Annotated in this window: 55 protein-coding genes (1 of these 55 running past the window's edge); 20 read left to right on the forward strand and 35 right to left on the reverse strand. The window is 37.5% G+C overall.

Annotated elements, in window-relative coordinates; genetic code table 11:
• Nucleotides 1–485: 485 nt before the first annotated feature.
• Together trxB and holA are read right to left on the reverse strand one after the other, a co-directional pair.
• A complete protein-coding gene (gene trxB / locus DEU40_RS17775; RefSeq protein WP_110011081.1) occupies nt 486–1,430 on the reverse strand; it encodes a thioredoxin-disulfide reductase in 945 nt (314 codons plus the stop codon).
• Nucleotides 1,431–1,763: 333 nt separating this feature from the next.
• Nucleotides 1,764–2,801: a DNA polymerase III subunit delta gene (holA, locus tag DEU40_RS17780; protein ID WP_110011082.1), complete on the reverse strand. Its 1,038-nt coding sequence runs from the start codon at nt 2,799–2,801 to the stop codon at nt 1,764–1,766.
• A gap of 7 nt (nt 2,802–2,808) precedes the next feature.
• Between holA and DEU40_RS17785 the strand changes: the two genes are divergently transcribed.
• Both DEU40_RS17785 and DEU40_RS17790 read left to right on the forward strand, forming a co-directional pair.
• Nucleotides 2,809–3,240, forward strand: coding sequence for a type I restriction enzyme HsdR N-terminal domain-containing protein (locus DEU40_RS17785; RefSeq protein WP_110011083.1), 432 nt, complete (start codon nt 2,809–2,811; stop codon nt 3,238–3,240).
• Between the two features lie 197 nt (nt 3,241–3,437).
• Nucleotides 3,438–4,181, forward strand: a complete 744-nt coding sequence (locus DEU40_RS17790) for a dienelactone hydrolase family protein (RefSeq protein ID WP_110011084.1) — start codon at nt 3,438–3,440, stop codon at nt 4,179–4,181.
• Nucleotides 4,182–4,245: 64 nt separating this feature from the next.
• On the opposite strand, the gene DEU40_RS17795 is transcribed toward DEU40_RS17790, so the two are convergent.
• The 9 genes from DEU40_RS17795 to DEU40_RS17835 all read right to left on the reverse strand — a co-directional run bounded on the left by DEU40_RS17795 (nt 4,246) and on the right by DEU40_RS17835 (nt 10,153).
• Nucleotides 4,246–4,626 carry a PEGA domain-containing protein gene (locus tag DEU40_RS17795; protein WP_110011085.1) on the reverse strand — a complete coding sequence of 127 codons (381 nt, stop codon included), beginning with the start codon at nt 4,624–4,626 and terminating at the stop codon, nt 4,246–4,248.
• 243 nt (nt 4,627–4,869) lie between these two features.
• On the reverse strand, nt 4,870–5,241 hold the full coding sequence (locus DEU40_RS17800; protein WP_110011086.1) for a cupin domain-containing protein: 372 nt from the start codon (nt 5,239–5,241) through the stop codon (nt 4,870–4,872).
• A complete protein-coding gene (locus DEU40_RS17805; protein WP_110011087.1) occupies nt 5,238–5,765 on the reverse strand; it encodes a GNAT family N-acetyltransferase in 528 nt (175 codons plus the stop codon). The genes DEU40_RS17800 and DEU40_RS17805 overlap by 4 nt, the downstream gene beginning before the upstream one ends.
• Before the next feature lie 3 nt (nt 5,766–5,768).
• Nucleotides 5,769–6,371, reverse strand: coding sequence for a DUF2911 domain-containing protein (locus DEU40_RS17810; RefSeq protein WP_062670647.1), 603 nt, complete (start codon nt 6,369–6,371; stop codon nt 5,769–5,771).
• Between the two features lie 210 nt (nt 6,372–6,581).
• Nucleotides 6,582–7,628: a bifunctional transcriptional activator/DNA repair enzyme AdaA gene (locus tag DEU40_RS22815; protein WP_110011088.1), complete on the reverse strand. Its 1,047-nt coding sequence runs from the start codon at nt 7,626–7,628 to the stop codon at nt 6,582–6,584.
• Nucleotides 7,628–8,392: an isocitrate lyase/phosphoenolpyruvate mutase family protein gene (locus DEU40_RS17820; RefSeq protein WP_110011089.1), complete on the reverse strand. Its 765-nt coding sequence runs from the start codon at nt 8,390–8,392 to the stop codon at nt 7,628–7,630. The genes DEU40_RS22815 and DEU40_RS17820 overlap by 1 nt, the downstream gene beginning before the upstream one ends.
• A gap of 93 nt (nt 8,393–8,485) precedes the next feature.
• Nucleotides 8,486–8,998: a methylated-DNA--[protein]-cysteine S-methyltransferase gene (locus DEU40_RS17825; protein WP_110011090.1), complete on the reverse strand. Its 513-nt coding sequence runs from the start codon at nt 8,996–8,998 to the stop codon at nt 8,486–8,488.
• A 28-nt stretch (nt 8,999–9,026) separates the two neighbouring features.
• Entirely contained in the window at nt 9,027–9,581 is a 555-nt protein-coding gene (locus DEU40_RS17830; RefSeq protein ID WP_110011091.1) for a DinB family protein, read from the reverse strand.
• A 53-nt stretch (nt 9,582–9,634) separates the two neighbouring features.
• Nucleotides 9,635–10,153: a Crp/Fnr family transcriptional regulator gene (locus tag DEU40_RS17835; protein ID WP_110011092.1), complete on the reverse strand. Its 519-nt coding sequence runs from the start codon at nt 10,151–10,153 to the stop codon at nt 9,635–9,637.
• Nucleotides 10,154–10,222: 69 nt separating this feature from the next.
• On the opposite strand from DEU40_RS17835, the gene DEU40_RS17840 reads away from it, so the two are divergent.
• Both DEU40_RS17840 and DEU40_RS17845 read left to right on the forward strand, forming a co-directional pair.
• Nucleotides 10,223–11,077, forward strand: coding sequence for a hypothetical protein (locus tag DEU40_RS17840; RefSeq protein WP_110011093.1), 855 nt, complete (start codon nt 10,223–10,225; stop codon nt 11,075–11,077).
• A gap of 18 nt (nt 11,078–11,095) precedes the next feature.
• A complete protein-coding gene (locus tag DEU40_RS17845; protein ID WP_181397998.1) occupies nt 11,096–12,124 on the forward strand; it encodes a hypothetical protein in 1,029 nt (342 codons plus the stop codon).
• Nucleotides 12,125–12,402: 278 nt separating this feature from the next.
• Here the strand turns inward: DEU40_RS17845 and DEU40_RS17850 are convergent, their stop codons facing one another.
• From DEU40_RS17850 to DEU40_RS17900, 11 genes are all read right to left on the reverse strand, one after another.
• The gene (locus DEU40_RS17850) at nt 12,403–13,455 is read right to left on the reverse strand and encodes an alpha/beta hydrolase (protein WP_110011095.1); all 1,053 of its coding nucleotides are present in this window, start codon (nt 13,453–13,455) and stop codon (nt 12,403–12,405) included.
• Nucleotides 13,439–14,725 carry a PepSY-associated TM helix domain-containing protein gene (locus DEU40_RS17855; RefSeq protein WP_110011096.1) on the reverse strand — a complete coding sequence of 429 codons (1,287 nt, stop codon included), beginning with the start codon at nt 14,723–14,725 and terminating at the stop codon, nt 13,439–13,441. The genes DEU40_RS17850 and DEU40_RS17855 overlap by 17 nt, the downstream gene beginning before the upstream one ends.
• Nucleotides 14,726–14,929: 204 nt before the next feature.
• The gene (locus DEU40_RS17860; RefSeq protein WP_110011097.1) at nt 14,930–17,080 is read right to left on the reverse strand and encodes a TonB-dependent siderophore receptor; all 2,151 of its coding nucleotides are present in this window, start codon (nt 17,078–17,080) and stop codon (nt 14,930–14,932) included.
• A 157-nt stretch (nt 17,081–17,237) separates the two neighbouring features.
• The gene (locus DEU40_RS17865; RefSeq protein WP_110011098.1) at nt 17,238–17,699 is read right to left on the reverse strand and encodes a hypothetical protein; all 462 of its coding nucleotides are present in this window, start codon (nt 17,697–17,699) and stop codon (nt 17,238–17,240) included.
• Nucleotides 17,700–17,751: 52 nt separating this feature from the next.
• Nucleotides 17,752–18,252, reverse strand: coding sequence for a hypothetical protein (locus DEU40_RS17870; RefSeq protein WP_110011099.1), 501 nt, complete (start codon nt 18,250–18,252; stop codon nt 17,752–17,754).
• A 203-nt stretch (nt 18,253–18,455) separates the two neighbouring features.
• Nucleotides 18,456–19,292: a hypothetical protein gene (locus DEU40_RS17875; RefSeq protein ID WP_110011100.1), complete on the reverse strand. Its 837-nt coding sequence runs from the start codon at nt 19,290–19,292 to the stop codon at nt 18,456–18,458.
• 14 nt (nt 19,293–19,306) lie between these two features.
• The gene (locus DEU40_RS17880) at nt 19,307–19,750 is read right to left on the reverse strand and encodes a hypothetical protein (protein ID WP_110011101.1); all 444 of its coding nucleotides are present in this window, start codon (nt 19,748–19,750) and stop codon (nt 19,307–19,309) included.
• A 120-nt stretch (nt 19,751–19,870) separates the two neighbouring features.
• Nucleotides 19,871–23,050 carry a carbamoyl-phosphate synthase large subunit gene (gene carB / locus DEU40_RS17885; RefSeq protein WP_110011102.1) on the reverse strand — a complete coding sequence of 1,060 codons (3,180 nt, stop codon included), beginning with the start codon at nt 23,048–23,050 and terminating at the stop codon, nt 19,871–19,873.
• A 108-nt stretch (nt 23,051–23,158) separates the two neighbouring features.
• Nucleotides 23,159–23,458, reverse strand: coding sequence for a four helix bundle protein (locus DEU40_RS17890; protein ID WP_317047536.1), 300 nt, complete (start codon nt 23,456–23,458; stop codon nt 23,159–23,161).
• Between the two features lie 11 nt (nt 23,459–23,469).
• Nucleotides 23,470–24,552: a carbamoyl phosphate synthase small subunit gene (locus tag DEU40_RS17895; RefSeq protein WP_110011103.1), complete on the reverse strand. Its 1,083-nt coding sequence runs from the start codon at nt 24,550–24,552 to the stop codon at nt 23,470–23,472.
• 110 nt (nt 24,553–24,662) lie between these two features.
• Entirely contained in the window at nt 24,663–25,553 is an 891-nt protein-coding gene (locus tag DEU40_RS17900) for an aspartate carbamoyltransferase catalytic subunit (RefSeq protein ID WP_110011104.1), read from the reverse strand.
• A gap of 240 nt (nt 25,554–25,793) precedes the next feature.
• Here DEU40_RS17900 and DEU40_RS17905 point away from each other — a divergent pair, with 240 nt between their 5' ends.
• Entirely contained in the window at nt 25,794–26,255 is a 462-nt protein-coding gene (locus tag DEU40_RS17905) for an Lrp/AsnC family transcriptional regulator (RefSeq protein WP_002980286.1), read from the forward strand.
• 450 nt (nt 26,256–26,705) lie between these two features.
• Here the strand turns inward: DEU40_RS17905 and argH are convergent, their stop codons facing one another.
• The 8 genes from argH to DEU40_RS17945 all read right to left on the reverse strand — a co-directional run bounded on the left by argH (nt 26,706) and on the right by DEU40_RS17945 (nt 35,631).
• Nucleotides 26,706–28,010: an argininosuccinate lyase gene (gene argH, locus DEU40_RS17910; RefSeq protein ID WP_110011105.1), complete on the reverse strand. Its 1,305-nt coding sequence runs from the start codon at nt 28,008–28,010 to the stop codon at nt 26,706–26,708.
• 253 nt (nt 28,011–28,263) lie between these two features.
• Entirely contained in the window at nt 28,264–29,346 is a 1,083-nt protein-coding gene (locus DEU40_RS17915; protein WP_110011106.1) for a M20 family metallo-hydrolase, read from the reverse strand.
• Nucleotides 29,321–30,115, reverse strand: a complete 795-nt coding sequence (gene argB, locus DEU40_RS17920; protein ID WP_110011107.1) for an acetylglutamate kinase — start codon at nt 30,113–30,115, stop codon at nt 29,321–29,323. The genes DEU40_RS17915 and argB overlap by 26 nt, the downstream gene beginning before the upstream one ends.
• 68 nt (nt 30,116–30,183) lie before the next feature.
• Nucleotides 30,184–31,140: an N-acetylornithine carbamoyltransferase gene (locus tag DEU40_RS17925; protein WP_110011108.1), complete on the reverse strand. Its 957-nt coding sequence runs from the start codon at nt 31,138–31,140 to the stop codon at nt 30,184–30,186.
• 240 nt (nt 31,141–31,380) lie between these two features.
• Entirely contained in the window at nt 31,381–32,520 is a 1,140-nt protein-coding gene (locus DEU40_RS17930; RefSeq protein WP_110011109.1) for an aspartate aminotransferase family protein, read from the reverse strand.
• Nucleotides 32,521–32,780: 260 nt separating this feature from the next.
• Entirely contained in the window at nt 32,781–33,746 is a 966-nt protein-coding gene (gene argC / locus DEU40_RS17935) for an N-acetyl-gamma-glutamyl-phosphate reductase (RefSeq protein WP_110011142.1), read from the reverse strand.
• 51 nt (nt 33,747–33,797) lie between these two features.
• The gene (gene argG / locus DEU40_RS17940) at nt 33,798–34,994 is read right to left on the reverse strand and encodes an argininosuccinate synthase (RefSeq protein ID WP_110011110.1); all 1,197 of its coding nucleotides are present in this window, start codon (nt 34,992–34,994) and stop codon (nt 33,798–33,800) included.
• The gene (locus DEU40_RS17945) at nt 34,966–35,631 is read right to left on the reverse strand and encodes a GNAT family N-acetyltransferase (RefSeq protein WP_110011111.1); all 666 of its coding nucleotides are present in this window, start codon (nt 35,629–35,631) and stop codon (nt 34,966–34,968) included. The genes argG and DEU40_RS17945 overlap by 29 nt, the downstream gene beginning before the upstream one ends.
• A gap of 160 nt (nt 35,632–35,791) precedes the next feature.
• On the opposite strand from DEU40_RS17945, the gene DEU40_RS17950 reads away from it, so the two are divergent.
• From DEU40_RS17950 to nhaA, 13 genes are all read left to right on the forward strand, one after another.
• Nucleotides 35,792–36,208 carry a helix-turn-helix domain-containing protein gene (locus DEU40_RS17950; RefSeq protein ID WP_110011112.1) on the forward strand — a complete coding sequence of 139 codons (417 nt, stop codon included), beginning with the start codon at nt 35,792–35,794 and terminating at the stop codon, nt 36,206–36,208.
• Between the two features lie 333 nt (nt 36,209–36,541).
• Nucleotides 36,542–37,921 carry a porin gene (locus DEU40_RS17955; RefSeq protein ID WP_110011113.1) on the forward strand — a complete coding sequence of 460 codons (1,380 nt, stop codon included), beginning with the start codon at nt 36,542–36,544 and terminating at the stop codon, nt 37,919–37,921.
• Nucleotides 37,922–38,105: 184 nt separating this feature from the next.
• The gene (locus DEU40_RS17960; protein ID WP_110011114.1) at nt 38,106–39,686 is read left to right on the forward strand and encodes an MFS transporter; all 1,581 of its coding nucleotides are present in this window, start codon (nt 38,106–38,108) and stop codon (nt 39,684–39,686) included.
• Between the two features lie 43 nt (nt 39,687–39,729).
• Nucleotides 39,730–39,957, forward strand: a complete 228-nt coding sequence (locus DEU40_RS17965; RefSeq protein ID WP_062670707.1) for a DUF6814 family protein — start codon at nt 39,730–39,732, stop codon at nt 39,955–39,957.
• A gap of 62 nt (nt 39,958–40,019) precedes the next feature.
• Nucleotides 40,020–40,214, forward strand: coding sequence for a hypothetical protein (locus DEU40_RS17970; RefSeq protein WP_110011115.1), 195 nt, complete (start codon nt 40,020–40,022; stop codon nt 40,212–40,214).
• On the forward strand, nt 40,207–42,909 hold the full coding sequence (locus tag DEU40_RS17975; protein ID WP_410493757.1) for an ATP-binding protein: 2,703 nt from the start codon (nt 40,207–40,209) through the stop codon (nt 42,907–42,909). Before DEU40_RS17970 ends, DEU40_RS17975 begins: the two co-directional genes overlap by 8 nt.
• A 9-nt stretch (nt 42,910–42,918) precedes the next feature.
• A complete protein-coding gene (locus DEU40_RS17980; protein WP_110011117.1) occupies nt 42,919–43,278 on the forward strand; it encodes a response regulator transcription factor in 360 nt (119 codons plus the stop codon).
• A 68-nt stretch (nt 43,279–43,346) separates the two neighbouring features.
• On the forward strand, nt 43,347–45,233 hold the full coding sequence (locus DEU40_RS17985; RefSeq protein ID WP_110011143.1) for an AMP-binding protein: 1,887 nt from the start codon (nt 43,347–43,349) through the stop codon (nt 45,231–45,233).
• Nucleotides 45,234–45,295: 62 nt separating this feature from the next.
• Nucleotides 45,296–47,203, forward strand: a complete 1,908-nt coding sequence (gene acs / locus DEU40_RS17990; protein WP_110011118.1) for an acetate--CoA ligase — start codon at nt 45,296–45,298, stop codon at nt 47,201–47,203.
• Nucleotides 47,204–47,399: 196 nt separating this feature from the next.
• Nucleotides 47,400–47,678 (forward strand): hypothetical protein, encoded by a 279-nt coding sequence (locus DEU40_RS17995; RefSeq protein ID WP_110011119.1) that lies wholly within the window; start codon nt 47,400–47,402, stop codon nt 47,676–47,678.
• A 568-nt stretch (nt 47,679–48,246) separates the two neighbouring features.
• Nucleotides 48,247–48,612: a hypothetical protein gene (locus DEU40_RS18000; RefSeq protein ID WP_110011120.1), complete on the forward strand. Its 366-nt coding sequence runs from the start codon at nt 48,247–48,249 to the stop codon at nt 48,610–48,612.
• Between the two features lie 110 nt (nt 48,613–48,722).
• Nucleotides 48,723–50,933 (forward strand): RelA/SpoT family protein, encoded by a 2,211-nt coding sequence (locus DEU40_RS18005; RefSeq protein WP_110011121.1) that lies wholly within the window; start codon nt 48,723–48,725, stop codon nt 50,931–50,933.
• A gap of 2 nt (nt 50,934–50,935) precedes the next feature.
• Nucleotides 50,936–52,114, forward strand: coding sequence for a Na+/H+ antiporter NhaA (gene nhaA / locus DEU40_RS18010; protein WP_110011122.1), 1,179 nt, complete (start codon nt 50,936–50,938; stop codon nt 52,112–52,114).
• Here the strand turns inward: nhaA and DEU40_RS18015 are convergent.
• A complete protein-coding gene (locus DEU40_RS18015) occupies nt 52,111–53,124 on the reverse strand; it encodes a YihY/virulence factor BrkB family protein (RefSeq protein ID WP_110011123.1) in 1,014 nt (337 codons plus the stop codon). The two genes, nhaA and DEU40_RS18015, sit on opposite strands and share 4 nt — an antisense overlap.
• A 303-nt stretch (nt 53,125–53,427) precedes the next feature.
• Here DEU40_RS18015 and DEU40_RS18020 point away from each other — a divergent pair, with 303 nt between their 5' ends.
• A complete protein-coding gene (locus tag DEU40_RS18020) occupies nt 53,428–53,901 on the forward strand; it encodes a 23S rRNA (pseudouridine(1915)-N(3))-methyltransferase RlmH (RefSeq protein WP_110011124.1) in 474 nt (157 codons plus the stop codon).
• 188 nt (nt 53,902–54,089) lie between these two features.
• On the opposite strand, the gene DEU40_RS18025 is transcribed toward DEU40_RS18020, so the two are convergent.
• From DEU40_RS18025 to DEU40_RS18040, 4 genes are all read right to left on the reverse strand, one after another.
• Nucleotides 54,090–54,542: a tRNA (cytidine(34)-2'-O)-methyltransferase gene (locus DEU40_RS18025; RefSeq protein WP_110011125.1), complete on the reverse strand. Its 453-nt coding sequence runs from the start codon at nt 54,540–54,542 to the stop codon at nt 54,090–54,092.
• A 69-nt stretch (nt 54,543–54,611) separates the two neighbouring features.
• Nucleotides 54,612–55,424, reverse strand: a complete 813-nt coding sequence (locus tag DEU40_RS18030) for a tetratricopeptide repeat protein (RefSeq protein WP_110011126.1) — start codon at nt 55,422–55,424, stop codon at nt 54,612–54,614.
• Entirely contained in the window at nt 55,421–55,987 is a 567-nt protein-coding gene (locus tag DEU40_RS18035) for a phosphatase PAP2 family protein (RefSeq protein ID WP_110011127.1), read from the reverse strand. The genes DEU40_RS18030 and DEU40_RS18035 overlap by 4 nt, the downstream gene beginning before the upstream one ends.
• Before the next feature lie 2 nt (nt 55,988–55,989).
• Nucleotides 55,990–56,334, reverse strand: coding sequence for a twin-arginine translocase TatA/TatE family subunit (locus tag DEU40_RS18040; protein ID WP_110011128.1), 345 nt, complete (start codon nt 56,332–56,334; stop codon nt 55,990–55,992).
• A gap of 401 nt (nt 56,335–56,735) precedes the next feature.
• Here DEU40_RS18040 and DEU40_RS18045 point away from each other — a divergent pair, with 401 nt between their 5' ends.
• Nucleotides 56,736–57,671: the 5' portion of a hypothetical protein gene (locus DEU40_RS18045; RefSeq protein ID WP_110011129.1), read on the forward strand. Its footprint extends 12 nt past the window's final position; the window shows 936 of its 948 coding nt (coding positions 1–936); the start codon lies at nt 56,736–56,738; its stop codon lies off the right edge, out of view.

Genomic DNA, 57,671 nt, shown 5'->3' on the forward strand with positions numbered 1-57,671 from the left:
ATCCGGGTATTACAACCCTGTGGATTGGACTCAAATGTTTTAAAGATATAGCCAAAGCTTACAAAATCTTTAAAGATCTGTCCACACGATAGTCCAAAGGAGGGGAATGTGTACGTCTTCAGTTGTTATATAGATGGTCATGAGGATTTTGGAAATATTTCTGGAAAATAAAGCTATTTACCTAATTTCTTATCGAATATTGGGTATGGAGAAATGTTGAATGTTTTTAGCGTAAAGGCGAGAACATTCGCTGAAAATCTTCTGAAACATTTTTTAATATTAAACCATTAAGATGAATTAAATAATTAAGAATATTAAGTTGAAGCGCAACACTTTCTAAAACATCCAGGATGTTTCCTTAACTTTCCTTCATAGCTCCAAGTTCCTTAATGGTTAAAAATAATTTGACGATCTCCTTCTCCTTTGTGTTTTCCAATAAAAAAAGCGCACCCACCGGGTACGCTTTGTATTGTATATGCTGAATATTATCCGTGTAATTCAGCTAAATATTTCTCTGCATCCATTGCCGCCATACATCCGCTTCCCGCAGCTGTAATAGCCTGTCTGTAGATATGATCCTGAACGTCTCCGGCCGCAAATACCCCCGGAAGATTGGTTCTTGAAGACCCTTTTTCAGTCACAATATATCCGTTTTCATCAAGATCTACCTGACCCACAAAGATATCTGTATTGGGTTTGTGACCGATGGCAATAAAGATTCCTTCAACATCTACTGTAGATTTCTCCTGAGTCTGATTGTTGATGATTACCGCTCTTTCTACAAGGCTGTTTTCTCCTTCAATTCCAATTAATTCATGGTGGAATTTCACTTCGATATTCGGCGTATTTTCCACTCTGTGAACCATTGCCTTTGACGCTCTGAAAACATCTTTTCTCACCAACAATGTTACTTTTTTACAAAGTTTGGCAAGGTAAGTAGCCTCTTCAGCAGCTGTATCTCCTGCGCCTACTACCACCACGTCTTTTCCTCTGTAGAAGAAGCCATCACACGTAGCACAAGCTGATACACCGCCTCCTGCATATTTTTTCTCATCTTCAAGACCTAAATACTTTGCAGTAGCTCCTGTAGAGATAATAACTGTTCTGGCAAGGATCTCTTTGTTTCCTGCATATAATTTGTGAACACCGCCTGCTTCTTTGGAGAATTCAGCTTTAGTGATCATTTCGTAATGAACTTTGGTATCAAATCTTTCTGCCTGTTTTTGCAGATCCATCATCATTTCAGGACCTGTAATCCCGGCTGGATACCCTGGGAAGTTATCCACTTCAGTAGTGGTTGTTAATTGTCCGCCCGGCTCCAAACCTGTATACAATTCAGGTTTTAAGTCTGCTCTTGCTGCGTAGATAGCAGCTGTGAAACCAGAAGGCCCAGATCCAACGATCACACAATCTAAAATGTTTTGCTCCATAATTTGCTTTGTTCGAAAAGATTTAATTTGAATTAGACCGCTAATTTCGGAATTTTTAATTTCTTTTTAAAGTTATTTTAATGATACTTGTCAATATCTGATATGTTGTATTTCGATGGTAACTGTTGTGGGGTGAATTCCGGGGTTCGGGATTCGGGATTTGTGGTGCGGGTTTTGGGATTTCGGGGTGCGGATTATTGTGTTACGGAATTTAGATTGGCAGAAAATTTAAAACTTTTTTAATGTCCTTTACCCATCATATCCCGAATCTCACTATCCCGCAACACGCATCACGCAACTCGCTACCTCGCATCTCGCAACTCGAAACTCGCCTCACACCTTCATCTTAATCTTATCTACATTGATGATCTTATACACAAGTTCCCGAATCAGCTCAGCTTCTCCCATATTCACCGCTCCTAGTCCTTTACCTTTCATATCGAATTCACGAAGAATAGAAATCACTCTTGTGGCATGTTTCAGAGGGTAAAGTCTGGCACTTTCCGCATAGTCTTTGATAAAATAAGGGTTCACTCCCATCTGTGAAGCAATCGTCTGTGGAGACTGCCCCGCCATCGTCTGATAAATAATAACATTTGAAAAATAATTGTAAAGGCTTGCCAGCATCATGACAAAAGGATTATTCTTCGGGTTTTTACCCATAAAATGAGCAATCTTAAAGGCAGCATTGGCATTTTTAGTTCCCAAAGCCTTCTGAAGCTCAAAAATATTATATTCTTTGCTGATCCCGATATGATTTTCAACGATGGTTCCGTCAAGGATTTCTCCTTCTTTAAGGATCATCTTCAGCTTGTTCAGCTCGTTGGCAATTCTGGACAGGTCATTTCCCAGATATTCTGCCAGCAGATGGGAAATATTGGGAGCTGTATTGATTTTAAGCTTTGCGCATTCATCCGAAATCCATTTCGGCAGATTGCTTTCCTTTACAGATTCGCTAAGGAAAAGAACTTTGGCTTTATCTAAAGCTTTGGCAGCCTTTTTTCTGCTATCCAGTTTCTTGTGTTTATGAGCAAAAACCAATACCGTTGAAGGAACGGGATTTTCTACATAGGCTTCCAGAATTCTGTTTTCCTCTTCATTGAATCGTAAATCCTGAGCTTCTTTCACAATAATCACCTGTTTGTCTCCCATCATCGGAAACTGTCTTGCCAGGGAAAGAACTTCCTGATAAGAAGTATCTTTTCCATAAGTAACTGTCTGGTTGAAAGCTTTTTCATCTTCTTCCAAAAAGTTATGTTCAAGAGCCTTTACAGCGACATCAATAAAGTAAGCTTCTTCTCCGTGGAAAAAATAAATAGGTAAAACTTCTTTATTTTTAATATTTTTGAGGATTAAATCTAATTCTTTCATCTTATTAATGGAACTTCCAAAACTGAATTTTCAGGAAACTTTTGATTTTAAATTCAAGAAAGACAAAGATAAGTTTTTTATTTATGATTTGGTCCGCAAAACTTATCTTCTGCTCACTCCTGAGGAATGGGTCAGACAACATTGGGTACATTATTATCTTACTGTAAAATCCTACTCAACATCGGCTCTGATTACCGAAAAAAAGATTATCCTGAATGGTCTTACCAAAAGAATTGACCTTCTGGTTACTGAAAAAACCGAACCTATAATTCTGATTGAATGTAAAGCTCCGCAGATCAAATTAACGGAAAAAACTTTTGAACAGACTGCCCGATACAATTCTATTATCGGTGCCAGGGAAATTATTTTAACAAACGGTTTGCAGCATATCAATGCTTATTATGAAGACGGACAGTATCAGTTTTACAGACCTGAGTAAGGTTTAAAATACCAAATGATTCCTGAAAAAGATTAAATAATATTCTATTAATATTCTTTCTGAGTTATTTTTATTAATTTCGATAAGATTTCTTTTCAACACTACTATCACAAATTTTTACACGAATTGCACAATTGTTATTGGTTGTATTTGTGAAAAGGATTAGTGTAATCTGTATTAAAATTAAATTACAAAATATGATACGTTCCATCTTATTAACTGCAATGATTATGGCTTCAGGAAATCTTTTCAGTCAGAAACTTAACCCTGTTTCCTACCAGGACGGTTCCCAGAAACTTAATGGTCTCATCACTTCCAATGCAGGAAAAAAACTTCCCGGAGTACTGATTCTCCCAGCCTGGAAAGGTATAGACGAAGAAGCTAAAACAGCGGCTGTTGAGCTTGAAAAGCAAGGCTACATCGCTTTTATTGCTGATATTTATGGTGAAGGAAAAATTCCTACGGATAACGAATCTGCTGCAAAAAGCTCAGGGTATTACAAACAGAATTATCAGGAGTACCAGAAAAGAATTTCGCTGGCATTGGAGCAGTTGAAGAAAAACGGAGCCATTTCTGATAAGGTAGCGGTAATCGGCTACTGCTTCGGAGGTATGGGAGCATTGGAATCCGCAAGAGGACATCTGCCTGTAGCGGGTGTTGTTTCCATCCACGGAAGCCTGGGCAGAGATCAGAGCAGAAAGAATGAAGCTTTGACGGCTAAAATTCTTGTTGAAAATCCGGCAGATGATAAAAGCGTGACCCCTGAAGATTACAATAACCTCATCAAAGAAATGAACGATGGAAATGCCGACTGGCAGATTATCACGTATGCCCATTCCAAACATACTTTCACAGATCCGAAATCACCGGATTATAATCCGGCAATGGCCAAAAGAGCATGGAACCACACATTGCTGTTCCTGAAAGAAATTTTGAAATAAACATAAAAAAGGCAAATTCGTGAATCAATGAATTTGCCTTTTTTCTTTTATAGTGTTAGCTTAATTACGGTTTAGCCTGAAGCTCCACGTCATATTTTTTGGGAGAATATTTGGTAAGAGAACCTGTTGCAGCATCAATTCCCACTCCTATTGCTCCTCCAAGAATAATATTCAGTAAAGTCACGGCATTAAAAGTTTTTGTCAGCTTCACTTCTTTCTTCTCGAATCCTTCTTTTTCAAATGTAACCATCTGCTTACCCAAACCTCTTGGAATTTTGGTTGTACAAGGTGTTGTACATTTTTCAATTCCCTTGTGAAATACTTTTGCCCCTTCAGGGTTTGAAGTAAAAGCTATTGGATCCTGAGTTCCTGTAAAAATGGTTGCACATGAAGTGGTAGAAAGCGTAATACTCAGGGACAGCACAATTGATAATTTGTTTTTCATAGATCTTAGTTGTTCATTTTTTTAAGTCCGCGAACTTACAAAATAATTCAAAAATCAGTACTATCAATCAGAACAAATATTTCAAAAAATATAGTATTAACCTATGTTCTCATTACCTGCTTCCTGAAATCTGATCTCAAAAGACTCAATACCATACAATTGCATCGTCTTTTGAAAATTGGGAATAAAAAAAACAAACCCACTGATATGCAGATTTGCTTTTATATTTTTTTAACAGCTTTTTTAGTCTACGCCTTCCTCTTCCCTATGCACCAATTCCATAGAAAATGCAGGAAGGCAGATCGCAAGATATTCACATGGTTCTGAAAACGGATTACTATAACGGATTCTTGCTCCTTTTTCAATAAGGATGCTCTGTCCTTTTTCAAGAACAACAATTTCTCCGTCTATTTCAAATTGCTTTTTTCCTGAAATAATGTAGGTAAATTCATCAAACTCAGGAGTCTGGTGAGGCTCACTCCAATCCGGAGGGGCTACCATATGAGCAATGGAAACATTGGAATTCCCTGTAGAGTTTCCCCAATGTTCTTCAATCAGTTTTCCGTCTGTAGTAGGCACTACAAATGGGGACTGCTGTATTTTATATTTTTTCATACCCAATCTTCTTTTTTAATTTCATACACGAAATTGGTTCTTGTAGGTTCTGCAAAATAAGCCACTTCTTCTTCAGCAATCTTTTGACCTCCCAGTCTTTCCAAAGCTGTCTGCGAACGGAAATTCTCTTTTCCAATGTGAAAATGAACTTTGTCTACAAACTGGAAGATATAATCCAGCATCAGCTTTTTAACCTGAGGATTAATTCCTTTTCCCCATGATTTTGTTCCGTAGAAAGTGTAGCCGATGAAAATATGATTCTCCTTTTCATTAAAATCATAATAACGGCTGCTTCCCAGTACATCTCCGGTTGCTTTCTCCATAATTTTGAAAGCACCCTTACTCTCCATAGCTCCTCTGAAAAAGTTCTCGAAAACGTCTCTCTTGTAACGATCCTTGTTAGGATGCTGTTCCCAGACTTTAGGATCGGAAGCCACTTCATATAAAGATTCAAAATCCCCTTGCTGTAAGGGGATTAATTGAAATTCTTCATTCTCTAAAACAGGCTGAACAGAAAAATTCATTGCTTAGCCTTTTTTAGTAGAATCTGATTCTATTTTCTTGATTTCTTTCAACTTGTCGGAAATCTTGATAACAGTGTCTAATTTGGACGGTTTCAAAGGAACTTCTGCCTGAGCCATATCCCATTTGATCACCAGGTTTCCTGAGTTTTCATCTGTAGGATTTAAAGTGATTTCAAACCATTCCTGTTTGTCTGTCAATTTATTCACCGGTACCGTAACGTCTACCACATCCTGTTTTGGATCGTACGTATACGCTCCCCATTGCTGGAAATCTTTATTAAGGATAACTTTCCATTCTTTTTCTGTAGGAACAATGAACAATCCGTATGTTCCTGCAGGCACTGTTTTCCCACCGAAGTTAACGGCCTGTCCGAAAGTAATTTTTGTAGAAGAGTTCGCTCCCGCTCTCCAAACCTGGCCATAAGGAACCAGTTCTCCGAAAATTTTACGTCCCTTCACTCCCGGTCTCCCATAATCAATGGTAATTTTAGACATTGAAAACTGCTGCTCAACCTTCTGGCGCGGACTTGCTGCCGGCACAGAATAATCCTGAGCAAAACTGAATGCTGAAACTGAAATGCAAACTGCTGCTAGTAACTTTTTCACGTGTAAATTTTTGTTTAAAATTACAAAATTCAGAGCGAATTAGCTTTCATAAACTTCGTTAAAATTTGTTTTACCGATATTTTTCTATACGGGTATTCTTTACCCCAATCCTTTTTAAAATTAAATAATCAACTGTTAAAAATCTTACTTTTCTTAATCGTTTTCCTTTTCTAAGTTGAATTGAAAAACAGGATAAGAATAAATTATTTTCTAAAATAATATAGCCTTTTCCAATTCCAGCAGCTTTTGTTTTCTCCAGATTCCACCTCCATAGCCTGTTAATTGTCCATTGCTGCCAATTACGCGATGACAAGGGATGATAATAGATATCTTATTCAGACCATTCGCATTGGCTACAGCTCTTATGGATTTAGGATTTCCCAAAATATCTGCCTGTTCCTGATAGCTTCTTGTTGCACCATAAGGAATTTCCTGAAGAATAGCCCAGACTTCTTTCTGAAAAGTTGTTCCTACAGGGGAAATAGGAACTGTAAATGCGGTTCTTTTTCCTTCAAAGTACTCTTTTAATTCTTCTTCCAGAGTAATAAAATGAGGATTTTCTCCTTGTATAATATTTGCTTTAAAATATTCCGCAACACTTTTTAATTCTGTTGGAAGCGCTTTTCTGTCGGAAAATTCTAAAAGACAGATTCCATGTTCATCGGCACAGGCTATCATTGTTCCCAGCATGGTTTCTATTCTCTTCAGATCAATGATCTTTTCCATGGAATTATTCTTAGGTGATACTCCAAAAATATTTTTAAAACTCTCATTAAAACCACTCAGACTTTCATATCCTGTGTCAAATGCTACTTCTGTAACCGATTCTCCCTGTTGAAGTTTTTTAAATGCTGTATTGAGTTTTGACATTCTCTGGAAAGCATGAAACGTAATCCCATGGTGTTTCAGAAACCATCTGCGGACTGTTGCGGGTTCCAATCCTCTTTTTACAAGATCATAATCTTTAAGCTTTAATGTGGGGTCGTCGGCAATTTCTTTCAATAAATCTTTAATATACGGAGGTGTGGCGTTGAGATTTTCCAAAGGTCTGCACACTTTACACGGGCGATATCCTTTGAGCATTGCATCTTTGGTATTGGAAAAAAACTCTACATTTTCAAATTTCGGTTTCCGTGCGGTGCAGGTCGGTCTGCAGAATATTCCTGTGGTTTTTACACCCATCCAGAATATCCCTTCAAATGAAACATCTTTGATATAAGATGCCTCGTACATTATTTTTTCTGTAAGTTCCATCATTAGATAAAAAGAGGTGAAAAACTTCTTACGTTTGTAATTTCCTGACTTGCTTTTTCAAGCTCCCTGTAAATATGTCTGTACATAAAAGCACCTGAAGTAACTCTTTTTACACCTAATGCTTTAAGCGTATCAAAGTCGGGTAAATCAGCAAGAGCCATAACATTCACGGGAAGAAAAGTAGCTTCTGTAATGGTTCTGATATCGTTTTCAGCTGTTATGCCCGGAATGAAGACGCCATCGGCTTTAAGTTCTTCACACAGTTTAATTCTCTCTAAAGTTTCCTCCAGCGCATTTTCAATATTCAGTAAAAAAGGATCTGTGCGTACATTGATAAATACCTTACCTCTGTTTTCTCCTAATTTGATAAAAATATCTTTTAATTTTTCATAGAAAACATCTCTGTTTACCAGTTCTCGTATTCCATTAATAACATTGGTATCTTCAATATTAATCCCCGATATTCCAATTTCTATAAGTTTCAGCATATTCGAAACTACCGTATCATTTTCAAGACCATATCCGGATTCCAGATCTACCGACAGAGGAATTGAAACGGAAGCTCTGATTCTCTTGATGATATAAAAATATTCTTCAAAGGTCATCTGCTCTCCATCTTCATATCCTAAACTCAGCGCGACTGCCGAACTTGAGGTTGCCAATGCTTTATACCCCAGCTTTTCATATGCCTTTGCGCTTTCTACATTCCATACATTACCCAAAAGTAACGGTTCTTCACCATGATGTAACTGTTTAAAACTGATCATAATTTTTTATTCAAAAGTAGAAAGATTACCGGATGCTCTACAACCGAAAAATGAACACCTATTTTTTATAATTCTCCGAATGTGAATTTTGGTTTAAAATAAGATGGCCTTTTCAAGCTCCAGCAGTTTTTGTTTTCTCCAGATTCCTCCGGCATATCCGACCAATTCACCGTTTGAGCCTATCACACGATGACAGGGAATTAAAATCGCAATTTTATTGATTCCATTGGCTGTTCCTACGGCACGTATCGCCTTGGGGTTTCCCAGTATTTCTGACTGCTGTTTATACGTTCTGATTTCTCCCATCGGAATTTCACGCAGCAGCTGCCAGACCTTCTCCTGAAACTCTGTTCCAGTAGTAAACAACGGAACTTCAAAACGGTTTCTTTTTCCCTCAAAATATTCTTTCAGTTCTTCTTCCAGCTGTTTGAAATGAGGATGTTCTTTTTCTACAATTTCTGCATTCAGTACCTTTGATAAAGCCTTCAGCTGCTTTTCAATGTTTTTCCGGTCTGTAAATTCCAGCAGACAGATTCCCTGATCTACGGAGCAGGCAATCATTTCTCCCAACGGGGTTGATATGTTTTTTTGGTGTATCATTTCCATTAGCTTAAAATTAAGCTTTTTGGAAATCTTAATTTGTTTTTAATCCGTTAAAATTCTTTATCTGTTCAACATGCCTTTGATTGTGGTAAATAACAAACCGGAAAGTGTCTCCCAGCTTCAGCCTGATCAGCTTTGAGATACTGATATTTGTTTTTGTCTTTTCCAAATCAACCTTTTGTGCTTTTTCCAGTAACTCAAGCATTTTCCGCTGCTGTTTTATGAATGTTTCCACTACCGTTTTATCCAGATTGCTGTGGATAGGATTCATGGCTTTAAGCGTTTTCATCTTATTCAGATTCTCTTTGGGAAGCATGCTTTTAGCAAAATAATTTCCAAGAATTCCGGGCTTAAAATAGAGTTGAGAAGGCTTGCCGGCAGAAGAAATAGTGCGGTTGATTTCAGGAATATAAAAGTTTCCATAGCGGTTGAGATGTTCCAGACATTCCAATATACTCCAGCTTTCTGCTGAAATCCTGAAATTCAGATCATGTTCCGTCTTTAAAGACAACATTTCAGCAAACTGTAAATGCTGCTTTGTCCTGTTTTTTAACTCATCCAGTAATTCTGAGGTTGAAATTTTCATTACATTTTTTATGCAAATATGCTGATCTGGTTATTCTTAAATCTTGACTGAACTCAAGATTTTTTCATTCTGGACAAGGTTTCCGGTGACATTCTCAGATAATTGGCGATATATTTATTGGGAACTTCCTGAAATAGCTTTGGACTTCGTTTTAAAACCCTCTCAAAACGTTCTCCGGGAGCATTGATCAGCAGATCTTTTTCTCTTTCAAGCTGTTGTAGTACGAGATCTTCCAGAACACTCATCCAGAATTTCATGTGTTCTTCATTTGATTGTATAAATGCATAGAAATCCTTTTTTGAAGCTACTTTCACCGTTGTTTTCTTAATCGCCTGAATGTAAAGTTCCGAAGGCTTTCCCGACAAAAAGGAATCCAGGCTGACAATAATATTTCCTGTGTATCCGAAACGAATGATCCTTTCTTCATCTTCATCCATCATAAATATCCGGACACTTCCCTTTTCTATAAAATAAATAGAGGTATCTGTACTGCCTGAAATCTTCAGAAACTCATTCCGTCTGAATGCTTTCTTTTCCCAATGGATTCCGCTCTGAAGCAATTTTTCAACCATTTCATTTTATTATTTGCTTTTCCAAAGATAATAGGTAATTTTAAAGTTTTAAAACACTAATCACTGATAATGCTCAAAAGAACAGTACTTTTCATACTGCTTTCTGCCGGATTGTATGGTATGAAAGCACAGCAGACCATCCCCTTCCGGATCACAAAACACAATAATATCATTGTAAAGACCCTTGTTAACAAAAAGGATTCTCTGGATCTGATGTTTCAGATCGCGATGAAGGATTATGCTATTTCTCCTGATGGCAAACAGAAAGCAGCACATATTATTTTCAATAAAGAAGAACTCAGCGATAATAATACTGTTGAGATCGGAAAGATCATCCAGGAAAATGTGCGTTTTTTTGACAATCAGCTGACAGGTCATGAAGCAGACGGAAAAATCGGAACCGGAATTTTTGAAGGGAAAGCCTTTAAAATTGATTATGACAACAACCAGTTTGTGATCTACGACAAAATGCCGGATCTGAAAGACTACCAACCCATCAATATCATTCTGGATCATGAAGGATTTTACCTAGCCGCAGATAATATCCTTGAAGGTAATCAGCAGCAGGAAGCCTATTTTGTTTTGCAATCCGGGTTTTCGGGAGCTATACTCTACAGCAACGAATTCGCTGAAGAACAACATCTTGAAAAAAAACTGAAGATAACAGGAGAGAAAACCCTCAGGAACTCTGAAGGTAAAACTTTAACTACCAAACAAGCGGTTTTGCCGTATTTCAAGTTGGGAAACAGTGTATTTAAAGATGTTTCCGTAGGATTTTTCTCCGGGGAACTGAAAACACAAAATGTAAGTTATCTGGGCGCCGATATGCTCCGCAGGTTTATCTGGATCTTTGATGCAGAAAGGAAAATGGCTTATATCAAACCCAGCAAATACTTTTCGGAACCTTATTACAAAATGAATTAGACTATGATAAACACTTTAATGCTAAAAAAAATCATTAAACCCAAAGCTGCCGCTGCTCTTTTACTTTTGCCATTGGCTATTATAAGCTGTAAGAAAGAAGAGAAAAAAACAGTGGTTACAGAAATAAAAACAACAAATGATTCTGTAAAAACGGTAAAAACTGAGGAGAAAATAGATTATACGGATTTTAATATTTTCAGTCTGTCTGTCATTTCATCCGCAGAAAAAGATTCTGATATTGATATTTTCATTTCTGTTTCGGATATCTATAAGGGAGTACAGCCTGTACCTGAAGCTATTATGAAAAACCAGAAACAGATGACTTATGAGGAACGCCAGCATTTTGAACTGGATGCTCCCAGCAGAAAAAAACTGCTTGAAGGAATTCATCTCACAGAAAATGATTCTCTGTACATTTATGAGTATGGTTCTAATCAACTTCAAAAAATGCCAGTCAGCCAATTAAAAGCCGTGGCTTATTTAAGTCCTTATTCCGATGATCAGGATTTAGACCCGGATTCTTATATGATGGGATTCCAGGTAGCCACTCATCAAAAAACAACAGAATACGACCGTTATACTAATGCTATCGCTTATTTTGGGAATAAAAATCCTTTCGTAAACCATAAAATGAAAGCTGTGAAATGGCAAAAAGCTGATGCGGTCAGTTCAGGAAAATATTTTAGTCAGTCCAAACTTACCAAGGGAAAAACCTACCAGGCACAATATGAAAATCTGACCTATTATCTTCAGGATTATCTTGAAGAAGGAAATATCACAGAACGTAAGCTTGCGGTCATCAATGATCGTAAGGAAAAAATTGCGGAAAAGACCTTCAGCCTTGCAGGAAGTGATGGTGGAGAGTTTCTTCCTCTGTATGGAATAGATGGTGATGAAGCCAATGTTTTCCAATATACAGGCCACCTTTTCAAAGGAAAACCTCCGGTTATTTTTGGATTCATGGCACAGTCTTTTGGCTGTCCTTCCATTAGCTTTTTAGATCAAAAGGAGAAAGATTTTCCAATCAATTGTGATAACAGGCATTAATAGGGCGAAAATGCGAAATGGTTAAAAAGCTTCTAAAAGAATCGGTTTAGACTTCTATCGGAATGTCGAATTCTTTGGATAAATAAAACGTGTAGTTTGTCCATTCCGTAGGAATCTATACTCTTACCATCTAAATACTAGATCTAGATTCCTACGGAATGACAAACCGTGCGGATAGTTTTTTAGAATAAATCTGCTTTAGCCAAAGCTTACTTTAGAATTAAGATATATAAAAAACCAAATCTGTTTATCAACAGATTTGGTTTTTTATCAGTTCATTATTTCTCAGGATAATAGTTGTCTTTCAGATTCATAAAATAAGTTTCGGGCTCTTTAAAACCATTACTTTTCATAAATTTGATCACTACATTCAGATAGGCCTCTGAAGGAATAAAATCTGTTCCCATCTTTTCGGAAAACTTTTTATAGTCTTCTTCAAGCAGTTTGGGATTTTTGGCAAGTTGTTTTATATCGGTTCTGAAACCTTTGAATATAAACTTTAATGCTTCATAATTTCCGGGATAGGAAACAGTTCCGTGGGTTTCTCCTTCGAAAAAGCTATGTTTATAGTTTAATGATCCGTTTTTTTCTATCATTCCTTTAAATTCTTCAATAGCCTGGGTCATATCGGAGTTCCAGTTTTTCTGCTGTTCTTCATTGTCTGCCTGAGAAACATACAAAGATTTTTTTGCAGGAAAGTTCTTATTCTTTTCCAGATACTCTTTCGTTCTTTTGAGGGTCACTTTATTGTCCCACCATAAACTGGGATCATTCGCAACATAAGCATTGAAATAATCCGGATGTAAAAGGAAGGTATTGATCGCAAACAGACCTCCGAAAGAATGGCCTACCAACACTGAATAATCCTGTGTTCTATAGTGTTTATTAACAAATGGTTTCAATTCTTCCTGTATAAATTTTACAAAATTTTCACTTCCGCCACTGTCTGCAAAAAGAGTGATACTAGGGTTTACTGGACTTTTCTTTTCAGACTTTGTCGGAGTAAGATCCCTTGTTCTTTCTGTGTTTTTAATCCCGACAACAATACATTCCGGAATATCTGCATAGGGTGTTCTGGCAATGAAATCCGTTAATCCTGCGTAATATTCAAAATTGATTTCTCCATCCAGAAGATAGATCACCGGATATTTTGCCGGATTAATGGTATTGTCGCTATAGGTTTTAGGCAGATGAATCCAGATTTCCCTGTTTTCTTTTAAAACTTTTGAAAATAGGTTTTGTTTCTCTCCTATCATCAGTTTGTCCTGAGCTTTTCCGGAGGTAAATACTAAAAGTAATGAGAGGGCAATAATTTTAAACCAATTGTTCATGGTGTGAATCTTTTCTGTGTTGATGAATATTCTTAATTTCTTTATTTTTTTTTGGCGATTTGTTTCTTCTGCCCCACCAGATCAGGAATCCGGTAACCGGCAGACTTGTACAGATGGCTCCGATAATGAAGGTGAATATTTTACCAAACATTCCGCCCCAATACCCTACATGAAGGTCAAAATTCATATGCTCAATCGCTTCATGCCTCTGTACTTCTTCGGGATAATCAATTTCTTTTCCGGTGTATTTGTTGGTTTCCATTCTTTTTCCGTTGACAAGGCTTTTCAGACCAATAAACTGAGCTGCCACCACATGATAGACCGTTGCGGAATCATTTCTCGGAATACTCATTCTGAACTGTTTTGCATCAGGAAATTCCTTGAATTTTCTATCAACAAAATCAGCATAAGTCAGAGCTTTTTTCTCCGGATCAAACTTAGGTTCATATTTTTCTGCAATGGTATGGGCATCCACGGCTCCTCCGAAAGCCTGCTGGGTAAGATCGGTTAAGACCTTGTATGCCATAATCAGTCCGGTAATGGTAATAAACACTGCGGGAAGCAATGAATAAAATCCAAAAACATTATGAAAATCGTAGTTTTTCCTGCGCCATTTTGTTCCGGATTTAATTTTAAAAGCTGTTGTTCTTGTGGTTTTGTTCCATTTTTTAGGCCACCAGAGAATCAGTCCGCCGATAAGCTGGATAAAAAATATGATGGAAGCAATTCCAACCACCGTTTTCCCGAACTTTCCTGCCAGCAACTGCGCATGAATATGGGCCACAATATAGAAAAACTCATAGCTTTTTGTAGAACCGATTACTTTTCCGGTGTAAGGGTCAAGATAATGATAGGCAAATACACCTCGTGGACCACGACCTTTTTTCTTTGGTTTGTCTGCCTTGTCCGCACTTTTATCTTTAGGAGGCTTCGTTGCTGAAGCTACTCTGAAACTTCTGTCAGCATCTTTGTAGGTATCAAAATAGAACGCTTTTCTGTCCGGAACCTGCTGGTGAAAGCGGGCAAGCAACTCTTCGGGGGTCATTTTTTCTGCATTAGCCGGAGCCTGGACATATTTTGCGCTTCCGCCGCACAGATCAATGATTTCGTCACAGAAGACAAATACCGTCCCTGAAAGAGTAACAGTAAGCACAATGATTCCGGAAACCAGCCCAAGCCACAGATGCAGCCAGCCGGTGATCTTTTTGGTAATGGATTTTCCCTGCTTTTTCTTAGGATTAGTTTTTTTATTCTCCATATCTGTTTTCATCTAATCAACATGTTACAGCAGAAAATGCAAAGGCACAAAAGGATTATAATAACGGCGCATTTGTAAAGTGAAAGAGTTATTCCTGATGCCATTTACTTTAGCATATTTGAGGCATCAGAAACATTGTTTATTATTAATCAAAGCATTGTGCCTTTGCGGTTTTCATCCTTATATTTTCGTTGAGATTATTTTTTGTTTTGGTTATTAAAATTTGAATGCAAAATTGGCCAGGATTTCTCTAGGCTTCTGTGGCTGCCCATAGAAGTTCCAGTAGTTTTCATTCAGCGCATTATTCATTTTCAGACCGATTCTGTATTTTTTCTTGTCATAGAAAATGGTTGCACCTACAGTAGTGTAAGAAGGAGCTAGAAAATGGTTAACAATATTGATATAGGTCTGGTCTACAAAATTAAATCCGGCCCCGAAACCAAGTCCTTCATAAGCTCCGTCCATGATTTTATAGCTTGTCCATAGATTGGCTACATGTTTTGGAGTCCAGGCGATTCTTTTTCCGCTGTCTTTGCTCCGGTCATCATATTTGTTATCGTTATATCCGTAACCGGCAACGATATTCCATCCTTTGAAAGGGTTGGCAATGATCCCTATTTCCAGTCCCTGACTTTTGATATTCCCATCCTGAATACTTCCTATTCCGCCCGGATCTGCAACCAGTCTGTTTTTAACATTGATATTATAATAGCTTACGGTTGTCAGTAATTTTTTATGGAAAAGATCTACTTTGAAACCAGTTTCAATCTGATTTCCCTGCTCAGGATCCCATTTTGTCAGAACACCAGCTTCATTCAGTGATGGTGCATAGTTTTTAAATCCGTTCACATAATTGGCAAAGAATGAGATCTGATCTTTTACAATTTCATACACCAATCCGAATTTTGGTGAAAACTGGGTCTGGCTGTAACCGGAAACTTTATTTTCAGGATATCCGTTTTTGGTAGAGATCTCTACACCGTTTACCACTGTATCATCATTTTTATAGCTGTCTATCCGCAAACTGGCCATTACCAATAAGTTATCCGTGATATTCAAAACATTGGAGATGTATCCGCTGATCGTTCTGAATCTTGTAATATCCGATTCTGTGGATTTTCTTTCCTTATTCATGAATTTGTTTCTTGAAATAGGATCCCACGCGGAAGAGCTGTCGAGATTCACTTTATCATAAGGCATGAAAACATTACTGTATCCGTTGGCCTCATAGTAAGGGAACTGATATTTTGTTGTTTGCTGGAAATAATCTATTCCTACTACCAGACGGTTTCTTAAGCCTGCTATTTTAAAATCTCCTGTAAAATTCTGCTGGATATTGTCTGTGGTCACTTTAAAGCTGTCAAAAGGACGGATCATTCTTTCTACCTGATTATTATTCAGATATCTGAGTACTAAAAAGATAGATTCGCTTTCATTGGCTTCTCCTCTTTGGTAAGATGTCCTTGACGTCCACTGGTCATTGAATTTATGGGTAACCTCAGCCATCGTTACAAAGTTGGTTCTTTTGGAGCCGATATCATTACTAGTAAACGCTCTTTTGTAGGCTACTTCCAGGTCTTTCATGGAGTGTAAGGTCAGCTTTTCTGAGTTTCTTACATAAGCATTCAATGTTTTATCCGGAGCATGGAACTCGGTATCAAGTGTCACTGTGGTTTTGTCGCTTACTTTATACAGAACGCTTCCGGAGAAGAATAATCCTTTGTTATACCCTGCATCCTGAAAAGAATCCTGGGAATAGGCTGCCACATTGAATCTTGCCAAAGCTGTTTTTTCTTTGTTCAAAGGGGTGTTTACATCGGCTGTGATTCTGTTCATTCCCCAGCTTCCGGTGGTATAATTGATAATTCCTCCGAAATTTTCCTGTGGTTTTTTCGTAACGATATTCACCACACCGCCATAATTGGCTAATGTTCCTCCGAATAAAGTTCCGGATGGACCTTTTATTACTTCTACTCTCTCGATATTAGCGATCTCAGACTGCACTCTTGGGTTTTGAGTCAGTCCGTTTCTGAAACTGGCATTGGAACTGAAACCTCTCATAAAAATATCATTTCCACTGTCGTTTACACTATTGCTTACGACCACTCCTGGAGCAGAAGCCATCGCTGTGTTGAAATCCATGGCTCCCATTTCACTGATGATTTCTTTGGGAACAAGATTATAAACAGTAGGGTTTTCAAGATTTTCCAGAGGAAGCCTTGCGATAGATTCAGATTTTTTTGTTCTGTAATTGTGAGTTCCCTGGAGCGATACGGATTGAATTTCAGCCACTTTAATGGTATCTGTTTGCTGGGCACTCAGCATCGTTACGGCTAATAGAGCTGCAGAAATAATAGTTTTTTTCATGTTTATAATTAAGTTAGTTCTACAAAATTATTTTATTTTTATTAATTCTAAATAAAAACATGACACAAATCATAAAACTTCTACCATAGAATAGCCTATAAATAAAGGGTTTTCGAAAATTCCGAAAACCCTTTATTCAATCAATATATAAGTTTTTTTATTTATTTTTCCAATTTTTAATCATTTTCATATAGTGATCAATATTAATTTTTTCCTCCCGCAAAACATTACCTTCTATTTCTTTTACGTTTGTATTATCCGCATACATAATTGTTTTGCCCAATACGGGATATATAATGAATAATGAGTCAAAAGTTTTGCCACAGCTTTCATTATAATAATTTTTCTCAATAACAATCTTCTTTATTTTTTCATTTTCAGAAAAAAAATATCTTTTGGTATTTTCTCCACATTCTGGATGATTATTAAACTCAAGACCTTTTAATTTTCCATCTTTAAGATAGGCATAAGCAGGATGTAAAATATCACCATTGGATAAAACCTGATCAGAATCAAAAACAAATTTTTCAAATTCTTTTTTGTAATTTTTGCTAACAGGATTACATTGAAATAGTAATAGCAGTCCAAAAACACTCAGGACACAATTCTTTTTTACCATAAGGCTAATAAAAATAAAGGTAATATATTGCTAAAGTTTTAATTTAACTGTCTTATATAACAGCAGCGGCCATCATCGACATATAATAATTGGCGCAATGCAGTGCAGTAATTAAAACGATTTCTTTTTCCGGAAGGGTTTCATAGGCATCAGAGGTGGTGATCTGGTATTCGTAATTCATAGAAGTCCATTTCAGATGGGGTTTTATGATCATCAGCTCGATGCCGTCCTGAGCTGTAAGGACAAATGATTCTTTAAAAATGCCTCTGTGTTTAAAAAGATAGCCATTCTTCACGCCGTCAAAATAAGTCTGCACTACAATTTCCCCGTTCCAGTTCATTCTGAATTTCAGAAGGACTCTTTCCTGATCTTTCAGCTCAATGGTAGTTCCCCAAAAACCTTTCGGCTCTACCTGATAGATCTTACCATTTGCAATTTCAATGACAGCATTAAATTTAAACCAACTTGTGTAGGCAAGTTTCCCAATTAATTTTTCCTCTTTTGTGATTTCAAAAGTTAAAGAATTGCTTGATTTTGCGTAATATTCTGCCATGGTTATATTTTGATTTGGTGGAATTGTATTAGTTTTTAAATAATATTAACAGCTTGAATTTTAACGCTCTAATTTATAAATAATTCGGTAAACATAATCTATTTTAAAGCTAAACCGATAAAAACACTTCCGAAATCATTTTAACCCTGTTTTTTGTATTGAAAATTTGCTTTTAAATGTATGATAGCATGATAAAAAATCACTTAATTGCTTTCAAACCAGTACTTCCATTTTTCATCATCAATTCCAAATTTCCCCTGCCACCATCTTGCGGGATAACCAACATCATCATTCCTAATGGGTCTGTGTTCTCTTTCCGGATAGGTAACATATTGATCTGCATACCCAAAATGAGCATCATCATGTAAAATTCCAATAACTCCTAAAATTTCCAACAATCCTAATCTTTCTTCATCATTTGATTTTACTATTTTGGCGATTCTCTTTTTAAGTTGAGAAATTCTGTCGCCGGGTTCTGATGTTTCAATAATTTCTTTCACTTCATTGAGGATCCTGTAGTCATTTTCGATGGGTTTAACGACCGGAAGTTTTGGAAACTGTTCTACATCAAATAAAACCTGGATTAAACTATCAAAACAACATCCATCCTTGTATTTGAAATAATTGATGGTATTGAATTCGATAGGATCTTCAAACTCAAAGGTATGAAGCCCGCATATGGCACAGATGCCTTCATTAGGTTCCGGGCTTGGCGTAAAGCTATGCTCTTCCAGACTTTCTGCAATACAATAGCTGGATAAAAATGAACGATATTCTAATTGCCTGGTACTTAAACTATAAAGAAAAGCATCTACCACCTGCTGTTTTTCAATACCAGTCACAGCACTTTTAATTCTTCTGCAAATTTCATCATGACTTATTTCTTCCTGATCATACATTACAGATTGCTTTTTTGCATACTCAAAATCATCTTCGGAGATATACTGCATATAGGTTTCCCAATAAAACCAATCACTTACACTTTCGTTCTGGGAAGTTTTTATGGTGTTGAGTAAAATTTGTATTGCTTTTTTATCCATTACAGCTTTTTCCTTTATTCAATTTTATAAACATAATCCTTACTGATATATCTGCTTTTATTTATTAATTCTGAAGGATAAAAAATGGTTCCATTAATCTCAACACTTTTAATCCTATATCTCCAGCTTCCATTATGGCTTTTGTAAATTTTTGTTGTTGAATTTGGATAAAGCTCAAGAACAATGGAAGAGTCTTTGACTTCTATTTTTTCAAGAGACTTTGGATTTTTGATTTTATAGAAAGACCGAGGTGACAATATTCCATTTTCATAATTAAATGCAAAGTTGCCGCCTTTATTATCAATTGCTTTTGAGATGGGATAACTGTAATTGATCTTAATTATTTTTTTGGAGCCAGTCAGGTTTTGAATATAGAAATCAGTTATCCAGGAACATCCTGAAAGTACTGTTACGAAAATACAACATAGAAATCCTATCGTAATTGATTTTATACTCATTATATTGAAGTTTAAATGGCTTTTGCAAAAGTAAACAGAATCCTTTATTTTTCTGGATTAATCGATAAAAAAATTCCGCAAGTTTTCTTGCGGAATTTAAGTATTTATTCTGGCTCGAAATTACATTGTCTCCATTTTGAAGCTCATGCTTTCGATTACTTTTAGAATTGCTTCTACCGTATCCATTGAAGTTAAACAAGGAACACCGTTTTCCACACTCATTCTTCTGATCTGGAATCCGTCTCTTTCTGCCTGCTTACCTTTTGTAGTGGTATTTACAACATACTGAACTTTTCCTTTCTGGATCAGGTCGATAAGGTTTACATCTTCCTCTCCTATTTTGTATCCGATCTTGCAAGGGATTCCTTTTTCTTCAAAGAACTTCGCAGTACCTTCCGTAGCCCAGATTCTGAATCCTACTTCATGGAATCGTGCGGCAAGAGCTGCTGCTTCATCTTTATGCTTATCAGCTACTGTGAACAGGATAGATCCGTGCATAGGAACTTTTCTTCCCGCAGCAACCAATCCTTTGTAAAGTGCTTTTTCAAGGGTTGTATCTTTCCCCATAACTTCTCCTGTAGACTTCATTTCCGGGCCTAAAGAGATATCAACTTTCGTTAGCTTAGAGAAAGAGAATACCGGTACTTTTACAAATACGCCTTCTTTATTTGGAACCAATCCGTTTTCGTAACCTAAATCTTTCAGTTTTTGTCCCAGGATTGCCTTTGTTGCAAGGTTTGCCATCGGAACTTCTGTGATTTTAGATAAGAAAGGAACTGTTCTTGAAGAACGTGGATTTACTTCAATTACATAGACATTTCCTTCGAAAAGAACGTACTGGATATTCATTAATCCGATAACATTCAGTCCTTTTGCCAGTCTCTGCGTGTAATCTACCAAAGTATCGATTTCACTCTGAGAGATATTCTGTGGAGGATATACCGCGATTGAGTCTCCGGAGTGAACCCCTGCTCTTTCGATGTGCTCCATAATTCCCGGGATCACTACCGTTTCACCGTCGCAGATGGCATCTACTTCGATTTCTTTTCCTACCATGTACTTGTCGACCAAAACAGGGTGTTCAGGACTCGCATCTACTGCGTGCTCCATGTAGTGAGCCAATTCTGTTTCAGCATATACGATTTCCATTGCTCTACCTCCAAGAACGTAGCTTGGACGTACCAATACCGGATATCCGATTTCGTTGGCAATTTTTATCGCTTCTTCTTTGGAAGTTGAAGTTCTTCCTTTTGGCTGAGGAATTCCAAGCTCCTGAAGTGCTTTTTCGAATTTATCTCTGTTTTCAGCTCTGTCAAGATCTTCAAGTGAAGTTCCCAAAATCTGTACTCCGTGAGAGGCTAATTTATCTGCAAGGTTGATGGCAGTCTGTCCACCGAACTGTACCACTACTCCTTTAGGCTTTTCAAGCTCGATGATGTTCATTACATCTTCTTCAGTAAGCGGCTCGAAATATAATTTATCAGAGATGGAGAAGTCTGTAGAAACTGTCTCCGGGTTGTTGTTGATGATGATCGCTTCGTAACCCATTTCTTTGATTGCCCATACGGAGTGAACCGTTGCATAGTCAAATTCTACACCTTGTCCGATTCTGATTGGTCCTGAACCCAGTACGATGATTTTTTCTTTGTCTGAAACAACACTTTCGTTTTCTTCTTCGTAGGTTCCATAGAAGTAAGGTGTTTCACTTTCAAACTCAGCGGCACAAGTGTCTACCATTTTGTAAACCGGCATGATTCCGTTTTCTTTTCTGAAGTTGAAAACCTCACGCTCTTTTACATCCCAAAGAACTGCGATATTGATGTCTGCGAAACCTAATCTCTTCGCTTCAATCAGGGTTTCTTTATCAAATTTGTTGTCAGCGATTACTTTTTCGAAGTCAACCAGTTTTTTCAGTTTCCAGATAAAGAACTTGTCGATTTTACTCCATTCTACGATCTGCTCCCAGTCGTAACCTCTTCTTAAAGCATCCCCGATGATGAATAATCTCTCGTCATCACATACTCTGATTCTTCTTTCGATTTCTTCAGCAGTAAGTGCCTGAGCCTGCTTTGTTTTTAATCCTAAATGTTTGATTCCTGTTTCTAATGAACGGATCGCTTTTTGTAAAGATTCTTCAAGATTTCTTCCGATTGCCATTACTTCTCCGGTAGCTTTCATCTGAGTAGAAAGTCTTCTGTCTGCCGTTTCGAATTTATCGAATGGGAATCTTGGGAATTTCGTTACCACATAGTCAAGAGCCGGCTCAAAACATGCGTATGTTTTTCCTGTTACCGGGTTCATGATTTCATCCAGAGTTAATCCAACTGCGATCTTCGCAGCAATCTTTGCAATCGGGTAACCTGTTGCTTTACTTGCCAATGCTGATGAACGGGAAACTCTCGGGTTTACTTCGATGATATAGTAATCGAATGAATGCGGATCTAAAGCTAACTGTACGTTACATCCACCTTCAATTCCTAACGCTCTGATGATTTTCAGGGAAGCATTTCTCAGTAACTGATATTCTCTGTCTGAAAGCGTCTGAGAAGGAGCTACTACGATTGAATCTCCTGTGTGAACTCCTACCGGGTCAATATTTTCCATGTTACAAACCACAATGGCGTTGTCGTTTGCATCACGCATTACTTCGTATTCAATTTCTTTGAAACCTGCGATTGATTTTTCAATAAGACACTGTGTAACCGGGCTGTGTTTTAATCCCAATTCAGCAATTTCTTTCAATTCAGCTTCTGTGGAAGCGATACCACCTCCGGTTCCTCCCATTGTAAAGGCAGGACGAACAATTACAGGATATCCGATTTCATCTGCGAAAGCAAGTGCACCTTCTACTGTATTGACGATATCAGATTCCGGTACCGGCTCATTCAGTTCTCTCATCAGCTCACGGAAAAGGTCTCTGTCTTCTGCTCTGTTGATGGCAGAAAGTTTAGTTCCCAATACTTCCACCTTGCACTCTTCAAGAATTCCTGATTTCTCCAGTTCTACCGCCATGTTAAGACCTGTCTGGCCTCCAAGAGTTGGTAATAAAGCATCCGGACGTTCTTTTCTGATGATGTGGCTTACAAACTGTAATGAAATCGGCTCGATGTATACTTTATCAGCGATTTCCACATCCGTCATGATTGTTGCAGGGTTTGAGTTGATCAAAATTACCTTGTAGCCTTCTTCTTTCAGAGACAGACAAGCCTGCGTTCCTGCATAATCAAATTCAGCTGCCTGACCAATGATGATAGGTCCTGAACCGATTACTAAAATTGTTTTTATATCGTTTCTTTTCATAGGGGTTTAAAATGTAACAATTTATCAATCTAACAGTGTAACAATGTTACTGTCCGTTTTCATTTGATAAACTTGTGCTTAAAATTTTATAAATAATTTTTCCAATTTCTATAATCTGTGTTTCCAAGTTCTCATTAAATGGATAACTTTGAGAATGTTTACACAGATATAACCAATATTTTGTTTCTTCAGCTCTTTAGCAGCAATTTTAATTTTATTCACAAAATCTTTTTTACTGTAGGGATTTTGTGCTTCAAAAGAATTTGCGCCAATACTTGTTCCAGAACGTAATAATTGTTTAGCAATAACAAATTTCTTTCTACTTTCCAATAATTCACAGAACTCTATAATATCTAATGAGAACTTAACAGTTTTTTCTATTAAAGGATTGTTTTCGAAATTGATCATTTTAATTATTGTTAAACTGGTACATTTTTAAATTGGTACATTAAATCAATAAACTCATCAAACAGGTAGTTTGCATCTTCCGGACCCGGGCTTGCTTCAGGGTGATACTGAACGGAGAAGCAAGGGTGGATTTTATGTTTTAATCCTTCGTTGGTTCTGTCATTCAGGGCTATGTGCGTTTCGATAAGGTCTGTTCCTTTTAAACTTTCCTGATCTACCGCATATCCGTGGTTTTGAGAAGTAATGGCTACTGTATTTTTCTCTAAATCCAATACCGGGTGGTTTCCTCCTCTGTGTCCGAATTTCAGCTTGAAAGTTTTTGCTCCGCAAGCAAGACCAATTAACTGGTGTCCTAAACAGATTCCGAAGATTGGGACTTTTCCTAATAATCCTCTGATCATGTCTAAAGCATGGGGTACATCTTCAGGGTCACCAGGACCGTTTGACAACATAATTCCGTCCGGATTCATCAACAGAATTTCTTCTGCTGTGGTATCCTGAGAAACCACGATGATGTCACAGTTTCTCTGAGACAATTCTCTGATAATTCCCAGCTTGGCACCGAAGTCTACCAATACTACTTTGAAACCTCTGTTTGGATTAGCATAAGGTGTTTTTGTAGAAACTTCCTCTACCTGGTTGGTAGGGAAAGTTGTTGATTTCAATTCAGAAGCTACTGCCGTTTCATCAGCATCAGCGTTTACAATCTTACCTTTTACCACTCCATGGTTACGAAGAACTCTTGTCAGTCTTCTGGTGTCGATTCCTGAAATTCCTGAAAGGTTTTTCTTTTTAAATAATTCATCTAAAGTGATCTGAGTACGGAAGTTGGAAGGAAGATCGCAAAGTTCTTTTACGATAAGCCCTTTGATTGCCGGCTCGATACTTTCATAATCATCACGGTTAATACCATAATTCCCGATAAGCGGATAGGTCATACAAACTATCTGACCGCAATACGATGGGTCAGAAATCAATTCCTGATACCCTGTCATTCCGGTATTGAAAACTACTTCCCCTGCAGTTTCCAATTCTGCTCCGAAACCTTCTCCATGAAACACTTCACCGGACTCCAGTATTAATTTTTTCTTCATTTTAAACTTTTATCTCTTATTATTTTATTATATGTCATTAACAGGTCGCCCTTACAGGGCTCTTTACCTTTTTACTTTTTACTTTCACCCTGGCTCTTTCACCTTGGCTCTTATTTAAAAGTATACCCTTTGCTTTCCAATGCTCCTTTTAAGATGGCCATTCTTGCGAATACTCCGTTTTGCATTTGTTTGAAGACTCTTGATCTTTCGCATTCTACAAGATCCGAATCTATTTCCACTCCTCTGTTGATGGGAGCAGGATGCATGATGATTGCTTCTTTTTTCATGGCCTTTTCTCTTTCTTTCGTCAGACCATATCTTTTATGGTATTCTGAAGCGGTGAAACTCATTGCGGAATCGTGTCTTTCGTGCTGGATTCTTAATAGCATTAACACATCCACTTCGCCGATCAGTTCATCTACCGACATATAAGTTCCGTTGATCAGGGCTCCTTCGTCAAACCACTGTTCCGGTCCTGAGAAGTAAACTTTTGCTCCCAGTCTTCGTAATGCCTCTGCGTTTGAGTTGGCTACGCGGCTGTGTTTTACATCTCCTACAATTCCTACTTTCAATCCTTCAAACTTTCCGAATTCCTGATAAATAGTCAGCAAATCCAGCATACATTGTGAAGGGTGATTTCCTGTTCCGTCTCCTCCGTTGATCACCGGAATGTTAATATTTTTCAGTTCTTCGAAGTATCTGTCTTTCTTATCGCGGATCACTACAAGGTTTACTCCTATACTTTCAATAGTCTTTACGGTGTCATAAAGACTCTCACCTTTGTTTACCGAACTGTGTGATGCATCAAAAGGAACTACCTGAAGTCCCAGTTTTCTTTCTGCAAGATCAAAACTTGTTTTCGTTCTTGTACTGTCTTCGAAGAAAAGATTTGAGCAAAAAACTTCTCCTTCAATTTTAGCAGTTTTACCATTTGCAAAAGCCAGTGCTTCTGTCAGTATACTGTTGATTCTCTCGGTGCTTAGTTCTGTAATCGTAAACATAATTCTAATTTTTGGGCATAAAAAAAGCGAAGACAACAATCTTCGCTAATAACAATAAATATCGTAAAGGGCGCTTTCGCCCGGTAAATCTAATGATATAAATGCTTTTTTATTCATTAGGTGCAAAGATACAACAATTTTATGAACTGGCAAAAATTATGTTTAAAATAAATTAAAAACTTCAGTCTTTCCTTATTCTCATTTAAAATTAATATTTTTGTTAACACTCAAATTTATTCTATGGATTTAAAAGACAAAATGATTCTCAGCATTATTCAGGAAGACTCTACGCTATCGGTTAAAGAAATTTCCGAAAAGATAGGTCTTACCTTTACTCCTACGTATGAGCGAATCAAACAACTGGAGAAGCAGGGGATCATTCAGAAGTATGTGGGACTTTTAAACCGTGAAAAACTGGGTTTAAATATTGTAGTCTATTGTAATGTCCGTCTAAAGGAACAATCCAAGAAAGTTTTGGAAACTTTTGAGAACCATATCGGAAAATATGATGAAGTACAGGAAATCATCAGCCTTTCCGGAGAGTACGACTATATGTTGAAGATTATTGCCAAGGACATCAATTCTTATAACGAATTTGCGGTTAATGTTATTTCAAACATTCCCAATATCGGGCAGTACCACAGTTCCATTGTCCTTCACGAGGTAAAAAAATCTACCAAATTCAAAATTGATCTGGAATAATCCTTCTATTTTAAACTCATTATTTATTTCTATTTCACTTGCTGAAAATCTTTGGACTTTTTTGCGTCTTAAAAGTAATATTTATCATACAATTCCTTGCGCCTTTGCGTATACCAACATTTTTCGATTTTTATAATCTCTTATTTTGTTAGAAAACGCAAAGGCGCAAAAGAAATTGAAAACTTTATGCTGTAAGGCGCAAAGATTTTATCTTCGATAAAATTTTATGCAGCAGATTTCCTTAATTAACCTTGAAATCTTCAACTACCTTAATGGCTCAATTTATCAATCATCAAATTCAAAGAGCAGAGTAAAATCCAACCATTAAGATCACTTAAGCAGATAAGATTTAAGATTAAGGCTTCCACAACGAAAAGACAGCAGGCTAAAATAATTTTAGAAATTCTACTGATTTTTGCCTAAGTTTTGATGACCTTAATGGCTTAGATTCTAACCCAATAATTTATTTTTCAGTTTATTGAACTGATATTCTATTTTATCCAGACAAAGATTTCCTATACTTCCCTGATGGGTATGTTCAAGGTTGCCGGGTTCAAATTCAAACGTATTATTTTCAATCTCCTGTCCTACTTTTACATAAGCATCACGGAAAGAACTTCCGCTTTTCACCTCTTCATTGATCTTTTCCACACTGAAAAGGTATTTGTATTTCTCGTCTTCCAGAATCCCATCTTTCACCTTAATATTCGGTAAAGTATAGCTTAAAATTTCCAGACATTCCTTTAAAGAATCTATCGCAGGGAAAAGAATTTCTTTTGTCAGCTGTACATCTCTGTGATATCCTGAAGGCAGATTGCTTGTTAGAAGGATCAGTTCGTTTGGAAGGGACTGAATTCTGTTGCATCGTGCACGAACCAGCTCAAAGATATCCGGATTTTTTTTGTGTGGCATGATACTGCTTCCCGTAGTAAATTCTTTTGGAAAGCTGATAAAATCAAAGTTCTGGCTCAGATAAAGACATACATCATAAGCGAACTTGCCAAGCGTTCCCGCTAAAGTGGCCATCGCCATGGCCAGCATTTTTTCTGACTTTCCACGGGTCATCTGAGCGTACACAGAATTGTAATTCATGGACTGGAAGCCTAAGTTATAGGTGGTACTTTCACGATTGATCGGAAAAGACGAACCATAACCGGCAGCTGATCCCAGTGGATTTTTATTAATGATATTCTTCACTGAAAACAGCATTTCAACATCATCCAAAAGCGCTTCTGCATAAGCTCCGAACCACAATCCAAATGATGAAGGCATCGCAATCTGGAAATGGGTGTATCCCGGAAGCAGAACATTTTTATGCTGATCTGCCAGCTGAATTAAAATCTGAAAAAACTCGTCTGTAAGGGCTGTAATTTCACGGATTTCATCCAATAAATACAATTTGATATCCAGTAAAACCTGATCATTTCTTGATCGTGCCGTATGGATTTTCTTTCCCGTATCTCCTAATTCTTCAATCAGGATCGCTTCTACCTGAGAATGGATATCCTCAGCTTCTTTATCAATTTCAAAAGTCCCATCCTCAATTTGATTTAAAATACTATTTAAAACAGATAACATCTGCTCTGATTCTTCTTTTGTAATAATGCCGGTTTCTGCCAGCATTTTACAATGTGCCATAGAACCTTTAACGTCATATTTGGCTAAACGCTCGTCGAAGTCAAGATCTTTACCTACTGTAAATTGATTGACTAATATATTGGTGGCAAGGTCATCCTTCTGCCATATTTTTTTCATGATAATATTTGATTTAAATATTTGTTGGTTTTGACATGCCCGGCAAGGCAATCCTTATTACTAATAACTATAAAAAAACATTTCCTTATGTAAAGCTTTCATTTTTAATTTCTTTTTGCATAAATCTTATTAAAAACTGAACTTCTAGAGCCCGCCGGACGGAGTCAAAACATATATTGAGCTGGAAGCCTGAGGCTGGAGGCAGGAAGCTATACTGCAATAACTTCCCTCTTCCTACACCCATCTTCCATTTTTATAACACTTTTTCTAAAATGCTGATGTAGATTTCTATTCCTTCTTCTATTTCATGGATATAGATAAATTCATCTGCTGTGTGAGAGCGCCTGCTGTCTCCAGGACCTATTTTCACTGATGTGCATGGAATAATCGCCTGATCTGAGGAAGTAGGTGAACCGTAGGTTGTCCTTCCGATTTCAATTCCTGCTTTTACAAACGGATGATCCATTTCGATCCTGGAGGAATTCAGCCTGAACGATCTTGCCGTTAATGTAGATTTCATCTGAGACTGGATGATTTCAAATGCTTCCTGATTGGAATATTCATCCGTTACCCTCACATCCAATGTAAAATTGCACGATTCCGGAACCACATTATGCTGTACTCCTGCATGGATTCCTGATAAAGTAACTTTAACTTCGCCCAGATATTCTGAAACCTTCGGAAATTTAAAGGAAAGAATATTCTGCAGATCCTGCATACATTTTACAATTGAGTTATCATCATTAGGATGAGCGGCGTGAGAAGGAGTACCTTTCATTTCTCCATCAATCACAAGAAGTCCTTTTTCTGCAATCGCCAGGTTCATCTGCGTGGGTTCTCCTACAATGGCGAGTTCTACGTTGGGTAGCTGCGGAAATAAGGCTTCGATTCCATCAAATCCTGAAATCTCCTCCTCTGCCGTCAAAGCAATAACTAAATTATATTTTAAATCTTCTTTATCATAAAAATGTAAAAAAACCTGTGCCATAGAAACCAGAGAAGCTCCTGCATCATTGCTTCCCAATCCGAACAGTTTACCTTCTTTTTCGATCGGTACAAACGGATCAAGTGTATAAGCTTTATTAGGCTTTACCGTATCGTGATGGGTATTCAGTAAAACGGAAGGCTTAAACACATCAAAGTGTTTGTTCACCGCCCAGATATTGTTTTTAAAACGTTTGGTAGGAATCTGATGTTTTTTGAAAAAATTTTCAATCTCTACCGACGTATTGAATTCATCTTTACTGAATGAAGGAATCTCAATCAAATTTTTAAGCAATCCGACCGCGTTATTCAACAGTTCTTCTTTATTATAAACAGATTTCAGTTCCTGCATGATGATTTTCTATATGGTTTTTCAGTTCTGTTTCTTTAATTAGAAACACTTTATTTACATTATTTTTTATCGCTCCAAGAGCATTTTCAAGTTTGGGTAAAATCCCTTTATGAAGTTTTCCTTCTTCTTTTAATACCGTGAATTCTTCTTCATTGACAGTTTTGATCACAGATTCCGGATCGTTTACATCTTCTAAAACACCCTCTTTATCAAAACAATACAACAGTTCAACTTCATATTTCTCAGACAAAGCCTGAGCCATCACAGAGGCAATGGTATCAGCATTGGTGTTGAAAAGATTTCCTTTTCTGTCGTGGGTAATCGCAGAAAACACAGGAACAAGATCCAGCTTGATTAATTTTGATACCAGCTTTCTGTTCACACTTTTTTTTGTAATATCCCCCACAAATCCAAAATCGATTTCAGGATGTTCTCTTTTCTTAGCTTTAATTAAATTTCCGTCTGCCCCCGAGAATCCTATAGCATTGCATTTTTTCTGCTGCAGCTTTTCAACAATATTTTTATTAATTCCTCCCGCATACACCATCGTTACAATGTCCAAAGTTTCTTTATCCGTAATCCTCCTGCCATTGATCATTTTCTGCTCAATGCCCAGTTTATCAGCCAGCGTTGTTGCCAACTTGCCCCCGCCATGAACAAGGATTTTCTTTTCAGTAATTTCAGAAAACTGTTCTAAGAATTGGTTTAATAATTCCTTATCATCTATTAAAGCTCCGCCAATTTTTATGATGTATAACTTTTCTTTCATTGTAAACATTTTGGGATACTTGATCTTTTCTATCCTTGTCAAGGTTTTGAACCTTGACAAGGATTATTTTAAGCTTTTAATTCATCTAAAATTTCACTGAATACGGCTTGTGCTGAGAAAATCCGGTTTTTTGCCTGCTGATATATGATAGAATGATCTCCATCCATCACCTCATCACTCAATTCTACATTACGGCGAACCGGAAGGCAGTGCATTACTTTCGCATTATTGGTATTGGCTAATTTTTCATTCGTGAGCATCCAGTTTCCCTTCACTTCTGGCATTGCAGCATAATCATCAAAAGAAGACCAGTTTTTTACATAGATGAAGTCTGCATCTTTCAATGCTTCATCCTGATCATGGATTACTTTCACATCTTTTGTGAAGTTTTTATCTAAATCATACCCTTCAGGATTAGCAATCACCAATTCCACATCCATTTCCTGCATCCATTCTGCGAAAGAATTTCCAACGGCATGAGCAATAGGTTTGATATGCGGTGCCCAGGTCAATACCACTTTTGGTTTATGGTCTTTTTTCCAATTTTCTGTAATGGTGATGCAGTCTGCTAAACTTTGTAATGGATGGCGGGTAGCTGACTCCAGAGAAATAACAGGTACTTTTGCATGCTTTTCAAACTGGCTTAGGATGCTTTCATTCACATCATCTTCCTTACTTTTCATTCCTGCAAAGCAACGTACCGCAATGATATCACAATATTGATTTAACACTTCAATAGCATCTTTGATATGTTCTACCGTGTCTCCGTTCATCACCGCTCCATCAGCAAATTCAAGATTCCAGGCTTCCTGTGCTGCGTTTAATGTCAATACATTCAACCCAAGATTCTGAGCTGCAATCTGACTGCTCAGACGGGTTCTTAAACTTGAGTTTAAAAATACAAGTCCGATTGTTTTTCCCTTTCCTTTTTGTGTTTCAGTAAGGGGATCTGCTTTTATCTGTAAAGCTTTTTTTATGATTTCCTGTAAGTTTTCTACATCACTTACAGAGGTAAATTTTTTCATTTTGAATTGATTTTAAAGATTGTGTTTACACATTGATTGTTGATCTAACCACAAAAGGCACAAAAGTTTTTACTAAAACACTTTAGAACACTTAAGTTTTAAAAGTTGATTATTTTGAAAATATATAAACTCACATAGGAAGAAAATCAAAGATTTTCGAAAACTTAAGTGCACTTCTTAAGCCTTTAGTATTTTCTTAAAATCACTTAAGTGTTTAAATTCTTTTGTGACTTTTATGGTTTAAATATTTCCAAGCACTGCTTTCAAAGCATTGATGAAAAGATCCGTTTCCTCTTTTTTGATATTCAGTGCCGGAAGAATCCTCAACACGGTTTTATCATTAGAGTTTCCTGTGAAAATATGATGATCAAAAAGGAGCTCTTTCCTTACTTCTGAACAGTCTCTGTCGAGTTCTATTCCAATCATCAATCCTTTCCTTCGGATGGATTTAATATGTGGCAAATCTTTAATTTCATTTTCAATATACTCACCCATCTGTTGTGCATTTTCAAGAAGATTTTCATCTTTCATGACATCCAGCACAGCAATAGAAGCGGCACAGGCAAGGTGGTTTCCTCCAAATGTCGTTCCCAGCAAACCGTTGCTTGCCTCGAATTTAGGATGGATTAAAACTCCGCCCACAGGGAAACCATTTCCCATTCCTTTTGCCGTTGTAATAATATCTGCCTCTACACCAAATTCCTGATGGGCAAAGAAATATCCGCTTCTCCCATACCCGGACTGCACTTCATCCAAAATAAGAACAGTATCATATTTTTCACATAATTCTTTGATTTTAGATAAAAATTCCGGTGTTGGAATCATAATTCCTCCTACTCCCTGAATTCCTTCGATGATTACAGATGAAATTTCATTTCCAAATTTTTCAAAGGTTTCTTCAAGCTCTTGTATATCATTCCATTCTGATTTGATAAATCTTTCAGAAAAATTAACAGGAGCTACAATTTTCGGATTATCAGTCACTGAAACCGCTGCAGAAGTTCTGCCGTGAAATGAGCCTGAAAAGTAAAGCACTTTGCTTTTCCCGTTATGAAAAGAAGCCAGCTTCAATGCATTCTCATTCGCTTCTGCTCCGGAATTACACAGGAAAAGGTTATAATCTTCATACCCTGAAAGTTCACCCAGTTTTTCTGCTAACTCCGTCTGCAATTCATTCTGAACAGAATTGGAATAGAAGGAAATTTTTTCAAGCTGATCTTTCAGTTTATTCTGATAGTGTGGATGGTTGTGACCGATAGAAATTACAGCATGACCTCCATAAAAATCAAGATATTGTTCTCCCTTATCGTCCCAAAGAAAGGATCCCTGAGCTTTTACCGGATTGATGTTGAATAATGGATATACGTTGAATAAATTCATTTTTTTATTTTTTATTTTTCTTTTGCCTTAAAACAAAAGAAACAAAAGTTCAAGACCTGGAAACTTCCGCTAAAAATTAGTTCTCTTCACTAAAAATTCTAAAACTTGTGCGAAATCCGAATTGGCTCTTCGGTTCTCTATTTTCCTCGCACTTTGAACAGTAGAATTTTCTTAACGTTCATAGAATTAATTTTCTTAACGCTCCATTTTCCTAAGTCGGATTTACTTTCTGTTAAAATTCTCAATTACTTACCGTCAATTTAAAATGCTATCGGTTTCAGGTTCAGTCCTGCATTTTCTTCCCAGTTCATAGCCAGATTCATATTCTGTACGGCCTGCCCCGAAGCACCTTTTAACAAATTGTCAATCGCTGAGTGAATAACGACTACATTTCCACTCTTTTCGATTTGAATCACACAGCGATTGGTATTGACAACCTGCTTTAAATCAACTGCCTTCCTGCTTACTGTAACAAAAGGCTCCTCTGCATAAAAATCCTGATACAACTGTTCTATTTCCTCCAGCTCCAGCTCCGTTTTCATGGTGGAACTTGTAAAAATCCCTCTTGCAAAATCTCCTCTCCAAGGAACAAAGTTCAGGTTTATTTCTTTATTATTGAATGCAATCAGCTGCTTCAAAATCTCATCCACATGTTGATGAGTTAATGTTTTATAGGCTGAAACATTATCATTTCTCCAGGTAAAATGAGTCGTTGCCTGCAGAGACTGCCCGGCTCCCGTAGAACCCGTAATCCCTGTGGTAAAGGCCTCATTCAACACTCCTTTTTCCGCCAATGGCAGCAAAGCCAATTGAATGGCCGTAGCAAAACATCCCGGGTTCGCAATACTTTTAGCACCTACTAGTTGTTTTTTATTAATTTCAGGTAATCCGTAGATAAAATCTCTGCTTCCGAAATTTCCTTCCAGACGGAAGTCATTTCCAAGATCAATCACCAGCGTTTCATCTTTGACAGGGTTCTGCGTTAACCAGTTTTGACTTTCTTTATGCGGAAGACACAGAAAAAGAATATCTACGTCTTCAGATTTATCCGTCAAAACCATTTCACAAACCGTCGTTAAATCCGGGTACAGATCAGAAATACGTGTTCCCGAATTCGAACGACTATATAAAAAACTCAATGTCACATGGGGATGAAAAGCCAGTAAGCGTATCAGCTCGCTTCCTGTATAACCGTTGGCACCAATTATTCCTACTGTTTTCTTCATTTTGATTCTGACAGAATATGTTCTGCCTTTCATTAAATCGTCCCTTCGGAACTAGTTGATATTCTGATTAATCTGGTGATATATATTGAGAGAATTGCTTACAATCTTAGTATATCCTTTCACGTCATCGCCTGTCCATGCTCTGTTCGCTTCTCCATAGCTTCCGAATTTGTCGGACATCAGATCATGAGCAGATTCAATTCCATTCAAAATAAATCTGTAAGGATGAAGAGTTACAAATACTTTCCCGGTTACTGTTTTCTGAGAATCTGTCAGGAAAGATTCAATATTTCTCATGACAGGATCTAAGAAAAGTGCTTCATGAAGCCAGTTCCCATACCAGTCGGATAACTGCGACTTCATCATTTGCTGATATTTTGAAAGCGTATGTTTTTCCAATAAATGATGCGCTTTGATAATCACCGATGCTGCAGCTGCTTCAAACCCCACACGTCCTTTAATCCCAACAATAGTATCACCTACATGGATATCACGGCCAATTCCATATGCTGAAGCTAATTCTTCTATTTTTTGAATGGCGTATACAGAGTGGTCAAAGTTTTCTCCATTGACAGCTATAACCTCTCCGTTTTTAAACTCAATTTCAAGTTCTGAAGGCTGAGTTTCTTTAATCTGGGATGGAAAAGCTTCTTCCGGCAGGTAATTTCTTGAAGTTAAAGTTTCTTTACCGCCTACTGAAGTTCCCCAAAGTCCTTTATTAACAGAATATTGCGCTTTCTGGAATTCCATTTCGTAACCGTGTTCTTTCAAAAACTCAATTTCTTCCTCACGGGACAAAGCCATATCACGGATAGGTGTAATGATTTCGATATTCGGACACATTACCTGGAAGATGAGATCAAAACGAACCTGGTCATTCCCAGCTCCTGTACTTCCGTGAGCAATAGCATCTGCCTGTACTTCAATGGCATATTTTGCAATTTCCTGCGCCTGAATAGTACGCTCAGCACTTACAGAAAGCGGATACGTATTATTTTTCAATACATTCCCGAAAATCAAATATTTCACACATGAATTATAGTAATCTTCCTGAGCGTCTACGCACCTGTACTCTTTTACTCCAAGGTTTAAGGCTTTTCTTTCCAATTCTTTTTCTTCTTCTTTTGAAAAACCTCCGGTATTTACAGTAACAGCATACACATCATATCCCAGTGTTTCACTAAGATATTTAGCACAATAGGAAGTATCTAAACCTCCGCTAAACGCTAAGATGACTTTCTTTTTCATCTGGACTCTTTTTATTTTTATTAATGGTCACATGGAATTCATCAAAATCTTTCTGAAGCATTCCATCATATTTATTTTCAGGCAGATTATTCACTACCTCTTCTTTTTTTTTATCGTTTTCTGGAACAAATAACATGGCTGTACACAGACAATTTTTACGTTCCTTCATCATTAAAATCTCATAGTTCACGCAGTTTTTGCAGCCGTTCCAGAATTCTTCATCCTGAGTCAGTTCAGAATAGATCACGGGTTTATATCCCAAATCACTATTGATTTTCATCACTGCCAAACCTGTTGTTAATCCAAATACTTTCGCATCCGGATATTTATCTCTAGATAACTGGAAAACTTTCTTCTTGATCTGAGTCGCTACTCCCCCGTTCCTGAATTTCGGTGATACAATCAGCCCTGAATTGGCCACAAACTTCCCGTGCGACCAGGTCTCTATATAACAGAAACCTACCCACTCACCGTTTTCAGTGGCTACCACAGCATTGCCCTCTGAAATCTTCTTACTCAAATATTCTATGGAACGTTTTGCGATACCCGTTCCTCTACGCTGTGCAGAATCGTACATTTCCTGCTGTATTTCACTCACATACATTAGATGTTCGCATGAGGAAATTTCTATTTCCATTTATTTATCTAAATTTTTTGGCAAATTTAAAATATAATTTCTTTTAAATCCAAATAAAAAAGATATTTTTTTTGTTTTAAAATTTTAAACAGGTAAAATTATCTTTATTGAAAAATATACATTTGCTAATTTATTATATATTTGCTAAAATAATATAGTTATGGAAAATACCTGTTCTAAATGCAAGAGTATCAAAGTAGTAAAAAGCGGCATTATCAACAATAAACAGCGCTTCCACTGCAAAGACTGCAATTATTATTTTACCGTTAAAAAACTGGGAAAACAAATTGACGATTACTACGTAACCAAAGCCCTTCAGCTTTATCTGGAAGGTTTAAGTTACCGTGAAATTGAAAGAATCATCGGTGTTTCCCATGTTACCATAAGCTCATGGATTAAAAAATACAATATCACAAGACCTCCCCATTCTGAATTCCATCCTGTTTATAAAATATTAAAACAAAGCGAACTGATTGAGTATATCGCTCAGGAAGAGAATATTAAAAACTCAGGAATTATCATCACACAATTTGCCGATAAGTATATGCTGATTAAGTGGGAACGGTTTAAGAAGTAATGCGAGGTGCGGGATGCGGGGTTTCGGGTTTCGGGATGCGAGTTACTAGGTTTAAAAACCGAGGTGAAAATACTCTTGCAAAAAACTGTATATCAAATCTTTAAAAATTATATTTTTAAAATCTCGAACCCAAAATCTCGAACCTCGAACCTCGAACCCCACATCCCGGAATCACAAACCCCCGAAACCCGAAACCCGAATTCCTCACCTCAAAACTCAAAGCTCCGCCAACATTAACTATACTATTACCACTAATATATATTAAATTTTCATAAATAAATTATTAATTACAATTTGGCATTCACAAAAAAAAACGCCAAAAATTGATAATTTATGAAGAAATTACTTACATTCATTGGATTAGCTTTAATCAGTAGTTCCTTATACTCACAAGGTTCTCCCGATTATGGCAGTGGCTTAAAACTTAACCTCAATCAAAACGGGGATAAATTCGTCAGATTTATTTTATGGGACCAGTTTTGGGTAAGAAATACGTCTATGAACCCCGGAACCATGGTAGGCGGTGAACCTGCTGACAACTCATGGAGCCTGGGAAACAGAAGGTTACGTGCATTAACGTACGCACAGATTTCTAAGAGATATATGATCCTACTCCATTTCGGAATTAATAATCAGACTTTCATCAATGGCGGCGCTTCAGGCACCTCAGGAACAGGAGGTTATGGAAACGGAAAGAAAACCCAGCTGTTCTTTCATGATGCCTGGAACGAATATGCAGTTATTTTACCTGGAGAAGCGGGAAAATTCAGTTTAACTTTAGGGGCCGGGCTTCACTATTATATGGGACTATCCCGTATGACCATGGCTTCCACGCTTAACTTCCTTACATTAGATTCTCCTGTTTTCTCATGGCCTTTGATTGATAATTCAGATCAGTTTGCAAGACAGCTTGGAATGTTTGCTAAAGGAAAGTACGGAAAACTGGAATATCGTTTCAGTTTAAATAAACCTTTCGCCACAGATTTTGTTCCTGTGAATGTAACAGATCCTTCAAAAGCAGTCGCTGTTGACAATAACGGAAATCCCAGTTTTTCAAAAGCAGGATATGTTGAATATCAATTCCTTGATGAAGAATCCAACACCCTTCCTTTCAAAGTGGGATCTTACCTTGGAACAAAGAAAGTTTTCAATGTAGGCGCAGGTTTTTATCATCAAGCTGACGGAACAAGAACTTCTGTCAATTCAAACATTGAAAAACATGATATTACCCTTTTTGCTGTAGATGCGTTTGCAGATATTCCTTTGGGTGAGGCAAAAAATAAAATGGCCGTTTCTGCCTATGCCGGATATTATAATTACAATTTCGGACCGAACTATGTAAGAAATCTGGGAACGATGAATATTGGCGCCTCTGATCCTAATTTTATAGGGAATAAAGCCATTGCAGGGCCAGGAAATCTGCAGCCAACCATCGGAACAGGTAATATTATCTACGCTCAGGCGGGTTTACTATTACCAAGTCAGGCAGAAAAGCCAAAGATCAGAATACAGCCTTTTGCAGCTTATACCCACAAAAACTTTGAGGCTTTCGATAAATCTTCATCACAGTTTGATGTAGGTGCCAACTGGTTCATAGACGGACATCATGCGAAAATAACAACACAATATTCAACAAGACCTGTTTACACCAATCCTACGGAAAGTCCTTCTTCTAAAGGCGAATTTATTGTGCAGTTTCAAATTTACCTGTAAAATCTGAACCATTAAGAACAGGAAGAAATTAAGATAGGTTAAGCTCCATTAAAGATGGATAAAAAGCATACCGCTGAATAAAATAGCTTCAGCTATCATCTTAATTATTCTTATCAACTTAAAATTCCTTAATGGTTTAAAACAAATTAAATTCCTATTCCACTAACATCAAAAACTAATCAATATGAGCGAAAATCATCACGAAAGCTACGAAAATATGACCGACAGGCAGAAAAACCGCACCATCTGGAGTGTGATCACTGCCTCATCTCTCGGAACATTGATAGAATGGTATGACTTCTATATCTTTGGAAGTCTGGCCGTTGTTTTAGCCACCAAATTTTTCCCTGCGGATAATCCTACTGCCGCATTTTTATCTACCCTGGCCACTTTTGCTGCCGGATTTGTAGTAAGACCTTTCGGGGCATTATTTTTCGGGAGACTGGGAGATCTTATCGGAAGAAAATATACCTTCCTGGTTACGTTACTGATTATGGGATTTTCCACTTTCCTGATCGGATGTATTCCAAGTTATGAAACCATTGGATTTCTGGCGCCGGTTTTGGTTTTAATTTTAAGATTACTTCAGGGCCTTGCTTTAGGAGGTGAATACGGAGGTGCTGCCACGTATGTCGCAGAATACGCACAACCTCATCGCCGCGGATACTGGACCTCCTGGATCCAGACTACAGCAACAGCCGGACTTTTCATTTCATTAATTGTTATTCTGATCACCAAGACCACTCTTTCTGCAGAAGAATTTGATACGTGGGGATGGAGAGTTCCATTCTGGATTTCTATTCTAATGGTTGCTGTATCTTACATCATCAGAAAGAATATGAAGGAGTCGCCTCTTTTTGCAAAAGCTAAAAGTGAGGGTAAAACATCCAAAAACCCTTTAAAGGAAAGTTTCGGAAACAAATACAATTTCAAATTTGTACTATTGGCCTTATTCGGGGCTGCGATGGGACAAGGTGTGATCTGGTATACAGGACAATTCTATGCCATGAGTTTCCTTCAAAAGGTCATGAATGTAGAATCAGCGCAGGTAGATTCATTGATGGCTACGGCTTTATTTTTAGGGACACCGTTCTTTGTATTCTTTGGATGGCTTTCTGACAAAATTGGCAGAAAAGCAGTGATGATGACCGGAATGCTGATCGCTATTTTAGCGTACAGACCTATTTACGACAGCATGTTTAAAAGTGTCAACCTCGAAAACAAAACAATTGCAGCCAATGGAATTACAGAAAAAAGAACGGCGAAAATCCACAATGATATTGCGACAGACAGCCTGGTGACTTTTCACAAAGAAACACTTTATACGGACGGAACTTTAATTAAAAAAGACAGCGTAGTTCATTGGTCTCCATCAGGAGTTGTTATGAAAGACGGAAAACTGGAGGAAGCCAAAGTTTCTCAAAGTTTAAAATTAGGTGACAACACCAAATGGTATCTGGTATTCCTTGTTTTCATCCAGGTGATTTTTGTAACAATGGTTTACGGCCCTATCGCTGCTTTTCTCGTTGAAATGTTCCCTGTGAGAATTCGTTACACCTCAATGTCATTACCTTATCACATTGGAAACGGGGTATTTGGAGGACTTCTTCCGGCGGTAGCCACTTATCTGGTAACTACAGGAAAAGAAGCAGGACATGCAACATGGTATCTGGAAGGACTCTGGTACCCGATTGGAGTCGCTGCCGTATGTTTGGTCATCGGATTATTTTATCTTAAAAATAAGAACAATAATCTTCACGATTAGGTACTGAATCACTCAAATTTTTATTAATTTTAAAACTACTAAAATGAACGGACTAAAAAAAATATTAGGCATTCTCTGGATCGCAATAGCAGTAATTGTGGGTTACTTCGGAATTACCGTACTGGGAATCCCGAAAATAACTTCCGGAAAACAGGAGGATCTGGTTTTTGGCATCATCATTCTTTTTGTACTGATGCCGATTATCTCAGGCGGAATGGCAGTTTTCGGTTATTACGCCTTAAAAGGAGAATATTCTGACGATAAAATTTAAAAGCAATATGGATAATTGATGAATGTAGTCATTCATCAATTATCTTTTATCAAAAATCATTTATGAAAAAAAGACACGAACAAAAACTTATCATACTGAGCGTAGGGCTTATGATTGCTTTCAGCATTCCTATTTCACTGCTTTTCAATTGTGACAGGGAAGTTTTGGGCTATCCTATGATCCTTATTTACCTGTTCGTGGTCTGGATGATTTCCATTGTGATTTCTTTTGTAATTGTAAAAAGACATGATGAGTAGTTTCGCATTATTTTTTGTCGTTCTGTTTTATCTGGCCCTCCTTTTCTTAGTTGCCTACCTGGCAGAGAAGAAAAGAAGCAAGCTTTGGATCAATAATCCATACATCTATGCTTTATCCCTTGCTGTATATTGTACCGCCTGGACGTATTATGGAAGTATCGGAGTGGCAGCGACAAGCGGATTAAACTATTTACCAATCTACATTGGACCTATTATGATTATTCCGGCATGGATCTATATCAACACCCGGATTGTAAGAATTTCAAGAGTCAACAAGATAAGCAGTTTAGCTGATTTCATTTCATTGAGATACGGGAACAGCAGAAGCCTGAGTGCCATTATCACGATAGTCTGCCTTCTTGCGATAGTTCCTTATATCGGACTTCAGATTAAAGCTATTTCTGAAACCTTTCATTTGGTAACAGAAACACCGATGTCAAAAGATATCCTGACTGATAATGCAACTTTCGTGGTAATTTTAATCGCTTTATTTTCTTCTTATTATGGAACACGATATGTGGATGCTTCAGAAAAACGGCTTGGAATTATCTCCGCCATTGCTCTGGAAAGTTTTTTAAAGCTGTTTTTCATTATCATTCTCGGATTTTTTGTTATTTATTATGTTTTTGATGGTTTCTCAGATATTTATGAGAAAGCCAGTAAATTTGAAGATTTTAAAGAAAAAAACACCTTTAACGGAATTGAAGGTGCCCTGAACTGGATGGTTCTCTGCATGATTTCTGCAACAGCGATCTGCATTCTCCCAAGACAGTTCCACACTGCCATTGTTGAAAACAGGCAGGAAAAACACATCAGAACAGCTATTTGGTTTTTTCCGCTTTACCTTCTAATCTTCACTGTATTTATTTTCCCGATTGCCTGGGGAGGAAGATTAATTTTTGACGAACAGAAAGTAAATCCCGAGTTCTACTCTATCCTGATTCCACAGCATTTCGACAATACTTTGATCACAGTATTCGTCTTTCTTGGAGGATTGAGCTCATGTATTTCCATGATCATTATCTCTGCCATTACTTTATCCATCATGCTTTCCAACAACCTCATCATTCCATACGGATTGCTGGGAAAATTAAAATCTGAAAGCGAGGAGCAAAATACAAGAATCATCACCAATATCAGGAAGTTCAGTATTTTCGCATTGATTATTATGGCTTTTGCCTTCTATAAATATTTCATTCTGAAGACCTCACTTGATTCGGTAGGATTGATCTCATTTGTCGTAATTGCACAACTGGCACCTGCATTTTTCGGAGCTTTATTCTGGAGAAGAGGAAGCTATAAAGGTGCTGTTACAGGACTTTTAGCCGGATTGGTAATCTGCTATTTCGGGCTGATTATTCCCCAGTATTATTTTTCGTACAATCAGGAATTTAAAGGGGTCTTGAGGGATATGTATAATGCTTTCGGATTTTTTACCATTCCTTATTTAGGAAGAATTCCACAGATATTTTTCTGGTCGATGCTGGTCAATACAAGCCTGTTTACCATTGTTTCCGTAAGTTCAAAAGGAAATTACCGCGAAAGAAACTTTGCTGAGCTTTACGTAGACATTGATAAGTACATTCAGAATCATGAGAATGCTTTCATTTGGCGCGGAACAGCCTACATATCTGATATTCAGAATATTCTGGAGCGTTTCTTAGGTAAGAATAAAACGGAACAGGCCTTAAGGATTTTTAATTTAAAATATAACATCGACTCCAATACTGAGACTGCCGATTCAAGGTTTATCAAATTCTCAGAAAACCTTTTGGCCGGAAGAATCGGTACAGCTTCCGCAAAAATATTAATTGAAGGAGTAACCAAAGAAGATAAAATATCTTTAAAAGAAGTTTTAAATATTCTCGAAGAATCACAGGAAAATATCAGCTTAAATAAAAAGCTTACCGAACAGTCTGCAGAACTACAGAAACTGTCTAATGATCTGAGGACTGCCAATGAAAGTCTGATTATTAAAGACCGCCAAAAAGACGATTTTCTGGATTCTGTCGCTCACGAGCTAAGAACTCCGATTACGGCCATCCGTTCAGCCGGAGAAATTTTAGCGGATGACGATGATATTCCTTTTGACATCAAACAGGAGTTTTTAAACAACATCATCACAGAATCCGACAGATTAAGCGAAATCATCAATGATATTCTTTATCTGGATAAATTGCAGCATGGTGAAATCTCTCTGCATATTCAGGAAAACAATATTGTTGACACGTATAAAAAAGCATTGAATCCGCTTCTTCACCTGATACAGCAGAAAAATATTCATTTGAGTGAAGTTAATCTCCTGAATCATTCTATATTTGAATATGATGAAGCAAGAATGATTCAGCTGTTTCAGAATATCTGGGGAAACGCCTTAAAATTTACGGAAGAACACGGCACCATTCAGACCAAATTGTTTGAAAAAGATCAGCAGCTGATCATTACCATTTTCAATACGGGAAAGCATATCCCGGAAGAGGATCTGGAAATGATTTTTGATAAATTTTATCAATCGAAAAACCAAAACATATTAAAGCCTACCGGAAGCGGACTGGGACTGGCCATTTCCAAAAAAATTGTAGAGGCACACGGAGGAAGTATAAAAGCAGAAAACAGCGGACTGGGCGTAACTTTCACCATCAACATTCCCAAAAAAACTAAAAAAGAGATTACAGATGAAGTTGAACACCATTAAAACCTTCTTATGAGAAAGATAATCATTGCGGATGACGAACACAAAATATTGATGTCGTTGGAATACAGCTTTAAGAAAAACGGATATGATGTTTATATTGCCCGTGACGGAATGGAAGTCCTTGACTTTCTGAAAACCATGGTTCCGGATGTGATTCTTCTCGATATCATGATGCCCAATCTGGACGGCTACAGCACGCTCGATCTCATTAAGCAGGACGAAAAACTAAAGGATACTAAAGTCATCTTTCTGAGTGCCAAAAACAATCCAAGAGATATTGAAAAAGGATTGGAAATGGGAGCTGATGCTTACGTTACCAAACCCTACTCGATTAAGAAACTGATGCAGCAGATTGAGGAGATGTTTTAAGAGATCGCTTCGCCTTCGGCCGCAATGACATGCAGACACTAAACACAACTATTGACCTTGATATTGATATGAATACAGATACCTTATTTAAACAAAGCATAGAAAACAAAGAAGATTTCTGGAAAAAACAAGCAGAAGAAATCAAATGGTTTGAATTTCCGCAGCAGATTCTTTCCAATGGTGAGAACGATTACCCACAGTGGTTTTCTGACGGAAAGCTCAATATGTGCTACTTATGCATTGACAGACACATTGAAGACGGTTTTGGTGATCAGGTTGCGATCGTTTATGATTCTCCTGTAACCCATCAGAAGAAAACCTACACATTTCATCAGGCAAAAGAGGAAATAGCAAAACTGGCAGGAGGATTGGTTTCTTTAGGACTAAAAAAAGGAGACACAGCCGTTATTTATATGCCTATGATTCCTCAGACACTTTTTGCCATGCTGGCATGCGCAAGAATCGGGGTGATTCACAATGTGGTTTTCGGAGGCTTTGCTCCTCATGAGCTTGTTGTCAGAATTGATGACTGCAAACCGAAAGTTTTAATCACAGCCACAGCCGGTGTGGAAATTGCAAAGAGAATCCCCTATCTGCCGCTGGTAGAAAAAGCGATCGAGCTGGCTCAGGACAAAGTAGACAATATCGTTGTATACAACAGAAAATTAGTAGATAATCAGGATGAGATGTTTGAAGGTCTTATTGATTATGAAGAACTGGTAGAAAAATCAGCTCCTGCGGACTGCGTTTCTGTAGAATCTACTCATCCGCTTTACCTGCTTTACACCTCAGGAACTACCGGAAAACCTAAAGGGATCGTTCGTGATACAGGAGGTTATGCCACGGCATTACAATTCTCAATGACTTATGTCTATGGTGTAGAACCGGGAGAAACGTATTGGGCTGCTTCAGACTTCGGATGGGCGGTTGGCCATAGCTTTTCCGTATACGGACCCTTAATCAACAGGAACACGACCATTATTTTTGAAGGGAAACCCATCATGACTCCTGATGCAGGAACTTTCTGGAGAATTATCTCAGAATATAAAGTTTCGGTGATGTTTACAGCCCCTACTGCTATCAGAGCTATTAAAAAAGAAGATCCGAACGGAGAGCTGGTAAAAAGATACGATTTAACCCATTTTAAAAAACAGTTTCTCGCTGGTGAAAGATGCGATGTTGCCACTTTGGACTGGTTTGCAGAACATATCGGTGTTCCTGCAATAGACCATTGGTGGCAGACAGAATCCGGCTGGCCAATGCTGGGGTTGTTGACTCATGATGAAAATTATCAGATCAAAAGGGCCTCTGCAGGAAAGCCTGTTCCGGGATATGACATTAAAATATTTGATGAAAACGGTTACGAACTCAATCCTCACCGTGAAGGTTATCTGGTGATCAAACTGCCCCTCCCACCTGGCGCCATGCTTGGAATATGGAAAGACTACGCCCGTTTTGAAAGCAGTTATCTGTCTCAGTATAAAGGGTATTATTTTTCGGGAGACGGTGCTATTCAGGATGAAGACGGTTATATTTTCATTACAGGAAGAGTGGATGATGTGATCAATGTAGCAGGACACAGGCTTTCGACCTCCGAAATGGAAGAAATTGTTTCCTCACATCCTGATGTTGCCGAATGCGCTGTTGTAGGCATTGATGATGATTTAAAAGGACAGGTTCCTTTTGCTACGGTGGTTTTGAAAAACGGCTCGGCGATTTCTGAAGAAGATATTGAAAAAGACATCGTTCAGATGGTTCGCAACAAAATCGGAGCAGTTGCTTTTTTAAAAAATGTAATGGTTGTCAAACGTTTACCCAAGACGAGATCCGGAAAAATTTTAAGAAAGCTGATCCGGACACTGCTGGACGGTAAAGATTTTCAGATTCCATCTACCATTGATGATGAAAAAATCATTGAAGAAATCCAGGAAAAAATCCAGGTTTATAGAGCTTAAACGGGAAATTAAACATAAATTTAAAAATATAATAAATTCAAATTTCAAAAAACGAAAGGGATATGAGAAATTACTTAATAGAAGATTTACCACAATATTTTGAAGACTATAAGAAGTCTATCAAAAATCCTAAAAAATTCTGGGATAAAGTTGCAGATCAAAACTTCGTGTGGTATCAGAGATGGAACAAGGTTGTTAAGTACGACATGAATGAAGCGAAGATCACCTGGTTTAAAAATGCGAAACTCAATATTACCAAAAACTGTCTCGACAGACATCTTACCATAAGAGGGGAAAAAACAGCAATCATCTGGGAACCCAATGATCCTAAGGAAGAAGCACAGCATATTTCTTACAACGAATTATACACCCGGGTGAATAAAACGGCCAATGTTTTGCGCGATATGGGTATTGAAAAAGGAGACAGGGTCTGCATTTATCTTCCTATGATTCCTGAGCTGGCTGTTACGATGCTTGCCTGTGCAAAACTGGGAGCTGTACATTCTGTTATTTTTGCAGGATTCTCAGCTTCAGCAGTGGCTTCAAGGGTCAACGACTGTGAAGCCAAAATGGTTATCACATCGGACGGAAGCTACAGAGGCAATAAGGTTCTGGATCTGAAAAGCATTGTAGACGATGCGCTGGAAAAAACGCCGACCGTGGAGAAAGTTCTTGTTGTAAAAAGAACTCACAACGAAATTAAAATGAAAGAAGGAAGAGATTACTGGATGGCCAATCTGTATGAAAAAGCTTCTCCTGATTTCGTTACTGTCATTATGGATTCTGAAGATCCTCTTTTTATTTTATATACTTCCGGATCTACAGGAAAACCAAAAGGAATGCTGCACACCTGCGCCGGGTATATGGTGTACACCGCATATACTTTTAAAAATGTATTCAATTATAAAGAAAATGATATTTATTGGTGTACGGCAGATATCGGGTGGATCACCGGACACTCCTATATTCTTTACGGGCCGCTGCTGAATGGTGCTACTACAGTGATTTTTGAAGGCGTTCCTACTTACCCGGAACCGGACCGTTTCTGGGAAGTGATTGAAAAACACAAGATCACTCAGTTTTATACGGCACCTACTGCGATCCGTTCTTTAGCAAAAGAAAGTACGGAATGGGTAGACAAACATGATCTGAGCTCCCTGAAAGTCATTGGCTCAGTAGGTGAACCTATCAATGATGAAGCATGGCACTGGTTCAATGACCATGTCGGGAAGAAAAAATGTCCGATTGTAGACACATGGTGGCAAACGGAAACAGGAGGAATCATGATTTCACCGCTTCCTTTTGTAACGCCTACAAAACCTACTTACGCTACCCTTCCTTTACCAGGTGTACAACCTGTTCTGATGGATGATAAGCGCAATGAAATCACAGGAAATCAAGTGACAGGAAATCTTTGTATCCGTTTTCCATGGCCCGGAATCGCAAGAACCATCTGGGGTGACCATCAGAGATATAAAGAAACTTATTTTACAGCTTTCCCTGGAAAATATTTTACAGGAGACGGAGCTTTGAGGGATGAAGTGGGCTATTACAGAATTACCGGGCGTGTAGATGATGTAATTATCGTTTCAGGGCATAATCTTGGGACAGCTCCTATTGAAGACAGCATCAACCAGCATCCGGCTGTTGCAGAATCCGCCATTGTAGGTTACCCTCATGACATCAAAGGAAATGCGCTGTATGGCTATGTAATGCTTAAAGAAACCGGAGAAGGACGTGATAAGGAAAATCTTAAAAAGGAGATCAATCAGTTAATTTCGGATCAGATCGGACCCATTGCGAAACTGGATAAGATACAGTTCGTTTCCGGGCTTCCGAAAACCCGTTCCGGAAAGATCATGCGTAGAATCCTGAGAAAAATTGCAGAAGGTGACTTCAGTAACTTCGGAGACATCAGTACACTTTTAAATCCTGAAATTGTAGAGGAAATCAAAAACGAAAGAATTTAATTAATCATTATTTAACCAATAGTGGGCCCCGGAATTTATTTCGGGGCTTTTTTCAAGTGACTTTAATTACAAGTTTTTATAACTTTAATTTGTAATTTGCAACTATTTAATACTAACAATAGTGAATAAGAAAATACCAATTCTATTAGGCTTTGTATCTGTGATACTACTTTACTTATATTATGGGGGAAATTACATGGATAATAGAGGAAAAAAAAATTTCAATCAATTTGATAAAATGTCTATAAATGATACTATTCTGGATTTGAATGAATTTTCAAGAGGCGTAAAACTGCATTTTAAGAATAATGAAGTTATCTTTTACCCTTTAACAAGTACACTTAATGAAAATAATATTTTCTTTTTAACTGCTAAAAAAGGAGATAAAGTTCTAAAAAAAACTTTTCAAGATACACAAACATTAGAACAAAAAGATGGAAACATTTTAAAGTATACATTTATGAAATTTAAGTAACCCTGTTAACGAACGAATCCTTTCGTTTGGAACTTATACTACCAAGTCAATATCGATTTGATATACGGATTCAGAATAATAAAGAGCTGCTGTTAAAAATATTAGATCATTAAAAAAGAAAATTTTTATAAATTCAATCTGATGTTTTGATCTATGGCTTTAAACCACCCGAGAATATATCCTTATGGTGCCTATGAAAAAGATAAGCAGATTTGGTTGCATTGGTATGAGAAAAATAAATGTAATAATATACAATTTAAACAAGACTGAACCTGTTGCACAAAGTCTCCCAACTTTGCGCAGATAATAAAAAGACCCCGCAAGTTGTGAAGTTTTTTGTTTATGGTCTTCTGTCTTCAAATGCAAAATAAAGCGAAAGAGGCATCAAGGTTTTAAAAACACACACATTATCCAATTTTTAAAATTAAACACCCGTTCAATAATTATTCTTAAACATTACCTATATCTATTGAAAACCAAATATTAATTAACAAATTATATTGACTCAAATGCAATGATAATCAGAAAATTATTAGTAACTTTAATGGGAACTTAAAACCAATTAACTATGTCACATATATTAGCTGGAGTATTTGGTCATCACAGCGACTACAAAAAACTGGAAAGTGATCTGGAAAATTCAGGATTTGAAAACTCAGATTATATTGTATACCTTACTGATGGTTCCGGTAATTCTCAATTTCTGGCAAGTGTTACCGTAAATGACCTTAATCAGATTGATCTTGCACGTAATGCATTTATTCAGAATGCAGCATTGAAATCCTATTTATTTGAAAATATGAAGATCAATGAAACCAATTATGATACCATCAAAAAATATATTGATGCAAGAAACAGAGCAGAAATCCACAGCAGCCCTGATATTAAAATCAAAACGTCAAGTGACGGTATGAATTCTGAAGTGAAATTCTAATCGATATAAAATCTAATAGCCGGAGATCCGTAGTGTTATACTGCGGATCTTTTATGTTTGAAAAAAGTAAAAAATTTCGTATTTTCGTCTAATTATAGGCATGTGCACAAATGAGCTACGATTTAGAACAAGAGAATAAAGAGATCCTTGCCAGATATAAGGACCTGATCTCTAATACATACAGAACATTGGATGAGGAAAATAACAAGCTCATCCGAAAGGCATTCGATATCGCGTTGGATGCCCACAAGGATCAAAGGAGAAAATCCGGAGAACCTTACATCTACCACCCTATTGCTGTTGCTAAAATTGTAGCAACAGAGATTGGGCTGGGTGCTACTTCTATTGCCTGTGCACTTCTGCACGATGTGATTGAAGATTCTGATTATACTTACGAAGACCTGAAAAAAATATTCGGAGAAAAGATTGCCAATATCGTGAATGGACTGACGAAAATTTCCATCATGAACCACCAGAATATCTCTGTGCAGTCTGAAAACTACAGAAAACTCTTACTGACATTATCTGAGGATTTCAGAGTGATTCTGATTAAAATTGCAGACCGTCTCCATAATATGAGGACGCTGGAAAGCATGGCTCCTGATAAGCAGAAAAAAATTGCTTCGGAAACAGTGTATATCTATGCTCCCATGGCTCACCGTCTTGGATTGTATAATATCAAATCCGAGCTGGAAGATCTTTCTTTAAAGTATAATAATCCCGAAGTCTATAACGAGATCACGGAGAAATTGGAACTGGCTAAGGAAAGCCGTGAAAGGTATATTGAAGAATTTAAGAAGGAAGTATCCGAAAGGCTTCATGAAGAAGGCTTAAACTTTAAAATCAAAGGCCGCGCGAAAGCTATTTCTTCCATCTACAGAAAAATGCTGAAACAGGGAGTTTCCTTTGAAGAGGTTTTTGACAACTACGCCATCAGAATTATTTATAAATCGGATGCGAAAAATGAAAAATTCCTGGCCTGGAAAATTTACTCTATCGTTACGGATGTATACCACAGTAACCCTTCCAGAATGCGTGACTGGATTACCCAGCCCCGTTCTACAGGATATGAAAGTTTACATTTAACGGTTTTAGGCCCTGATAAAAAATGGATTGAAGTACAGATCCGTTCCGAAAGAATGGATGAAATTGCTGAGAAAGGGGTTGCCGCACACTATAAATACAAAGAAGGTTACAAACAGAGTTCTGATGACAGAAATTTTGAAAAATGGGTAACTGAGATCCGTGAAGTACTGGAACAGCAGCAGAATCTTTCCACCTCGGAGCTTCTGGATAACATTAAGCTTAACTTATATTCCAAAGAAGTATTTGTCTTTACGCCAAAAGGAGAAATTAAAATCCTTCCGACTAATGCTACCGCTCTGGATTTTGCCTTCTCTGTTCACTCCGATCTGGGAATGAAATGCTTAGGTGCCAAGATCAATGGAAAACTGGTTCCTATTTCCTACATCCTTCAAAACGGAGATCAGGTAGACATCCTGTCTTCTCAGAACCAGAAACCTAAATCGGACTGGCTGGAATTTGTTGTGACATCTAAGGCCAAATCCAAGATTAAAAGTTATCTGAACTCTCAGAAAAACCAATTGGTGGAAGAAGGAAAAGAAATTTTGCAGAGAAAACTTCGTCATGCGAAAATTAATTTTAATGATGATGAAATTAATAAACTTCAGAAGTTCTTTAATTTAAAATCCTCCCAGGAGCTCTTCCTTAAATTCCAAAGTAATGAACTGGATGTAAGCAGCCTGAGAAAATATATAGAAAGTAAAAACGTATTCAACAACTTACTTTCAAGATTCAGAAAATCGCCCAATAAAAATCTGCATTTTGACGAGCCGAAAGAGGAAAACCTGGACATGATTGTGTTTGGGAAGGATGAAGAGAAACTTAACTACACGTATGCAAAATGCTGTACCGTGATTCCGGGAGACAAAATCTTCGGATTCATAACAATTTCAGACGGAATCAAGGTACACAGTGACAACTGTCCGAATGCGATCAATCTGAGGGCACAGTACGATTACCGTGTCATTCCTGCCAAGTGGGTGAATGCGGAAAGCTTCAAAAACAGAGTAAAAATTGAAATTGAAGGACTTGACAGAATGGGGATGATCAATGATATCACGACTGTCATCAGCGGAAGTATGGGGATGGACATGAAAAGTATGTCTATTGAATCCAACAATGGTGTTTTCACAGGAAATATCAACCTCGAAGTCAAAAATAAAGGTCAGTTGGAAGAGACCTTTAAAAAACTTAAAAATATTAATGGTGTTTCCAGAGTGAGACGGGTACAATCGTAAACATGAATTTATCTCTTTATTTTAAAAAATTTTTCAACAACAGTCAGTCCTCAGGAATTATTCTTATTTTCTGTGTACTTATTTCATTGCTTATTGCCAATTCGTCTGCGGCGGAGAACTTTCAGCATTTTTTAGACAAAGTGGTGGGAACGCATCTTTTTGGATTGGAATATCCTGTCAGCATCTGGATCAATGATGGTCTGATGGCAGTTTTCTTCCTTCTGGTTGGCCTTGAAATAAAACGGGAATTGGTAGAAGGTGAGCTTTCTTCTTTTAAAAATGCCTCCCTTCCTATTTTTGCAGCAGTAGGCGGAATGCTTATTCCCGCCGTTATCTACAGTATTTTCAATACAGGAACGGAATACAGCAATGGCTGGGGAATCCCTATGGCAACTGATATTGCCTTTTCTCTGGCTATCATTTCGATGCTAGGTAAAAAGATTCCCAATTCTATCAAGATATTTTTGGCAGCATTAGCTATTGTAGACGATCTGGGAGCGATTCTTGTGATTGCTATTTTCTATACAGAACAAATTCACTGGAGCTATCTCCTGCTATCCTTTGGGGTAACAGCCTTACTTTTTATTTTAAACTTTTTAAAAGTAACCAAAACTATATTTTATATCATTCCGGGACTGTTTTTATGGTATTTCCTTCATCATTCCGGAATTCATGCGACGATAGCAGGTGTTTTACTGGCATTTTCCATTCCTACCAATGCTTCGAATGTAGAAATCTCACCTTTGGAAAAACTGGAGCATCAGCTTCATATTCCGGTAAGTTTTCTAATTATGCCAATATTTGCTTTAACGAATACGAATATCACTTTTTCCAGTGAAATGGTGGCAGGAGTTACAAGTACTTTAGGACTGGGAATTATCTGTGGATTGGTTCTAGGTAAACTGATCGGGATCAATTTGTTTTCATTGATTGCTATTAAATTAAAACTCAGTTCCCTGCCTCAAAACAGTAACTGGCTTCAGATGATTGGTGTAGGATTGTTAGCCGGAATCGGGTTTACCATGTCTATTTTTATTGCATTGCTTTCTTTCAAAGGAGAAATTCCTATCCAGGACGAAGCGAAGTTTGCGATTCTTATTGCATCCTTTATTGCTGCTATTGCCGGATTTACCATACTGAGCATAAGCTCAAAAGAAAACCCTGAACTGGAAGAGAATTAATCTTTCTTCCGGTTCTCCAATTTTCTTTTGTGTTCCTCATCACTATCAAAGTCAGGTTCAGTAACCTGAGCATGATATTCTGAGGCTTCTTTCTTTATCTCATCAGACAGCAGCTTTTCTATTCTGAGTTTTCGGATCGCCATATTCAGCTCATTTCCGAATAACAGGAGATATACATTGACATTTACCCAAACCATCAGTAGAATCATACTGCCAATGGATCCGTAAAGAACATTATACCGGGCGATATCCTTTACATAAATGGCAAAAATATACGTTGTAACCACAAACAATACTGTAGTCAGAATAGCTCCCGGAACCGCTTGTCGGAATCTTGTAATCTTCACAGTGCCCAGCCAGTAAAATAAGGTCAGAAGTATAAAATAAAAAAGCGGAAAAGAAACAAATCCGATAATTTTAGAAAGGTTATCTACCAGCCAGGTTACATCATAAGCCGGCGTAAAAAGTTTCATCACGACCTCGGCATAATACACCCCGAACAGCGTTAAAAAAACGATGGTAATAAAGCCTATCGTAATAAAAAATGACAGGATAAACTCTTTTACGTCACTTAATTTTTCATCTGTATTTTCATTAAATCCGTTGATCAGGGAAAATGTACCGTTCGTTGCAAAAACAAGAGCCAGAAGAATGGTCAGGTTACTGATTCCTTTCATATTTGGTATGATATTGCTTACAATGTATCCTTTCACGTCTCCTTCCATGTTGGATGGAAAAACATTATGCATCAACACATCAAAAATATAGAACTGAAGTTCATCATACAGCGGCATATGAGGCAGTACAGAAAGCAAAAACAGAATAAACGGAAACAGACTTATGGTAAAACTCCACGAAATAGCAGCCGCTTTTCTCCCTATTTTGCCTTTAAAAATCCCGGAGATATAAATCTGAAACATCTGCCAAAGTGATATTCCCAAAACAGGAATATGGATGCTGTCAAAAAAATCTTGAATCTTTAAAATAAATTTAGGAACCTTTACACTCATCGATCTGTTTGTCTTTATACAAAGGTAGGGGAATTAAATTAAATGGGAAAAGATAGGTGGCAGATATTAGGTAGCAGGTGGCAGGTTTTAGGGATCAGGCATTAGGGATTAGGGATTTGAGAGTGGGAGAATTTGAGAGTTTAACGTTGAGAGTCAAAGGTTCATGATAACCCGCAACTAATATAACCTACAACTCGAATCCCGAAACCCGAAACAAATAACCTTGAATCCCGAAACTGCAACCCCAAAACCGGCAACAAATTAACCGGGAAACCCTATCTTTGCCCTTTGAAACTTCTTACAATGCGAATCAGCTTACTTTGTATCGGAAAAACAGATGATAAGGAAATTACCTCTTTAATCAATTATTATCTCAACCGTTTACCCAAACACTGGAATTTTGAAATTACAGAAATTCCGGATGTGAAAAATGCCAAAAACCTATCCCCAGACCTTCTTAAAAAGGAAGAAGCTAAATTATTCTTAAACCATATTGACAAAAACGATCTGGTGGTGATTCTTGATGAAAAAGGAAAACAGTTTACCAGCCGCGAGTTTTCACAGAAAATTGACACCTGGATGAATTCTTCTGTCAAGAAAGTACATATTCTGATCGGAGGCGCTTATGGCTTCGCCGAAGAAATCTACAGCAGAGCCAATGAAAAAATGTCTTTATCCAAAATGACTTTTACCCATCAGATGATCCGTCTGTTTATTGTAGAACAGCTTTACCGCGCTGACCAGATTTTGCAGGGTAAACCTTATCATAACGATTAAAACAAAAGGTATTATCTCAAAAGTCAAATAATTGTTTTTTTGTCATTGACTACGTCGAATCTTCGATTTCTGACCAAGGAAGAATCTCATTGACAAACAGAAGCATGAGATTCTTTATTACATTTCTGAACTACGTTCGCAGACTTTCAGCCTGTGTTCAGAATGACATTTCTGAAACAACCTCTTTTTTATTTCATACTGATCTGCCTCTTGGCTTCACCCACCACAAAAGCAACGGAATTGGCAATATTAAAGCTCCTGATGAGTTTTGACATAGGAATGGTCAGATGATTTTCAAAACGGTCCAGAACCTCTTTACTCAATCCTACACTCTCCTTTCCGAAAACCAGCCAGTCTCCGTCCTGAAAATCAGTTTCAAGATATGATTTTTCGGCATGGGAGCTCATTAAAAAAACCCGTGACCTGTCAGGGATTGTACTGATCCATTCATCCACATCTGCATATTCAGAAACATCCAGATGCACCCAATAGTCTAATCCGGAACGCTTCAGGTTTTTATCATTAATTACAAATCCAAACGGATGAACCAGGTGTAATCTGCTTTCGGTTCCTACACACAATCTTCCGATATTTCCTGTATTATTGGGTATTTCGGGCTCTACAAGAACAATATTCAACATCTCTTTCTATCTCTTTATTTGTTTTAGTGTGGATTTATTTTAATGATTTGGCAGAATATTTTTTTAAATTTATTTCTTTACACATTTAGCATAAGAATCACTGAGGATGGCTTTTTCATAGCCTAAAGCCACTGCTTTATCCAGGTTTTCACAGGCTTCCTTAAGTTTGGAGGTGTCCAGGAGAATTATGGCTTTGCTTACATAAGACTGGGCAAATTTCGGATCTATGGAAATTGCTTTATTAGCATCTGCCAGCGCTTCCTTATATTTTTTCATTTTAAAATAGACGTCTGATCTTCCGTTATAAAGTAATGATTCCGGTTTTTCAGCAAGAAGTTGATTATAATCTTTCAACGCTCCATCCAGGTCACCATTATTTTTTTTCAGATTGGCAAGCCCTGTTTTTGCAAAAATGTTGTCCGGAGCGAAAGTGAGAATCTGATTAAGATCTTTAATGGCAAGATCTTTTTTCCCCTGGCTGTCGTATATTTTGGAACGGGTAAGATACAAATCTGCTGTTTCAGGATTTACTTTGAGTCCTTTCTCTACATATTCCAATGCCTTTACTTTGTTTCCTTTCTGGCTGTAAAGCGATGACAGATTCACATATACAGAAATTGACATAGGGTTTGCTTTTAAAGCAGAATCATAAGACTTAAAAGCCTGAGTCGTTTTTCCAAGTCTTCTCTGAGCTGTTCCGAGGTAATCGTAATATTCAGATTGAAATTTTTGGATCTGTTCTTTTTCTGCCAGTTTTAAATACTGTTCTTCTGCACACTTATAATCAGCTTTTTGGAAACATTCTTCCGCCAGTTTTTTATTCTGGGCATAGAAATGAAGAGCGAAAAAGAGGGAAATTACTGCTGGTAAAGTTTTTTTCATGAGTTTATAGTTTGTTTGTTGATCACTTTTTTGGCGAGTGCACCAAATATCACTCCCAATAAAGATCCAACAAACGCCCCCACCAAAATATCTATCGGGAAATGCACTCCTAAATATATCCGGCTGTAGGAAACCACCAGAGCCCATACAAATATAGCATATGGAAACCATTTAAGCTTATTTTTTAATAAAATACTTAAAAAGGATGCCAAAAAGAATGTATTGGAAGCATGAGCAGAATAAAAACCATATTGCCCACCGCATTTCACGATTCTCATATGATGTTCCAGTGTAGGGTCATGACAGGGTCTCAACCTTGCTACACCATATTTGAAAACACTGGCCAGCTGATCAGAAACCGTCGCACCGATGGCCAGAAATATAAGGATAAAAACTAATGATCTTAGTTGATGGTTTTTGTATAAAAAATAAAGAAATATAATATAGAGAGGTACCCAGATCCAGGTACTTGAAATCAGCATCCAAAACTGATCAAAAGATGAATCTCCCAAATTATTAAGGTAAAGAAATACCTTCTTATCTTCCTGAATGATTTCCTCCATGATTATCTGCTTACAGGTCCTTCATAAGTCTCATCATCTGCAGGCTTTGGTTTTGGCGGCTCATTGGAAGCAACAGAAGAAGAAGGTTCCGTCAGAATATCTTTTTGAATATCATTCATCGGATTGAAATCTTTTGCAGCATCTTTTACCTTCTCAATCTCACGTTTGATTTCAGAAACAGGATTATCTGTTTCTTTCATAATTTCAGTTTTAATATCTTCCACTGCTCCACGCATCTTTCTTACGCCTGCACCTAAGTCACGCGCAATCTGGGGCAGCTTATCCGGACCGAATAATACAACGATTGCAATGGCAATGAGTGCCATTTCTCCAATGCTTAATTCCATGGCGTAAAATTACGAAAGATTATTGCATTTATGGACTGTAAACTAAAAATTTAAACAAATTTTAAGATTTTATAATGAAGTTCAGGATTCAAAGTTCAAGGTTTAAGGTTTAATGTTTTTTAGACGGATTGCGGGTTTCGCGATTATTTTGGTGCAGGTTGCTTGGTAGCGAGTTTTTGGTGTTGTTACGAGGGCGAGTTGCGGGTTCTTTTTATTCCTGTTTACCCACAAACTTGAACTTAGAACTCTGAACCCTCAAACTCTTCCACTCTCAAACTCTCAAACGTAGCTCCTAACACCTGCAACCTCCACTTATTAATTAACAAATATTTAATTCAAAACAATGAGAATTAAATAATATTTATGTATATTTATAATACACAACCAAATCAATATTAATTATGAAAAAACTAGTAACTACTTTTAAAGTTTTTGCCGTGTTATCGGTAATGGTACTTCACAGCTGCCGGAATGAAAACAATGAGGTGAACCAGCAGGAAACCATTCAGGCTAAGGTAACCGTAGACGATCTGAAAAAAGAGATCACTCCTTCTTCTTCCCAGATGGTTCCTGAAGCAGTACAACATCAGTTGAATGAGTCCGGCAAAAATCTCGAAACCTATTTAAAAAATGATTTACAGATTACCGGAGTAACGGTGCTGGGAAAAATTTCAACCCAACAGGGTGTTGAACTTTCCAAAAGCCTTATTACGGATCAAAATCAGTTCATTGCTTCCGGGAACATAATGGATCCATCCTCTGTAAAAATCGGAAAAATCGGAGATTTGTATACCGGAGAGGATCTGACAACTGCACAACAAGGATTAAAAGAAGCCATCACCGAAGAAGTAAAACCGGGCACTCAGGTTATGGAAGTAACATGGAACGGAAAAAGCGGAAAATTTACCACATTGTGTTTTTATGGGGACTCAGGAATTATCTGGGACAATATCTTCGGAGGTCTTGTGATGATGGATACCCGGGGAAATTCAGAAACATCTGACAGCGAAGCTTCAAAAGTAGCTTCTACATGGTATAAACAGTGGTGGACAGCCAATTGGCTTTGGGGTTCTAAACGAGGTGAAGCCGGATATAAGATTACCATTTATTATTCAGGATCCACCGTTTCCAATGCAGATGTAAGTGATTGGGGATACATCAGCTTAGGAAAAGCGAAAAGTGAGAGTAAAATTATAAAAAGAACAGGTGCCTACGGACAATGCCGTTATGCCCTTGGACTTTGTACTCCTACAGGTTCTTTAAGCTTTAATTCCACTAATTTCTCTGTGTCATTCTCCGGATTGGGCAGCAATATTGTAAGTAACGGGACAAAATCC

It is taken from the genome of Chryseobacterium sp. AG844, assembly GCF_003182335.1.
Lineage (GTDB): Bacteria > Bacteroidota > Bacteroidia > Flavobacteriales > Weeksellaceae > Chryseobacterium > Chryseobacterium cupriresistens.

Coding starts and splice junctions, on each gene's coding strand:
- trxB (WP_110011081.1), bottom strand. CDS start 1,430: ATGGAGCAAAACATTTTAGATTGTGTGATCGTTGGATCTGGGCCTTCT.
- holA (WP_110011082.1), bottom strand. CDS start 2,801: ATGAAAGAATTAGATTTAATCCTCAAAAATATTAAAAATAAAGAAGTT.
- DEU40_RS17785 (WP_110011083.1), top strand. CDS start 2,809: ATGGAACTTCCAAAACTGAATTTTCAGGAAACTTTTGATTTTAAATTC.
- DEU40_RS17790 (WP_110011084.1), top strand. CDS start 3,438: ATGATACGTTCCATCTTATTAACTGCAATGATTATGGCTTCAGGAAAT.
- DEU40_RS17795 (WP_110011085.1), bottom strand. CDS start 4,626: ATGAAAAACAAATTATCAATTGTGCTGTCCCTGAGTATTACGCTTTCT.
- DEU40_RS17800 (WP_110011086.1), bottom strand. CDS start 5,241: ATGAAAAAATATAAAATACAGCAGTCCCCATTTGTAGTGCCTACTACA.
- DEU40_RS17805 (WP_110011087.1), bottom strand. CDS start 5,765: ATGAATTTTTCTGTTCAGCCTGTTTTAGAGAATGAAGAATTTCAATTA.
- DEU40_RS22815 (WP_110011088.1), bottom strand. CDS start 7,628: ATGATGGAACTTACAGAAAAAATAATGTACGAGGCATCTTATATCAAA.
- DEU40_RS17820 (WP_110011089.1), bottom strand. CDS start 8,392: ATGATCAGTTTTAAACAGTTACATCATGGTGAAGAACCGTTACTTTTG.
- DEU40_RS17825 (WP_110011090.1), bottom strand. CDS start 8,998: ATGGAAATGATACACCAAAAAAACATATCAACCCCGTTGGGAGAAATG.
- DEU40_RS17830 (WP_110011091.1), bottom strand. CDS start 9,581: ATGAAAATTTCAACCTCAGAATTACTGGATGAGTTAAAAAACAGGACA.
- DEU40_RS17835 (WP_110011092.1), bottom strand. CDS start 10,153: ATGGTTGAAAAATTGCTTCAGAGCGGAATCCATTGGGAAAAGAAAGCA.
- DEU40_RS17840 (WP_110011093.1), top strand. CDS start 10,223: ATGCTCAAAAGAACAGTACTTTTCATACTGCTTTCTGCCGGATTGTAT.
- DEU40_RS17845 (WP_181397998.1), top strand. CDS start 11,096: ATGCTAAAAAAAATCATTAAACCCAAAGCTGCCGCTGCTCTTTTACTT.
- DEU40_RS17850 (WP_110011095.1), bottom strand. CDS start 13,455: ATGAACAATTGGTTTAAAATTATTGCCCTCTCATTACTTTTAGTATTT.
- DEU40_RS17855 (WP_110011096.1), bottom strand. CDS start 14,725: ATGAAAACAGATATGGAGAATAAAAAAACTAATCCTAAGAAAAAGCAG.
- DEU40_RS17860 (WP_110011097.1), bottom strand. CDS start 17,080: ATGAAAAAAACTATTATTTCTGCAGCTCTATTAGCCGTAACGATGCTG.
- DEU40_RS17865 (WP_110011098.1), bottom strand. CDS start 17,699: ATGGTAAAAAAGAATTGTGTCCTGAGTGTTTTTGGACTGCTATTACTA.
- DEU40_RS17870 (WP_110011099.1), bottom strand. CDS start 18,252: ATGGCAGAATATTACGCAAAATCAAGCAATTCTTTAACTTTTGAAATC.
- DEU40_RS17875 (WP_110011100.1), bottom strand. CDS start 19,292: ATGGATAAAAAAGCAATACAAATTTTACTCAACACCATAAAAACTTCC.
- DEU40_RS17880 (WP_110011101.1), bottom strand. CDS start 19,750: ATGAGTATAAAATCAATTACGATAGGATTTCTATGTTGTATTTTCGTA.
- carB (WP_110011102.1), bottom strand. CDS start 23,050: ATGAAAAGAAACGATATAAAAACAATTTTAGTAATCGGTTCAGGACCT.
- DEU40_RS17890 (WP_317047536.1), bottom strand. CDS start 23,458: ATGATCAATTTCGAAAACAATCCTTTAATAGAAAAAACTGTTAAGTTC.
- DEU40_RS17895 (WP_110011103.1), bottom strand. CDS start 24,552: ATGAAGAAAAAATTAATACTGGAGTCCGGTGAAGTGTTTCATGGAGAA.
- DEU40_RS17900 (WP_110011104.1), bottom strand. CDS start 25,553: ATGTTTACGATTACAGAACTAAGCACCGAGAGAATCAACAGTATACTG.
- DEU40_RS17905 (WP_002980286.1), top strand. CDS start 25,794: ATGGATTTAAAAGACAAAATGATTCTCAGCATTATTCAGGAAGACTCT.
- argH (WP_110011105.1), bottom strand. CDS start 28,010: ATGAAAAAAATATGGCAGAAGGATGACCTTGCCACCAATATATTAGTC.
- DEU40_RS17915 (WP_110011106.1), bottom strand. CDS start 29,346: ATGCAGGAACTGAAATCTGTTTATAATAAAGAAGAACTGTTGAATAAC.
- argB (WP_110011107.1), bottom strand. CDS start 30,115: ATGAAAGAAAAGTTATACATCATAAAAATTGGCGGAGCTTTAATAGAT.
- DEU40_RS17925 (WP_110011108.1), bottom strand. CDS start 31,140: ATGAAAAAATTTACCTCTGTAAGTGATGTAGAAAACTTACAGGAAATC.
- DEU40_RS17930 (WP_110011109.1), bottom strand. CDS start 32,520: ATGAATTTATTCAACGTATATCCATTATTCAACATCAATCCGGTAAAA.
- argC (WP_110011142.1), bottom strand. CDS start 33,746: ATGAAGAAAACAGTAGGAATAATTGGTGCCAACGGTTATACAGGAAGC.
- argG (WP_110011110.1), bottom strand. CDS start 34,994: ATGAAAAAGAAAGTCATCTTAGCGTTTAGCGGAGGTTTAGATACTTCC.
- DEU40_RS17945 (WP_110011111.1), bottom strand. CDS start 35,631: ATGGAAATAGAAATTTCCTCATGCGAACATCTAATGTATGTGAGTGAA.
- DEU40_RS17950 (WP_110011112.1), top strand. CDS start 35,792: ATGGAAAATACCTGTTCTAAATGCAAGAGTATCAAAGTAGTAAAAAGC.
- DEU40_RS17955 (WP_110011113.1), top strand. CDS start 36,542: ATGAAGAAATTACTTACATTCATTGGATTAGCTTTAATCAGTAGTTCC.
- DEU40_RS17960 (WP_110011114.1), top strand. CDS start 38,106: ATGAGCGAAAATCATCACGAAAGCTACGAAAATATGACCGACAGGCAG.
- DEU40_RS17965 (WP_062670707.1), top strand. CDS start 39,730: ATGAACGGACTAAAAAAAATATTAGGCATTCTCTGGATCGCAATAGCA.
- DEU40_RS17970 (WP_110011115.1), top strand. CDS start 40,020: ATGAAAAAAAGACACGAACAAAAACTTATCATACTGAGCGTAGGGCTT.
- DEU40_RS17975 (WP_410493757.1), top strand. CDS start 40,207: ATGAGTAGTTTCGCATTATTTTTTGTCGTTCTGTTTTATCTGGCCCTC.
- DEU40_RS17980 (WP_110011117.1), top strand. CDS start 42,919: ATGAGAAAGATAATCATTGCGGATGACGAACACAAAATATTGATGTCG.
- DEU40_RS17985 (WP_110011143.1), top strand. CDS start 43,347: ATGAATACAGATACCTTATTTAAACAAAGCATAGAAAACAAAGAAGAT.
- acs (WP_110011118.1), top strand. CDS start 45,296: ATGAGAAATTACTTAATAGAAGATTTACCACAATATTTTGAAGACTAT.
- DEU40_RS17995 (WP_110011119.1), top strand. CDS start 47,400: ATGGATAATAGAGGAAAAAAAAATTTCAATCAATTTGATAAAATGTCT.
- DEU40_RS18000 (WP_110011120.1), top strand. CDS start 48,247: ATGTCACATATATTAGCTGGAGTATTTGGTCATCACAGCGACTACAAA.
- DEU40_RS18005 (WP_110011121.1), top strand. CDS start 48,723: ATGAGCTACGATTTAGAACAAGAGAATAAAGAGATCCTTGCCAGATAT.
- nhaA (WP_110011122.1), top strand. CDS start 50,936: ATGAATTTATCTCTTTATTTTAAAAAATTTTTCAACAACAGTCAGTCC.
- DEU40_RS18015 (WP_110011123.1), bottom strand. CDS start 53,124: ATGAGTGTAAAGGTTCCTAAATTTATTTTAAAGATTCAAGATTTTTTT.
- DEU40_RS18020 (WP_110011124.1), top strand. CDS start 53,428: ATGCGAATCAGCTTACTTTGTATCGGAAAAACAGATGATAAGGAAATT.
- DEU40_RS18025 (WP_110011125.1), bottom strand. CDS start 54,542: ATGTTGAATATTGTTCTTGTAGAGCCCGAAATACCCAATAATACAGGA.
- DEU40_RS18030 (WP_110011126.1), bottom strand. CDS start 55,424: ATGAAAAAAACTTTACCAGCAGTAATTTCCCTCTTTTTCGCTCTTCAT.
- DEU40_RS18035 (WP_110011127.1), bottom strand. CDS start 55,987: ATGGAGGAAATCATTCAGGAAGATAAGAAGGTATTTCTTTACCTTAAT.
- DEU40_RS18040 (WP_110011128.1), bottom strand. CDS start 56,334: ATGGAATTAAGCATTGGAGAAATGGCACTCATTGCCATTGCAATCGTT.